Source organism: Stenotrophomonas sp. 21LCFQ19, assembly GCF_056861425.1.
In genome coordinates, this window is sequence record NZ_JBSPUF010000007.1 from 1 (window position 1) to 57671 (window position 57671).

Genomic DNA, 57671 nt, shown 5'->3' on the forward strand with positions numbered 1-57671 from the left:
CCCCGGCCGAGCATGGCTCGGCACTACAGAAACCAAAACAAGAAAGGCGCCTTGCGGCGCCTTTCTTGTTTCAACCGGGCAGGCAGTCACTCCCGCGGCGGCACCACATCCTTGGCCTCGCTGCCGAAGCTGCCTTCTGATTCCGCTGCCAGATAGGCAAACACGGTGTAGGCCGCCACATTCTGCGCAAGGGCCTTCGGGTCGATCTTGTCCAAGGTATCGTCCGGGGTGTGGTGCAGGTCGAAATAGTCGGTTCCGTCCTGCGCCAGCCATGCCCATGCACCGCCCTTGGCGGCCAGCGGGCCTACGTCGGGGCCGGGGCCGCCTTGGTTGGCGCGGTACTCGATACCCAGTGGCGCCAGTGCCTCGCCGATCTGGCGGGTGGCCTCACGCGATTCCGCCGGATTGCCCGAGCCGGTGTTGAAGGCATAGATGCGGCCCGCGCCGAAGTCGCTCTCGGCGGCGATGTGCTGCTGCACGATTTCGCCGGCTGCCACGCGGGCAGCTGCATAGGCCTTGCCACCGTGCAGACCCTGCTCTTCATTGGCGAAGGCGATGACGCGGATGGTGCGCTTGGGTGCCTGCTTGAGCTGGCCGATCAGATGGCCGGCAGCCATGGTGATGCCGACGCCGGCGCCGTCATCGATGGCGCCGGTGCCCAGGTCCCAGGAGTCCAGGTGCCCGCCGATCACCACAACTTCCTTGGGCAGGCTGCGGCCGGTGATTTCGCCGATCACGTTCTGCGAGGTATAGCTGCCATCCCAGCCGCAATCCAGCGCGATGCGGATGCGGGTAGGGCCGCGCGCAACCAGACGATTGAGCTGGTCGGCATCCGGGCCGGACAGCGCGGCCGACGGCACCGGCGTCAGGCCTTCGTCGTAACGGGTGATGCCGGTATGCGGCATGCGATGCGAATCTGTGCCAGCCGAGCGCATGATGAAGCCGACCGCACCCTTGCGGATCGCTTCGGACGGGCCACGGCTGCGCACACTGCCGCCGATGCCATAGTCAGCGCCATCCCGCTTGCGGGTCATGGTGAAGTCGACATAGGCGATCTTGCCGGCCAGCGAACCTTCCGGTGCCGCCTTCAGCGCGTCCAGACCTTCAAAGCGCACGATCTCGGCTTCCACTGTGCCGGCTGGGCTGCCGCCCAGGGCGGTGATGGTCAACGGCTGCGGATGCGCGCCCAGTACCGAGGCGTGTTCGCTGCGGCGCTCCCACTTCGGGAAGGTCACCGGCTCGGTCCACACCTTGTCGAAGCCCAGTTCCTTGAACTTGGCCTTGGCCCATTCCACCGCACGTGCGTCGGCTTCGCTGCCAGCCATGCGCGGGCCAACTTCGGTAGTCAGCGATTCCACCACCTGCCAGCCGGTGTTGTCCGCCAGCGCCTGTGCTCGCAGCTCGGCGGCCTTGGTCAGCGCCTGCTGTGGAATATGAGTGGGCGCTGCGTTGGCAGCGGCCGAGGTGCACAGCAGGAGGAGGGCAAGGGAAAGAGCACGGCGACGCATAGTCAATTCCAAGGTGATTTGTCGAGTCAGGGTAACAGTGAGCGGGTGTAGGTGAATGTGCCGGTTGGGATGTGTGGAAGTCTTGGTGGTCGCTAGGAGGTTCCCCCGCTGGCGGCTCCCGTGCACATTCGCTAGGCGATACAGGCAGCTGGAACGGTGACAAACAAGCACGGGCTTTTCTTGTGTTGCGACGCAGCATCGCAGGCGAGGCTGAGCACCCCCACCGGTTTGGTGGATTGCTCGGGAACACGTGATGAGATTGCGATACAAGACAGCAGGGACGTTGTTGATGCTGGCACTGCCAGTACTGGGTTTTGCGCAGGCCCACTCCATGGACGATGTGCGTTTCACCGGACCGTTGCTGACTCCGGGCCCGGCAGCGATGCCGCAGGGCGAGTTTTTCGCCCAGCCGTATTGGATATACAGCCGCACCCGTGGCGTCTACGACGACCACGGTGATCGCCATGCGCTGGGTGCACACGACAGCAGCCAGTTGCTCAGCCTGGTGCTCAGTGGCGGCATCACCGATCGCCTGACGGGCGAGCTGGTGCTCAATGGCAGCCGCTCCGCGCACGGCGCCCAGCACAGTGATGGCTACCGCATTGGCGACAGCGCGACGCGGCTGCGCTACCAGTTGCGCGCGGGTGATGCGCTGACCGGTGGGATGACCCTGGCGGTGATGCTGAGTCAATCGCTGGCGACCGGACGGCATGACCGATTGGGTGAGAACACGTTCAATGGCCAAGGTAGCGGGGTGTATCGCACCAGCCTGTCGTTGCTGGGGCAGCAGGTGCTGTGGCTGCCGAATGGACGGCCGTTGCGTTGGCGCTGGCAGACCACCTGGAGTCCGTCGCCGGGCAGCGTTTCGGTGGTCGGGCGGAGTGTGTATGGCACCGAGCAGGGCTTCCGCGGCACGCTTGATGCCGGTGCCGCGGTCAGTGGTGCATTGGGGCTGGAGTACAGCATCAACCGCAATTGGGTGTTGGCCGTGGACCTGACCGCCAGCACGCAGTCGGGCAACGTGCTTGAGGGCAGCGTGGCCGATGCGACCGGTCAGCGGAAGGCGCTGCGCCAGAATGGCTCGCGCAGCCGCGCCTTCAGTATTGCGCCGGCAGTGGAATACATCATCAACGACCAGATCGGTGTGCTGTTCGGTGTGCAGGCATCGCTGCCGGGTGGGCGCAACAGCGCGTCCTACGTCAGTCCGCAGGTATCCATGACGATGACCTTCTGATCACTGCAAATGACAACGGCCGGGAACCCCGGCCGTTGTTGGCAAACAGGTTGATCGATCAGTGCTTGTTGAGGCTGTCGCGGATTTCGCGCAGCAGCAGCACTTCCTCGGTCGGTTCCGGCGCAGCGGCCGGGGCTTCTTCCTTCTTGCGGGACAGGCGGTTGACCACCTTGACCAGCATGAAGATCGCGAAGGCGACGATGATGAACTGGATCAGCGTGTTGATGAAGTCGCCATAGCCCAGCACCACGGCCGGGATTTCCTTGCCATCGGCGCCCATCTTGGCCGGTGCCAGGGTCCAGGCGAGGCTGGAGAAATCGACATTGCCGACCAGCATGCCGATCGGCGGCATGATCACCTTGTCCACCAGCGAGGTGACGATCTTGCCGAACGCGCCGCCAATGACCACACCGACCGCGAGGTCGATGACGTTGCCGCGCATCGCAAATTCCTTGAATTCGCTGATCATTCCCATGTGTTTCTCCTAGGTATGCGTGAAAGGGAGCTGGCGCAGACTACTCCAGTGGATGTAATCAGACGATCACGCCGTCGCGCTGTGCGATTATTCCGAGACGTGCGCTGAAGCGATCGCCGGCGTGCAGCGCGGCGACGCCAGCCGGGGTGCCCATGAAGACCAGGTCGCCAGCGCGCAGTGCGTAGAGCTTGGACAGTTCGTGCAGGATGTCGGCGACGTTCCAGATCATCTGGTCCAGCGTGGACTTCTGTCGAAGTTCGCCGTTGATTTCCAGCGACAGCTCCAGCGGCGCCAGATCACCGACCTCGGATGCCAGCACGAGGCTGCTGACCGGGGCGGAATGGTCGAAGCCCTTGGCGATATCCCAGGGGCCGCCCTTGGCCTTGGCGGCTGCCTGCAGATCGCGGCGGGTCAGGTCCAGACCGACACCGTAGGCCAGCACCAGCTCCATCGCCTGGTCCAGGGCCAGCACGCCGGCCGGTGCATCCTTGCCGAGTGCCACGACCAGCTCTACTTCGTGGTGCAGGTCGGAGGTGGCAGTCGGATAGGGGATGGGCGCATCGCCGACCACGATGGCATCGGCTGGCTTCATGAAGAACATCGGCTGGCCGCGTTCGCTGGCCGAGGCCGGCGCGGCCGCGCCCATCTCGCGGGCGTGATCAGCAAAATTGCGGCCCACGCAGTAAATGCGGCGCACCGGGAAGGTGCCGCCACCGGCGACCGGGATGCGGGGCTGGGGCAGGGCGGGAATCAAGTCAGTCATGGTTGCGTCCAGGTGAATCGACGCAAAAGTCTAGCGGACAAAAGCGCTTTCTGTTGCTCAGAAACGTTGTGCTGAAGCGCTTGCTTGCGAGAGCGGCATAAGTCGCGAAGCAGGTGGTCGATCAGATTGCGGGTATGCCGGTAGTTTCAAACGCACTGGCTTCGCGGCTTATGCGGCTCCCACAACTTGACCGGCGCCGGGAGCGCTTCTTTGTAGGAGCGGCGTGAGCCGCGAAGCAGATGGTCGATCAGATCGCCGACATGCCGGGAGTTTCAACTGTGCCGGCTTCGCGGCTCATGCCGCTCCTACAGTCTGGGAGCACCGGTAAGGCCTCTGCCGGGCATGGCTCGGCACTACCGCTTCTGCTCCCTCCCTTTCGCGTAGCGAAGGGGAGGGATGGGGAGGGGTAAATGCTTTACTGGTTGGAGCATCTGTGGCATCGCGGCGCTTGCTGCACCGCCGGCCAAGCCTCTGCCGAGCATGGCTCGGCATTACCGGAGAGATGGTCGGCAAAGCCTCTGCCGAGCATGGCTCGGCACTACAGACAAGCGTTAGCGTGCCTGCGGCAGGGCGGCCTTGCGCACTACGCGGTACTCGGCGTCAACCACGGTCGGGTCAGCCTTGCGCATGGCGCGGGCCTTGCGAGATGCAAACAGCTTCCAGGCGATGCCGCCCAGGATCATGGCCGCGCCAATGAACACGCCGCCGACCACCAGCACCGCAAGGATTGCGATGCCGAGCAGGCCCAAGGCAATACGCACCAACGGGTTGCGCGGTTTGCGCGGCTCGAACAGGTTGCGCAGCTTGGCGAATTGGACGTAACGGATGTTCATGAAAGCTCTATGACGTTGAGTCTGCTGTGGAGTATCAGGTGCGATCAGGCCAATTGCGTGAAGTTGTCGTTAATTGGTGTCTGAATAGGGGGCGCGACAATGCCGTGAGTCAGCTTCGCTTTGGCCTTGGCTGCCCATGCGACAATAAGCGCATTACTTGCATCGGTGTTCCAATGTCCAGCGCCATCGCTTCCGGAATCGAACTTTGTCCGCTGGCCGCCGTGCCTGATCAAGGCTTTCATGCGGTGGTGGCGGTGGTTGATGGCGATGCCGAAACCTTGGTCTTGTACCGCGATGGCGATGCGGTGCGGGCGTGGTTGAACGTCTGCCCGCACGCCGGGCGCGCCCTGGATTGGGCGCCGGGCCAGTTCCTCAAGAGCCGCGAAGGGCATCTGGTCTGCGCCGTGCACGGTGCCTCGTTCGAACTGGAAGGTGGTATCTGCGTCGCAGGTCCGTGCAAAGGTGACTCGCTGCGCGCGGTCCCGGTGCTGGTGAGCGATGAAAAGGTGTTGCTGGGCTGAGGGCTGGGCAAGCGGGTTTTGCAGGTGCTGCGGCTTTTGTAGGAGCGGCGTAAGCCGCGAAGCCATTTGTGCTTCAAGGCCGATAATGTTTGTTGATCGGCAAAACCCGCTGTTCGCTAGGTGGCTGGTGGGTCTCCGCCGCTAGCGCCGGCAGGTGCACTGGCTTCGCGGCTTACGCCGCTCCCACAACTCCACCGGTCTCAGAACATGATGTTGATCATGATCACCACGATCACGGTGTAGAGCAGCGATAGTGGTCCGCCGACCCGCCACATCTCGCGCGGGGTGTACTTGGCCGGGCCCATCGCCATCGAGATCACCGGGTTGGACGCGGTCATCAGGTTGTTGGACGCCGACAAAGCCACGATCAGTGCGAACGCAGTGGGATTGCCGCCCGCAGCCAGCGCGAGGTTCACCGCAATCGGCACCATGACAATGGTGGCGCCGACATGGCTGATCACCAGCGAGAAGGCGGTGGTCAACAACGCCAAGGCGATCTCCAGCGCCCATACGGGGATGCCGGCGGGCAGTTTGTCGATGGTGTGACCGGCGATCCAGGCGGCCGCGCCACTGCTGTCCATCGCCCAGCCCAGCGGGATCAGGCCGGCCATCATGAAAATGGTCTTCCAGTTGATCGCGGCATAGGCTTCGTCCATGCGCAGCACGCCGGTCAGCAGCATGCCGGCCACGCCGGTGAGCAGGGTCAGGGCCACCGGCAGGTGCGAGGTGAGCGCGATGATGATGGTCAGTGCGAAGATCGCCATCGCGATCTTGAACTTGTGCGGGCGCTGCTCGCCCTTGGGGTAGTCCGTGACCACCACGAAGTCGCGGCTTTCGGCGGCAGTTGCCAGGTCCTGCCAGATGCTGTGGAAGACCAGCATGTCGCCGGCACGCAGTGGGGTATTGCGCACGTCCTCGCGGATCACCTGCTTGTCGCGGTTGATCGCCAGCAGGCTGATGCCGCGTTCCTTGCGCAGGCGCAGCTCACCGGCGGTCTTGCCGATCAGGCGCGAGGTTGGTGGCACCACCGCTTCGGAAATGCCGGCGCGGGCCGGGTTGAACAGGTCGCCCAGCTGCTTCAGGCGCGAGGACATGCGCAGGAACTGGTTCTGCGCGAAGTCTGAGACCTGCCGACGTGGACCCATCACGCCCAGTGCACTACCGACCCATATGCGCATGTCCGCCGGTGGCGACAGGCGAGTGTCGTCGCCGGTTTTCAGTGCAAGGAACAGTGGAGCGTCGAACAGGTTTTCTGCCTCGCCCACGGTCATGCCGACCAGCGGACTCTCGGCGGTGACCAGCAGTTCGAAGACATCGCCTTCAATGCCGTAGGCCTTGGCGAAATAGCTTTCGGTTCGGGCCGGGGCCTGGCCGTCTTCGCTTTCGGTTTCCTCTTCCTGCAGTTTGCGGCTGCCGTAGAAGCGGAAATAGGCCAGCGAGGCGATCAGCAGTGCTACGCCAATCGGCAGCGGCGCGAACATGCGCAGCGGTTCGATGGTGGCGGTGCCTGATGGCAGGTTGTTGTTGGCCGAGACCAGCAAGTCGTTGAGCAGGATCAGCGGCGAGTTGCCGACCATGGTCAGCGCGCCACCCATCACGATGGCGGCGGAGATCGGCAGCAGCTGCCGCTTCAACGTGAGCGCGGTACGCGAAGCTAGTCGCGAGGCGACCGGCAGGTACAGTGCCATCACCGATGGGTTCTGCATGAACGAGGAGTTCAAGCCGGCGGTTGCGCTGGTCAGCAACAGCAGCCGTTGTTCCAGTCCATGCGAACGTCGCAGCAGCCAGCCGGCGAGCCGGTTCAGTGCGCCGGTACGGTCCAGGCCGGCGCCGAGAATGGTGGTGGCGATGATGCTCATCACGGCGTTACCGGAGAAGCCGCCGAAGATTTCCTCCGGTGCAATCAAGCCAGTGACGCCCAGCACCACCATCACCACCAGTGCCACCACGTCGGCGCGGATGCGCTCGAACAGGAACATCGCCATCGTGAAGCCCACCAGCCCGAGCACGAGCTTCATATCGGTGGTGAGCGTCAGCGCGGTATCCATCAGGGCAGTGACTTCAAAGAGAGGAGCGGGGACGGTTTGACAGTGCACTCTGCCATCAACGCTGCGCAGGCAGCGTGTTCGGCAATCTCATGGAGGCGTGCAGCTGTCATCGCGTCCTCATCACTCAGCCGGCGTCCGTGTTGCCGGGCTTGTCATACAGCAGATCCCAGACGCCATGGCCCAGCTTCTGCCCGCGGGTCTCGAAGTGGGTCTGCGGGCGCCAGTCCGGACGCGGCACGGCGCCACGCGGGCCGGCGCGGTTGACCAGACCGGGCGTGGCGTCGAGCACGTCCCACATCTGCTCGGCGTAGTCTTCCCAGTCGGTGGCGCAATGGAGACGGCCGCCAACGCGCAGCTTGCGCACCAGCAACTCAGCGAAGGCCGGCTGCACCAGGCGGCGCTTGTTATGGCGTTTCTTGTGCCAGGGATCCGGGAAGTAGATGCGGATCTCGTCCAGCGCGCCGTCGGCGATTTCCTTCTCCAACACTTCCACGGCGTCGTGGTGGTAGAGCTTGACGTTGTCGGCATTGTCATCGGCCAATGCATTGAGCAGGCGGCCGACGCCCGGAGCGTGCACTTCGATGCCGATGTAGTCCTTGGAGGTGTCGAACTGCGCGGCGTAGCGCAGCGCGGCGCCGTTGCCAAAGCCAATCTCCATCACCTTGGGCGCATTGCGGCCAAAGGTGGCGTCCAGGTCGCGGGGCTCGCCATTGAAGTCGATGCCGAAGCGCGGCCAACGGTCGTCGAACGCGCGCTGCTGGGCCGGGGTGAAGCGGCCCTGACGCAGTACGAAGCTGCGGATCTCGCGGCGGCCTTCGGTCACGGTGAAAGGCTTGGGCGGTGCCTTGGAGCCCGCGCTGTCAAAAGGATTGGTCATCAGCCGATCAGCCCATCAACGGGAGAGGAGGCGCTGGCGTAGCGCTTGCGCGGGATGCGGCCGGCGAGGAAGGCCTCGCGGCCAGCTTCCACGGCCTTGCGCATGGCGCTGGCCATCAATACCGGGTTGCGGGCGCCGGCAATGGCGGTGTTCATCAATACGCCGTCGCAGCCCAGCTCCATCGCGATGGCCGCATCCGAGGCGGTGCCGACGCCGGCATCGACGATGATCGGCACCTTGGCGTTCTCGATGATCTCGATCAGGTTGTACTTGTTCTGGATGCCCAGGCCCGAACCAATTGGCGCGGCCAGCGGCATCACCGCGGCGCAGCCGATTTCCTCCAGGCGCTTGGCCAGGATCGGGTCATCGGAGGTGTAGACCATGACGTCGAAACCGTCCTTGACCAGCTGTTCGGCGGCCTTGAGGGTAGCCATCACGTCCGGGTACAGGGTCTTCTGGTCGCCCAGCACTTCCAGCTTGGTCAGGTTGTGGCCGCCCAGCAGCTCACGGGCCAGGCGGCAGGTGCGCACGGCGTCTTCGGCGGTATAGCAGCCGGCGGTATTGGGCAGGATGGCGTAGCGGTCCGGCGGCAGTACATCGAGCAGGTTGGGCTCGCCCGGGTTCTGGCCGATGTTGGTGCGGCGGATGGCCACGGTGACGATCTGGGCGCCAGCGGCTTCGGTAGCCAGGCGGGTTTCTTCCAGATCCTTGAACTTGCCGGTGCCGGTCAGCAGCCGGGATGAATAGGTTTTGCCGGCGATGACCAGCGAATCGGTGGGGACATTTGCATTCATGCCCGAATTATCACCCATCCAGCCTACCTGTAGTGCCGAGCCATGCTCGGCATGGCATCACCGGTAAAGCCCCTGCGCAGCCATGCCTGCGCTCTACAGGTGGTGCTGGCAGCCGCCGCTGTCGCTCCCTCCCTTTGCCGCAGGCAAGCGGAGGGCTGGGGAGGGGTTGGCTTTTCTGCCTTTGTGTATGGGCAGCTTCGCGGCTTACCCCGCTCCCACAAGTTTGATGGTGCGCCGGTGATGCCCCTGCCGAGCATGGCTCGGCGCTACCTGGTTGCGGCGCTTCAGCCGCCGCCCAGCGCGTGCACGATTTCCACCACGTCACCGTCCTGCAGTGTGTGGCTCGCATGCTGGCTGCGCGGGACGATGTCGCCGTTGATCTCAACCGCCACGCGGCGTTCGGCCAGCCCTTCGGTGGCCAACAGTTCGATCAGGGTCAGGGCGGGCTGCAACTGGCGGGGTTCGCCATTCAGATGGATGTTCATGCCGCCATTCTCGCCAGAGCCGCCGCAAAAGCCCAGCGGACAGACAGTTTGCGGCAGCGCAGCGTGTGTGTCTTACGCGGTAATGAAAACATAACAACGTGCGGCAGCGTATGTCTGCCCGCTTTTCCCCACCCAGGAGTTCAACATGTCTCTTTCCCTTCGCCCGCTGCGCGCTGCCGTGGCTGTCGCCATTGCCTTGGCGGCAGCGCCGGCCATGGCGCAGTCGCCGTATTCCAAGACGGTGTTTTTCGGTGACAGCTTGACCGATACCGGTTACTTCCGCCCGGTGTTGATGCAGCTGGATCCGAATGCTGCAGTGGTGGGCCGCTTCACCACCAACCCGGGTTGGGTGTGGGCGGACTACGTAGCCAACCAGTACGGCACCAATGCCAGCCCGAACGGCAATGGCCAGACTGGCGACAACTATGCTGTTGGCGGCGCCCGCGTGGGTGTGGATACGGTGGGTGCGCTGGGCGCAACCCCGTCCATGAAAACCCAGATGACCAGGTACCTGGCAGCCAATGGCGGCAAGGCTGATGCCAATGCGCTGTACACGGTGTGGGGCGGTGCAAACGATCTGTTTGCGGTGCAGGCGGCGCCGGCCCAGGCGCAGGCCATCATCGGCGCGGCGGTGACCGACCAGATCGGCATTGTCGGCACGCTGAAGTCCGCCGGTGCCCAGTACGTGATGGTCCCGACGCTGCCTGACATCGGTTTGACCCCGGCTTCCCGCGCAGGCGGCGCCGTCGGCATGGCGCAGGGCACCGCGCTGGCCAAGGCATACAACGACGCCTTGTTCGGCGGGCTGAAGCAGGCCGGACTGCAGGTGATTCCGGTCGATACCTTCACCATCCTGCAGGAGATCGTCGCCACCCCGGGAACCTATGGCTTCACCAATGTCAGCAACATGGCCTGCACCTCGGCCTCGTCGCTGACCTGCTCGCCGCTGAGCCTGGTTGCGCCGAATGCAAACAACACTTACGTATTCGCCGATGGTGTACATCCGACCACTGCGGCGCACCAGATCCTCGGCCAGTACTCGCTCTCGGTACTGGAAGCGCCGCGTCTGCAGCAGATCCTGAGCCATTCGGCACAGACCACCGGTCGCGCCCGTGCCGATCAGGTTGGCGCGCACCTGGGTTCGCGTCCGGCCGAAGGCCTGAGCTGGTGGGGTAATGTGCGCGGCGACATGCAGCGTTACGACCATGCTGATCTGTATGACGGTCTGGCGCCTGCTGGTCTGTTCGGCGTTGATTGGGCGCGTGATGGCATGGTGCTGGGTGGCTTCGCCGGCTACGGCCGCATGGATGCCGATTTCGGCAACAGCAAGGGTGACTTCACCCAGGACGACACCACCCTTGGCCTGTTCGCCGGCTGGTACGGCGATCGCGCATGGGTCAACGGCCAGGTGAGCTACAGCTGGCTGGGCTATGACGTTACCCGCAAGGTGCAGCTCGGCCCGGCTACCCGTGAACACAAAGGCTCGCCGGATGGCAGCAACCTGACGGCCGCCATCAACGCTGGCTACGAATTCGGCCAGGCCGGTGGCTTCCGTCACGGGCCGGTGGCTGCCGTGGTCTGGCAGAAGGTGAAGCTGGACGGCTACGTGGAAAGCAATACCAGTGCCACCGCGTTGGGCTATGGCGACCAGGACCTGGATTCGACCGTTGGTCGCATCGGCTGGCAGGCCCGCTTCGATGGCGGCAACGTGAAGCCCTACGTGCAGGTCACCTACGACCATGAGTTCGAGGACGGCAAGCAGGCCAGCGCCTGGTTGCAGACCATGGCGGACGTTGGCATGTACAAGGTGCCGGGGCTGGAGTTCGATCGCAATTACGCCACCGCAGTGCTGGGTGCGCGCCTGAGCCTGTTCGGCCTGGAAAGCAATATCGGCCTGAGCACCACCACGATGCAGAAATCCGCACGTGATGCGACGGTGTTCGCCAGCTTTGGCGGCAGCTTCTAAGCCGCTGCGGTAGCAATCAAGCAGGTGTTGTGTGTGGGAGGCGGTGCCGCGGTTTTGCGGCATCGCCTCTTTTTTTCCGCGAACGCATGGAGTGCATGCCAGGTGCGCAGCATCGCAGCCCGGGTAAGCGCAGCGCACCCGGGGTTGTTGTCGCGCGGATCCGGTTCCCGGATGCGCTGCGCGTATCCGGGCTACGGCCTTGTAATCGGCATTGGTCCGCACGCAGAAATGCCCGATAAGGCGTTCTTGAGCCGGAAACACGCAGTCGTGGACATTGCTTTGTCCCAGCGTGGCGCATAGACTTCAGCCTCGCCAAAGCGGGCGTAGCTCAATGGTAGAGCTGTAGCTTCCCAAGCGTGCGACACGAGCCGTGCCGCACGTTCAACCGACCAGGCGGTTCCTGGCCATAGCTGTACAGACCTCGGTCTGGCAGCAAGCGTCCTCCAGCAATACGGAGTGCGTCACGTTGAACGGTAGGAATTCATCCCTACTCGCACGGCGAAGGCTGTGCATGCAATTGTTGGTCGTCCCCCCTGCCAAGGGTCTGGCGAACCAACCCGGTGTTCAGCCACCGGTAGCCAAGGGGTGGTGCGGGAGAAGTAATTCTCCGGTGCTAAGCTCCCCGTTGATGTAGCCATCCTCACGGATACGAATCTCCCGTGAGGGGGCTTCGTGACCTCGGTAGTCGTAACCGAGTAGGCGCTAGGCTGAGTATCATGGATCAGTACAAACGAATCGCCATATAAACGTCGTCAAGCTAGACGGGCCAACTGCGACTGGGCCCTCCCAAAACGGGACGAGGTCGGATGTTTCTCTGCTTGGTAGAGACACGCTGACAATTGCACCTCCGGCGAAAAGGCGAGATCCTAGGTACTCTGTTGCATGTACGGAACGTGGTAAGCCCAACTGGCTGTCGTCTCGGCGACTAGGATTTCCGCAAGGAAATACGAAGGCCTAGTGGGTACAGGATGGTGGAGCAAGCGAATGCCTCTCTGTAATCGAGAGGATAGAGGATGAAATGATCGCCTCGACCCGAAAGGGTGCTAACTTCCACCGGGTGGTCTGTCGCTAGACAGGCTTTGCAAACTCATACCCAACGGGGACAGGCTCCCCCTTGGGGGACGTCTATCCCTTAAGGGCTCTGGGCGGGTGTAGCTCAATGGTAGAGCTGTTGCTTCCCAAGCAACTGACGAGGGTTCGATTCCCTTCACCCGCTCCACTCTAGGAGGTAGATATGGACGCCATCATCGATGGTGATGTCGCCTCCTCACACTTCAGCAACTGGCACTCCATCAATTGGAACGCCACTAGCTGTGCTGTGTCGAGGATGCAGGCGAGAATAGCGAAGGCAGCCAAGGACAAGCAGTGGCGCAGGGTTATACGCCTGCAAAAGCTTCTTGTCCGCTCGACCTCAGCCAAAGCAACGGCTGTACGTCGAGTCACGGAGAACCAAGGCCGTCGCACCCCAGGTGTGGACCGAGTCACATGGTCAACACCTGCGGCCAAGTGGAATGCCATCAACACCTTGCAATGCAAGGGATACAAGGCCAAGCCACTACGTCGTATCCACATCCCTAAGGCTCGAGGTGGTACCCGCCCCCTCGGTATCCCGACGATGAAGGATCGAGCAATGCAAGCGCTTCACTTATTTGCACTCGACCCCATTGCCGAGACCTACGCTGACATCCACTCCTACGGGTTCCGCACTTTCAGATCGACAGCAGACGCTGCCGCACATCTGAAGACCTGTTTGAGCACGAAGTCCAGCTCCCGGTGGGTACTGGAAGGGGATATCAAAGGTTGCTTCGACAACATCAGTCACGATTGGCTGGTGAAACACGTGCCAATCAACCGGCGTGTGCTGTCGCAGTGGCTCAAAGCAGGATTTATGGAAGACCGTAAGCTGTTCCCGACGGGCGCAGGTACACCTCAGGGAGGCATCATTTCCCCGGTACTTGCAAACATTGCTCTTGACGGCTTGGGGCGGCTAATCGACGCGCTCCCACGCCGCAACAAGTGCAACTTCGTTCGCTATGCAGACGACTTTGTCATCACGGGTGACTCGCAAGAGATACTCGAACGCAAGGTCAAACCAATCGTCGTCAAGTTCCTAGCCGAAAGAGGGCTCACGCTCTCTGAAAGCAAGACGAAGATCACGCACATGGATGAAGGGTTCGACTTCCTTGGCTGGAACTTCCGCAAATTTGGAAATCTCCTGCTCAGGCGGCCGTCGAAACAGAACACCAACGCCTTCATGGCTAAGATCCGCGGTCAGCTTCGGCTGCTGCGGGGTTCCACTCAAGACGACGTGCTGCACGTCCTCAACCCGATTATTCGAGGGTGGGGCATGTACCACCAAGTCGTAAACGCCTCAGAACCGTTTGCACGACTGGATCACCTTATCCACCATGCGGTCTGGTGTTGGGCCAAACGTCGCCACCCAAACAAAGGTCTCCGCTGGATCAAACGCCGGTACTTCCGGCGCGAGAAATCCCGCGATTGGATCTTTGGGGCCGGCAAAAATACCCTGATGCGCCTCTCGACCCTCAAGGTCGGGGACTACATCAAGGTGCGGGCCGACGTTAACCCCTACGATCCCTTGGACGAGAGCTATTTCAACCAGCGGTTGCAATACCGTATGCGGCGCTCGCTCACTGGGAAAAGGAAACTGCTATGGCTTTGGACGAAACAAGACGGTAAGTGCGCCCACTGTGGCCGGAAAATGACCAGCAAAAACTGGCACATCCACCACAAGCTGTTCCGGGTGTACGGTGGTTCCGACCGCCTCGCCAACTTGAGTCTGCTCCACACAACCTGTCACGAGCAGCTACACGTTCGTGCCAGGCTACGGCTGTCGCCTCCTCCCATAGAGGGCGGAGGTTCGTGACTGCTTGAGCCGTGTGAAGGGTAACTTTCACGCACGGTTCTGAGGGGGGAGGGTGGCCGCGAGGCCACCTTCCCACCCGACTACTGACGAGGGTTCGATTCCCTTCGCCCGCTCCATTCCTGGCGGTTTTCCGGGGGATGCGTGCGGCACGGTAGCGGGTCTCGCTTTGCCTGTCGATGAAAGCCCTCCCAATGGCGCGATCAAGATCATCCGGGACCGGTTACGCCGCGATATGCTGCGCGCCTACCGACCACTCCCGCCGCGATGAAACTGGCCATTCTTTCCCGTAACACCAAGCTGTACTCGACCCGTCGTCTGGTCGAAGCTGCACGCAGCCGCGGCCATACCGTGCGCATTCTCGACCCGCTGCGCTGCTACATGCGCATCACCTCCAGTGGCTTCGGCATGCACTACAAGGGCAAGGCGCTGACCGGGATAGACGCGGTGATCCCGCGCATCGGTTCCTCCATCACCCGCTACGGCACGGCGGTGCTGCGCCAGTTCGAGATGATGGGCGCGCGCACCCCCAATCCGTCCGATGCGATCCTGCGCGCGCGCGACAAGCTGCGCGCGCACCAACTGCTGGCGGCCAAGGGCATCGACATGCCGGTGACGGTGTTCGGTGACAACCCGGACGATACCGATGACCTGCTGTCGATGCTGGGGCCGCCGCCGCATGTGGTGAAGCTCAGCGAAGGCACGCAGGGCAGGGGGGTGATCCTCACCGAGAAGCTCAGTGCCTCCAAGGGCACCGTCGAGGCCTTGCGAGGGCTGTACGCCAACTTCCTGGTGCAGGAATTCATCGCCGAGGCCCAGGGCGCGGACCTGCGTTGCCTGGTGGTGGGCGACCAGGTGGTGGCGACCATGCGCCGCCAGGCACAGGAAGGGGACTTCCGCTCCAACCTTCATGCCGGCGGCGTTGCTGAGCGGGTGGTCTGCAGCAAGGCCGAGCAGCAGGTGGCGATTCGTTCGGCCAAGGCACTGGGGCTGGGCATTGCCGGCGTCGATCTGATCCGCTCCAAGCGTGGCCCCCTGGTGCTGGAGGTCAACTCCACCCCGGGGCTGGAGGGGATCGAGGGGGTCTCAGGGGACGATATCGCCGGGCGCATGATCGAATATGTGACCAGCCTCAAGCGCTGAAGCCGGGATGCGATTTCTTTGCATGGTTTTAACAAGCCTTTAATCCGGCTGGCCCTAGCCTGTTTGCACTGTACCCAGCCCTCCTCAGTGGGTCCGGTGATCGGGAATTTTTAAGGCCCTGGCGGTTTCCGTCGGGGCCTTGTTTTTGGGTGAGTATTGTTGACTTGGAGGGCTGGGGTTAGAGTGCGAAAAATCACATGGAGGCGGTAATGGTGCGGAAGCTGATATTGGTTGGCCTTATCCTGGTTCCTGTTGCTGCGTTTGCCGCCAAGCCGGAACAGAGCTTGAGGCCAGACGTGCCTTTCCAGGTGCAACAGGCCAACGTGCGCTCGGATCTCTCTGCTGGCGAGGTGTATTCAGAGATTGCCGCGGCCGACCGCGACAAGGTGCTGGCCGCACTGGACCGTGTCTCCGCCGTGGTGGGTGAGGGCACCGTCGATGCACTGCCGCCGGAACACAAGGCGTCAGTGCTCAAGGATCAGGAAATGGTCAATGCGGTTCTGGACAAGGCGCGCAGTGACAGCCGCTTGATCTGTACACGTGAGAAGCCCATGGGTTCGAACATGCCTGTACGACAGTGCCTCACGGCTGCCCAGCGCGAACGCAATCGCCAGAACACGCTCCAGTGGCAGACGACGGGTGGTGGGCGAAACGCTACTCTGGGTAACTGACCGGTTGCTATGGGTGTATGTTCGGGCAACGGGGTCGTGGGGCGTTAACGCGACCTATGTTGTAATTCTCGGCATACACAGGCATCCAATGCCTGCTATTCCTACAAATCGAAGGTAATCGCACACGTGCGCATTCTTGTAATCGAAGACAACAGCGACATTGCCGCCAATCTTGGCGACTACCTTGAGGACCGTGGCCATACGGTCGATTTCGCCGCCGATGGCGTGACTGGCCTGCATCTGGCCGTGGTGCACGAGTTCGATGCGATCGTGCTGGATCTCAATCTGCCGGGCATGGATGGCATCGAAGTCTGCCGCAAGCTGCGCAACGATGCGCGCAAGCAGACGCCGGTGCTGATGCTTACCGCGCGTGACTCGCTGGACAACAAGCTGGCCGGTTTTGATTCCGGCGCCGATGACTACCTGATCAAGCCGTTTGCATTGCAGGAAGTCGAGGTGCGGCTCAACGCATTGTCGCGCCGCGGCAAGGGCGCGCATACCCGTGTGCTGGAAGTAGGGGATCTGGAATACAACCTGGATACCCTGGAAGTCCGCCGACAGGGCAAGCTACTGCAGCTCAACCCGACTGCGTTGAAGATCCTGCAGGCGCTGATGGAGGCGTCCCCTGCGGTTGTTACCCGGCAGGAGCTGGAGACCCGCGTCTGGGGTGAAGAGCTGCCGGACTCGGATTCGTTGCGCGTGCACATCCATGGCCTGCGTGCGGTGGTCGACAAGCCGTTTGAAGTGCCGATGATCCAGACCCGTCACGGCATTGGTTACCGTATCTCCGCACCCGATGCCTGAATCAGCATTACCTGAGCCTGTTCGCAAGCGGGGGCGGTACCGTCGCCGCCTGCGCAGCCGCATCATTGTCTCGTTTGTGCTGTTGGGCTTTTGCCTGACGGCACTTTTTGCGTTTGCCACGAACTGGGCGCGGATGCGCGTGGAGAACCAGCTCGTCGAAGAGGTGATGAATCGCAACATCGATGAATATGCACGTCGTTACTACGTCGATCCGACCCGTAATCCTGATTTTCCCGTGCAGCAGATCCGCGGGTTCTTCTATCCCAAGGATAAATTCGAGCGGGTGCGCGAGGAGCGTCCGGAATGGGCGGCGCTGCCAAACGGCAACCATAACGTAAGCGGCATTGACGAGACAGGTGTGCCGTTTGCCTACAAATTAGCGGTTCGCAAGGCGGATGATGCGTGGTTCTTCCTTGCGTACGACATGACAGAGAGCATCCGTGGCGAGCAGCAGCTCAAGCGCGCGTTGTTCTTCTCGGTTGTTGTGTTCAGTCTGCTTTCCTGGGTGTTGGGATGGTGGTCTGCTTCGCGGGTGATGCGGCCGGTGTCCGACCTGGCGGCGCGCCTGCGCGCCTATCGTGGTGGCAACACGCACCCCGAGCCGCTCGCACCACGCTTTCCCGATGATGAGGTTGGGCAGCTGGCCGAGGCGCTTGATGATTATTCTGCACGCCTGACCGAGGTGGTCCAGCGCGATCGCGAGTTCAATGCCGACGTCAGCCATGAACTGCGCACACCGCTGGCGGTCATCCGCGGGGCTACAGAACTGCTGTTGGCGCGCCCCAATCTGGATGACAAAGTGCTGCAGCGCCTGCAGCGTATCCAGCGTGCTGAGCAGCAATGCAGCGATCTGATTGGCTCGCTGCTGCTGTTGTCGCGCAATGAACGTGCACAAGGCAGCAGCAACGTCGCCCGGGTTGCCGAGCAGTTGCTGGAGTCACACCGTGCCCAGCTTGGTGGCAAGCCGCTGGAGTTGGCGCTGGAAGGATCACGCGAGCTGGTGATCGACGCGCCGGAGTCGGCGTTGTCGGTGGCATTGGGTAACCTGATCGGCAATGCCGTCAAGTATTCGCAGGAAGGCAGGGTGCTGGTGCGGGTGGGCAGCAATGCCGTGGAAGTGATCGACAACGGCCCGGGCTTGAGCGAGAAAGATGCTGCCAGCCTGTTCCAGCGCGGCTATCGCGGGACCCATGCAGGGCATTCGCAGGGCGGCGGTATCGGTCTTTCCATTGTCAGCCGACTTTGCGCGCTCTACGGCTGGCAGGTGGATATCCGTCCGGGCACGGAGCGCGGTGTGATTGCGACGCTGACATTCTCGCCAGAGCAAGCCTGATCAGTGGGATCGCGGAGATGTCGGCCCATCTTCAGCTAACGGGGCGGCGAACCGCTGGTTCGCTGCTACTCGAATGGCCTTGCGGTGTTGCAATGCTGCTCACTTCAGCATTTGAGTCACCCGGAAACCGATGTCAGGCCGCTGGTATTGGCGTTTTGTGGGAGCGGCGTAAGCCGCGAAGCAAACACATCATCAGATGATGGTGTTTTGGTAACGCCAGTTTCGCGGCTTACGCCGCTCCCACATGCAGACAGTGGGCCGCTGCATACTGCTCCGGATGCTGGCAACGTGGTGGCGCCGAAGTGAACAGCATCAGCTACGTAGAGCGGTGGCTCGCTCCACAGTTGGTTTGAATCATCACCCTGCCGCGGCAAGCTGCCGATAGCGCGCGTCCAGTGCTTCGATATGTGCCTGCAACGCATCCGGATGTCCATCGTTGACGATCACATCATCAGCCAGGGCCAAGCGCTGCGCGCGGCTGGCCTGGGCCTGGATCATGCGCTCGGCCAGTGCGGCATCGATGTTGTCGCGACTAAGCAGGCGCGCGTGCTGTACTTCTTCAGGTGCGTCCACTACCAGAACACGTTGCAGCCAAGGGTAGGTCGCCCGCCCGCCGGCTTCAGTGAGTAGTGGAATGGCCGCAATCGCATAGGGGCTGGCGGCTGCTTCGCAGATGCCGCGTACACGGGCGCGGATGGCGGGGTGGGTGATGGCTTCAAGCGCGCGGCGTTCGTCGGGGTTGGCGAACACGCGTTGACGTAGGTAAGCCCGGTCCAGGCTGCCATCGGCCTGCAGGACCTCGCTACCAAACAGCTCGCCAATCGCCGCAAGACCCGGGCTGCCAACTGCAACAACCTCTCGCGCTGCGATATCCGCATCCGCCACGGTAATGCCCAGGGCCTCGAAACGCCGGCTGACTTCACTCTTGCCCGAGGCGATGCCGCCGGTCAGTCCAACGATGAAGCTGCTCATGCAATGACTCCAAAACGACAATGGCCCTTGAGGGGGCCATTGTCGCTTGTGCCTGCTTATTGCTGTAGCCCAGCCAGGCGCATGTATCCGCCGATCATCTGGTCGCCCCACATGAAGACCAGCCAGCCCGCGATGGCCAGATAGGGGCCGAACGGGATCGGCGTAGCGCGGTCGCGACCGCGCGTGTACAGCCAGATCGAGCCAATGATGGCGCCAACCAGCGACGACAACAAGATGATTGGCAGGATGCCCTTGAGGCCACACCAGGCCCCCAGCGCTGCAAGCAACTTGAAGTCGCCATGGCCCATGCCTTCCTTGCCGGTAATCTGCTTGTACAGCCACCAGACTGTCCACAACGACAGGTAGCCAAGCGCGGCGCCTATCAGTGCTGGCTTGGTGGGCATGTAGAGGTTGTCCATGCTGCCGATCAGGCCCAGCCACATCAATGGAATGGTGAGCTGGTCGGGTAGCAGCTGCGTGCGCAGGTCGATGCCGGATAGTGTTACCAGGAAGCAGCTCAGCACGATCGCGCCAAAGCCCTGCCAGCCGAAGCCGAACTGCCAGACACTGGCCAGTACCATTAACGCGGTGACCAGCTCCACGATCGGGTACTGGATGGAGATGGGTGCTTGGCAATGGCGACACTTGCCGCGTTGGATCAGCCAGCTGAACAGCGGGATGTTCTCGTACCAGCTGAGCTTGTGCTTGCAGTGCGGGCAGTGCGAAGGCTCGACCACGATGCCGGGCGGTGGCGGCTCATAGATATCAGGCTGTTCGAGGATTTCGCGCGCATCGCGCTTCCACTGCCACTCCATGCGCTTGGGCAGGCGCAGGATCACCACATTGAGGAAGCTGCCGATCAGCAGTCCCAGGCCGGCCGCGGCGGGGTAGCCGAGGCCGGGATGCTGGTCGAGAAAAGCCATTTGCTAATTATCCAACAACGGAAGCAAGTTTGAAGATTGGCAGGTACATGCCGATGACCATGCCGCCAACGACCACGCCGATGAACACCATGATCAACGGCTCCAGCAGGCTGCTCAGGGCGTCCACCGAGTTGTTGACCTCCTGCTCGAAGTACTCGGCCACCTTGAACAGCATCGTGTCCAGGGCGCCGGCTTCTTCGCCGATGGCTGTCATCTGCACCACCATGTGCGGGAACAGGTTCACCTGCTTCATCGCCATGTTGACCGGGTAGCCGACCGATACATCGTCACGCATCCGCAACACGGCTTCTTCATAGGTCTTGTTGCCGGTGGCGCCAGCGACAATGCCCAGTGCTTCCACCAGCGGTACGCCAGCCTTGAAGGTAACGGCAGTCGTGCGGGCAAAACGGGCGATGGAGCTGTTGTGCATGATCTGGCCGATCACCGGCACCTTGAGGATCAAGCGATCAAGCGTGTGCTGCATCTTGGGTGAGCGCTTGTAAAGGAAGGTCGTTCCGCCAACAACAATGATCACAAGCAGCAGGAGTGCCCACCACCACTTCACCATGAAGCGGGACGCCGCCACGATCATCTGGGTGAATACGGGCAGATCGGTGCCGAAGCTCTTGAAGATATCCTCGAACTGGGGCACTACCCACAACAGCAGAACGGAGCTGACCAGGAGGGCTACGGCGATCACCATGGCGGGGTAGAACAGCGCCTTCTTGATCTTGCCTTTCAGGGACTCCAGGTTCTCCTGGTAGTTGGCGATCGTCTCCAGCACGGTTTCCAGTACGCCGGCCCCTTCGCCAGCGCGCACCAGGTTGCGATACAGCTCATCAAACTGCACCGGGTGCTTGCTGATGGCTTCGTACAGGGACGAGCCGCCTTCCAGGTCCGCCCGGATCGTGCCAACCAGCTTGGCCATGCGCGGGTTCTTGTGGCCGCTGCCGATGATCTCCAATGCGCTGACAATGGGCACGCCGGACTTCATCATCGTCGCCATCTGGCGGCTGAAGAACGCAATGTCCTTTGGTTTGACGGGGCTGCCTGCGGCCCCGAACAGCGGCTTGGGCTTGGGCTTGACCACGGTTGGGGTGATACCCAGGCGGCGCAGCTCGGCCTTAAGCAGGTTCGCGTTCTTGGCGTCCTGCTCGCCCTTCATCTTCACGCCGCGCTTGTCTGTTCCCTCCCAGACGAACGGCAACATCTGGCTGGTGTTGCGTCCAGCCGGCTCTTTATTGATCGCGTTGCGGGTAACGGCCATTTTTTCTCCCCGTCCGGCCATCCCCAGGCCAGACAACATCGGCATGGTAGCTCGTCAAACGGCTGTAGGCACAGTCTGGGGGCAAGCTTTTTTGGAGGGGTGGGTCACATTGCAGCCCGCTGGCCGAATGTTGAACTGGCGGTGGGCGCTACCTGGGGGAGGCCGTTGTTCCTCTGATGCTATCGGGTGGTGGCCCTTTGCCGGTTTTTGCTGCAATGCGGCCGCCTCAGGTGCCTCCGTAGCAGGAGGTGGTGCCTCGCTTGACAGGAGAGGTTGTGCGATTGCGTCACAAAGTGACGCAAGAGGTCACCTTGTGGTGCCGTTCCTGAATCGCGGTCGCGGGGCTTCCTTTCTTCGGCGATGCTGCCATCATTGCCCATGGGGAGCAGGGGGCTGTTGGAAAGTTGGCACGCAATCTGCTTTGTAACCCCATGCGAGCAGGCATGTGTCTGCAACCATGTTCACAATCCAAACCTCTAGGGGATGTACTCATGAAGAAGCAGCAGGGCTTTACCCTGATCGAATTGATGATCGTGGTTGCGATCATTGCCATCCTGGCCGCCATCGCGCTGCCGGCTTACAACAACTACCGCATCAAGTCGGCTGAAAGCGCCTGCCTGGGTGAAGCGAAGGCCTTCGCAAACTCGTGGCTGTCGGCTTCGCTTGCTTCGATGACGATTCCCGACCCCAAGAACAAGGCTTGTGCATCTGGTGACATGCCGAGCGGCGACTTCACCCCGAAGTCCCCGGGCGTCGCGCACACCAACTGCAGCAGCACGACGGCTACTTGTGCGGTTCAGTAAGTTAGACGACGCATCTGTCTTCTAGCATAAGAAGCCCCTCGTATGAGGGGCTTTTTTTACCGGCGCTGTGCTTGGCCCGGTCCTTGCGTCGCAATGCGTAAGAAGATTTCAGCCCAGGGGGGCGCACTATCATGCGTAGCAATGCACGCGGTTTCACGTTGATCGAGCTGATGATCGTGGTGGCTATCATTGCCATCCTGGCTGCCATTGCCTTGCCGGCCTACAGCAATTACCGCGTCAAGGCAGCCGAAAATGCGTGCCTCGCCGAGGCAAAGGCATTCATGAACTTCTATGTCACGTCTTCACTTACCGGTGTGGCGTTGCCGACGTTCACTCCCAAGGCCTGTGAGTCGGGCGACGCATCTGGCACGTTTGTCAGCGCAAAGCCTGGCATCGCAGATCCGACATGCAGCCCCACCACGGCCACCTGCAGTCTCTGAGTGCAGCAGACGCGAGCGTTGCATGGAGCTCCTCTCAAGAGGAGCTTTCTTTTGCCTGATCATCGCGAAAAGCCGTATCGCGGCGGAAATCCCTGAGTGATCATGGATAATCCGGTCTCAGCTCCACATACCACTGCGCTCATGCTCATGAATCTCCGCCAGCTCTTGTCGGGACGCCTCCTTCTCGGCTTGATCGTCGCGCTGTTTGCGGCACTCCCCTTCATTGCAGGTCTGCCGGGCAGCTTTGTGCTTGATGATGTCCCTAACATCGTCAACAACAAAATGCTTGAGTTGAAGCAATTGGATGCGGATGCACTGCTCACGCTTGCAACGGCTCCACAGCTCTCAGGTAGCTTGCGGGTACTGCCCACGCTGACATTCGCGGTGGATTATTGGAGGGCTGGCAGCTTTGATCCCGCTACTTTCAAAGCCACCAATATCCTCATACATGCATTGACCGCCTGCGCGTTGGCGTGGTTCTTCCAGTTGCTGTTGCAGGCTGCGAGTGCGCCCGCAAAACATGTTCGATGGGTCGCCCCGGCTCTCGCCTTGGCGTGGGCGCTTCACCCGTTGCAGGTTTCTTCCGTGTTGTACGTTGTGCAGCGCATGCAGACCATGGGGACACTGTTCCTTGTGCTGGCAGTACTTGCTTATCTGCAGGCAAGGCGGGCTCAGTTGGCAGGGAAGTCCGGGCGAACGGGATTTTTGCTGGCGGCGCTGTTCTGGGTTGTTGCGCTGGGGTGCAAGGAGGACAGCGTTTTGTTCCCTGCATATGCATTGGCGCTCGAGCTCACTGTGCTTCGCTTTGGTGCGGCCGACGCCGGTTTGCGTCGTCGTCTACGTTCCGGTTATCTGCTTGGTGTACTGGCCGGAACCATGCTCTATGTTTTGTGGGTAGTTCCAAATCACTGGAATTGGCAGGCTTATACGGCTCGTGATTTCTCAACGCCGGAACGGCTGCTTACCCAGGCCAGGGTGTTGTGCATGTATTTATGGCAGATCGTGCTGCCGCTGCCGTCAAATATGCCGTTCTATTATGACTGGTTGCAGCCTTCACGTAGCCTGCTGCATCCTTGGACGACTTTGCCGGCTATTCTGCTATTGGCTGCTTTGTTGGTGTTGGCATGGCGACTGCGTACGCGCAGCCCCTTGTTTTCGCTGGGAGTCTTTCTGTTCTTCAGCGCACATTTGATCACCAGCAATGTGATCGGTCTTGAGCTCATGTTCGAACACCGGAATAGCTTTGCGCTTATAGGGGCGGTGCTTGCTATAGGAAGTGTGCTGGCAACTGCGGCCCGGCATCTGCGGGTCAAGCCGGTTGTGCAGGCTGTTGCCTGTACTGCAATAGTGGTCGGCCTGGGTGGTGCCGCAGCTGTGCGGGCCCACACCTGGGCGGACAAAATGGGTTTTGCGCATGCAAGTACCGAGCTTGCTCCGCACTCTGCCCGTGCGTGGTACGGCCTATGCATGAACTATCTCGAGGCCGGCGGCGAAGTGGTGGCATCCAATCCTCATCTCGACGAGGCCATCGATGCCTGCGGTAAAGGAGCTGTCGCCGCTCCGTACGCACTCAACAACACAGCCGTCCTCATAGTGCTCAAGACCGTGCGTGGCGATGTCTCACAGCAGGATTGGAATTTGTTTCACCAGCGTTTGAGCGACGTCAGCATGGGCTGGGAGAACCAGCGCGCTCCCACGATCTTTGCCTACTATGCGCAACAAGGCATCCCGTTGGACAAGCAGGAGATGCTCAAGGCATTTTCCGAACTGTCTGAAAGGACGCCCATTAAGCCCTTTAGCAGTGCCGCGCTCGGCTACTTCATCATGAATGATTTGAATGAGCCGGATCAGGCCATGCCGTTCTTCATGGTGGCGCTCAATGCGGCGAATCCAGCGGACCCCTTTCCCCAGCGACTGGCGAGCGAGCTGAGGGAAAAGCAGCGGTCCGATTTGGCATTGAAGGTGGAGCAGGTTTGGGAGGCCAGGTTCGCACCAACTCAATGAAATTCGCATGTTCCAGCCGCTAATGGGGTTTTTGAGAACGTGACAGTCATGGATACGGATCGCCCGAACTTCCGTCCGGACATCGAGGGCCTGCGAGCGATCGCGATCCTGCTGGTGGTGGCCGCGCATGCCGGCGTGCCTTGGTTGGCCGGTGGATTCATCGGGGTGGACGTGTTCTTCGTCCTGTCCGGTTATCTGATCACTCGCTTGCTCGTGGGAGAGTTGGAGCGCACCAATCGCGTGGACATCGCACGCTTTTATGCACGCCGATTCCGCCGCCTGTTGCCAGCTTTGTTGCTGATGTTGTGCTTGTGCATGCTGCTGGGCACCCAGCTGGTGCCTGTTACGCGGCAGGAGACCCAGGCGACTGCTGCCGCTGCAGCCGCACTTTGGGGCAGCAATCTGTTGTTCGCCTTTGTCCGGTTGGACTACTTTGACGCGGATAGCAGCAATAACCTGTTCCTGCATACCTGGTCGCTCGGAGTTGAGGAGCAGTTCTATCTTGTCTGGCCGTTGCTGCTGGTGGCGGCTTATGGAGCGTGGCGCAAGTCAGCGTCGCCAACTCGTCTCAATGTGATCCAGTTGCTGTGGCTGGTGACGGGCATCAGTTTCGCCAGCTGCCTCTTCATTACAAGTGCCGAGCCGCGGCTCGCTTTCTATCTGATGCCCTTGCGTGCGTGGCAGTTTGCGCTTGGTGGGCTTGCTGGCCTGTATTTTGCGGATAGCAGAAGCGGCAACCCTGGCGCATCTCCCCGGGTGGCCGTACTGGGGGCGGCGGGGCTGGTGGGCATCCTGATCACCTCGATTGTGTTGGATGGAAATGTACGTTACCCCGGCGCTTTGGCGCTGTTGCCGTCCATTTTCACGTTGGCGGTATTGATTGGGGGCGCGCGCGCGCCGCAGGCCTTCGCTGTTCGCTTGCTGTCACATCCGGCACTGACCGCCATCGGCCGGGTATCGTATTCCTGGTATCTCTGGCATTGGCCAGTGCTTGTATTTGGCAGGCTGGTCTGGCCCATGCCTTCACCTGGCCTGCAGCTGGCGCTGGTGCTGGGTTCGCTGCTGATTGCATGGCTGTCCTGGAAATTCGTCGAAACTCCGGTCCGGCGCAATGTGCCTGTCATCCAGTCGCCACGCGGGGTAATACTGGGGGCGCTGCTGCTCATGGTTTTGGCTGCTGCCGGATCATTCCAGTGGCAGGTCACTGCGCAGCAGGCACTGTCCCGGCCGGCCTACCAACGGATCTTGCAGGCGCGCATGGATGTGCCCGCGTTGTACAGGAAGCAGTGCGACCAGTGGTTCCGCAGCGACGTGTTGCTGCCCTGTGAGTTCGGTAATCGTCAGGCGTCGCGCACTGTGGTTGTGCTGGGGGATAGCATCGGTCTCCAGTGGTTCCCTGCCATTGAGAAGATCTTTGATCCCACGCAATGGCGGGTCGTGGTGATGACCAAGTCCTCCTGCCCGATTGTGGACGCCCCCATCTTCTATGCGCGCATCGGCCGTGAGTACACCGAATGTGCCCGTTGGCGCGAGGCTGCGATGGCCCGCATTGCGGAGATCGCGCCCGACAGGGTGATCATCGGCTCGACCCAGACCTACGATTTCAGTCCCGCGCTATGGCGGGATGGAACTGCACGCGTCCTGCATCGTCTCGCCCCTGCAGCAGGTCGGGTTCATATCCTGCGCGGCACCCCCATGCTGCCGTTCGACGGTCCCGATTGCCTGGTGCCTCGCGGCTGGCTGTGGGAGCAACTGGTCCACACAAGCTGCACGACGTCTGCGCAAGATTCAGGTTCCGATATCGTCTTCCGCTCTATACAGATGGCGGCCTCGGACTTCGATAATGTGCGCGTCGTGGACATGACCAGTGCGGTCTGTCCTGGGGGTATCTGTGCGGCGGAGCGCAGCGGCACTCCAATTTATCGTGACGAACGCCACCTTACTGCTAGTTTCGTGGCATCGCTGGCACCTGCGTTGGCAGTGGAACTGGATCAGTAGCGCGTGCGGTATCCCCAGACGTTGTTTTCGGGATGAGCTATAAGTGCTGATGCAGCCTTGGATTCGCCCTGTTATCGAAGAGCTTTGAGACGATGGCTTCACCGCTGGCTCGCAATACGTTGTTGATGGTCTCCTGGCAGGCTCTGAGAGCAGGGCTGCAGGCGGCGTGGGCGATCGGTTTGGCTCGCGTCCTGGGGCTCAATGGTTACGGCACCTTCGCGGGCCACGCTGGCTTGGCGACCGCCCTGGGGGCGCTCAGTGGCGTGGGCTTTGGGCTGCTCATGCTGCAGGAGGCTTCCCGTGACGCAGGCGCGTTTGTGCCGCGTTGGCGCAAGGCGCTCTGGCGGCTGGTGACTAGTGCGTTGTTGTTGAGCGCTGTGTATGTCGGCTTGGCGGTCAGTTGGCTTGACACTTCATTGCATTGGATGACCCTGCTGGCGATAGCTCTACCTGAACTGCTGCTGGTGCCGTTGACGACCCTGGCAAGTTACGCGTTCCAGGCGCACGAACGTATGGGTTGGGCTGGCGCCATGTATGCGTTGGCTCCGCTGGGTAACGGTCTGGCCCTGGTCCTTTGCCTGCTTGCTGCCAACCCTGTGAACTTGGCGTCCTATCTGCATTGGCATGTTGTTTTGGCCGGGGGCGCAGCGCTGTTCTCGCTACTCGCGGTTGCCGCGTTGTTGCGCCCGGGCTGGATGCCCATGCGTGCAGGTCGTGGCGAGTACATGGAGGCTTCTGGCTTTGTTGCCATGCGCGTGATTGATACCGGACTCGGTACGATTGACAAGACGCTGGTGTATCGTTTGGCGGGTGCTGACGTGGCAGGTCAATACACGGCGGCCTACCGGTTGGCGGCACTTATCGCATTGCCGGCGGTGTCGTTGGCGATCTCCGCTGCACCAAAGTTGTTTCGCCGGTTGGGCGCTGCCGCTGAGCAGATGCGCTTCCTGCGGGCACTTGCCTTTGCTGGGCTTGGATTAGGGGTGGTCAGCATTCCGTTGGCTTGGGGGCTTTCATTTGCGCTGCCCTGGTTGTTTGGTCCCGCATTTGGACAAGCGGCAGAGCTTGCTCGGCTGAATTGCGCGTTGCCGGCATTGCTTGGCTTGGCGACGCTTGGCTGTACCATGTTGATGGCACGCGGGCGAAAGCGCGTACGGATTGGAATCCAGCTCGTGGCATTGCTGCTGATGTTGCTGTTGATGGGAATGTGGGTGCCTGCCTTTGGGGGGGGCGGGGCAATTCTGGCGGTCGGTTCTACCTATCTTGTGCTTGTTGCCGCACTGTGGTTTGCACTGTGGCAACCGGTCCGCGATTGATACTTGGGGAAGGTTTTTGGCTAGGATAAAAACAGCGCTGGGCTGCAATTCGCCACCAGACATAGATCCGGAAGCGGTTGCAGCTTTCTTCCAGGATCGAGCCATGCGTCTGGCTGAGGTCGGCCCAACCAAGGCCGTAATCTACCAGGACAAGCAGGGGGATCTGGCTGAACGCCGTGATGCCGCTGAAGTGGCTCGCCTTCTGCCCTTGTTGCGCCTGGATGGTAGTCAGGCATTGCTGGATGTTGGATGTGGTACGGGGCGTTGGAGCCGGAGGCTTGCGCCCAGGTTGGCACGCTATCACGGTGTCGACGCTACCGAGGGGCTGCTTGAGCATGCTCGAGTGCAGCATCTAGGTGACAAGCATTGTCGCTTCAGCTTGCTGCGTGCAGACCAGTTGTCTGCGGCTGCACTGGGTGAAAGTGGTTTTGATAGGTTTCTATGTGCGGGCATCTGCATGTACCTCAATGATGCGCAAGTCAGCTCGCTTTTCGCGGCTATTGCGGAGGTGAGTGCGCCTCGCGCCCTGCTGTTGTTGCGTGAGCCGATCGCAGTTGATGAACGATTGACATTGGTGGGACATTATTCGAACGAGTTGGAACACGACTATCATGCGGTCTATCGCAGCGTCCCAGAGTTGCTTGCGTTGATCGGGCCTACGTTGCTGGCGGCTGGTTATCGCCTGGTCGATCAAGGGGATGTGTATGCGGAGGATGCGCTGAATAACCGTGCCGAAACTCGCCAATGCTGGTTCGTCTTGGAGCGGGCATGAGCAGGACCGCTTTTTGTTTTGATCTGGATGGAACGCTCACTGCGACGGAGATACTGCCGTGTATCGCTGCTGAGCTGGGGATTTCCGGCGAGATCGCGACTTTGACTCGCTTGACCATGGATGGCCATGTGCCTTTCGAAGATTCGATGCGTCTGCGAACGCTCATTCTCGGGCAGGTGCCGTTGGCGCGTGTTCACGAAATCATAGAAGCAATTCCTTTGTCATCGGAATTGGAAGAATTTGTCCGCGAGCGCGCTGACGCGTGTTTCGTGGTAACAGGTAATCTCGATCTTTGGATTGCGCCGCTCGTGCGGCGGCTTGGCTGTCGCCTGTTCAGCTCGAAAGCCACGCTGGCCCCTGCAGGAGTGCAGTTGGTTTCGATCCTTTCCAAGGATCATGCAATCCGCGCCCTTCGGCGTGAGGGGGCATTCGACAGCGTTGTTGCAATAGGGGATGGGGCGAACGACGTGGCGATGTTGCGCGAGGCAGACATCGGTATCGCATACGGCGGCGTTCATGCGCCGGCTGCTGCGACTATCGATGCCGCCCATTTGGTTGTAAATGATGCAGGTAGCCTATGCAAACTATTGAAGGAGCTGTAATAGCCTGCGCGGGCTTGGGCTCGCGTTTGGGTATGGGCATGCCAAAATGCATGATAGAGATCGACGGTGTGACCTTGCTGTCACGCTTGATTCATGCGTTGCAGCCCTTGGTTCCGCGCATCCATGTGGTTGTGGGGTACCGGGAGGAGATGATCATCGAGCACTGCACGCGGCATCATCGTGATGTGGTTTTGGTGCGGAATCCTGATTACCGGAGTACAAATACTGCCCACAGCATCCGCCTTGGCTCGATCGGGATGCACCAGCGGGTGCTTTATCTGGATGGTGATTTGATTATTGATCCTGCCTCGTTGCGTGACTTCGTGCGCGCAGCTGAAGCAGTGCCGCTGTTGATTGGCGTAACGAAGGCCAAGAGTACCCAGGCGGTTTTCGTCGACGTTGATTCGGCTGGTGAGCATGCCATGAAGGTCGACAAGGTGACGGCTTTTCATCGAGAGCCTGTCACGGAATGGGAATGGGCGAATGTGTTCGTGGGATTCCCCTCGCTGTTGGTATCAGGCACACAATATGTCTATGAGTGCATTGAGCCGCATTTGCCAGCCGCTGCTTATCCGTTGACACTATTCGAGGTGGATACCCCGGAAGACCTGGCACTGGCTCGAGCTGGTATCGCGGGCTTCGGCGAAGAGGCCTGACGAGTGGCTCAGGCGTCGTCTGCATTGAAAGTTGTGCTTCTGTTACAGCGCCCCGAGGCGTGGGACAACGTGGCCTCGGTATGGGCGAAAATGGTTTCGGACGATCGGTTCAGTCCAGCCGTCTTGTTACTGCCCTATAACATACGCGATGTGCGCATGAGTGCGGAGCGCGCGGTGCTGCATCGTGAGCTTCTGGTTCATCACGATGTCCCCTTTGTTGAATGGGAGCCGGGCGGGGAGCTGGAGAGTGGTGAGTTTGATGTTGCGATCTTCACTCATCCTTACGATCGCGAACGTCCCGAAGCGTTTTGGTTCGCGCAGGTGCGCCGCAAGGTAGGCAAGGTCGTATATATTCCCTACGGACTTACGGTCGGGGCTGGTGCAAAGAACCTAAGGCTGCAGTTCGCCCAGCCATTGCAGGTTGGTGCTGATCTGGTGGTCGCCAGGTCACCGGGTGAGAAAGCCATGTATGCACGGTATTGCCCGCGTGGTGATGCCCATGTGCAGGTGTTGGGTCACCCACGCTTTGATGCGTTGCTGCAGGCATTCAAGACGATTGATGCAACTGAATTGAGTGCTCGGATCGGCGGCCGGGTCGCCATACTTTGGAATAGCCATTTCAGCTTCGGGCATCGCTATTCGCAGTCGGCCAATTTCTCGACTTTTGATCTCCTTGGGCCTGAGGTTTTTGAATTATTCGCGCGGAATCGTGAAAGGCTGTGTCTCGTCTGGCGACCTCATCCTGGTCTCTTTCCTGCGTTGGTGGAGCAGCAGTTGATCTGTTGGGAGGAGTTGCCGCAGTTGCGTGCGGAGTTGCATGAAATCGGGGTGGTTCTCGACGAGGCGCCAAGCCATCTGCAGTCGTTCCTCTGCTCGGATGCCCTGCTGAGTGACGCAGGTTCGTTTTTGTTTGACTATCTGGCTGTCCAACGCCCGCAGTTGACGCTGCTCAATGCAGAGGGTGAAGCGCTCAATGAGGAGGCTCGAGCATTGGTCCAAGCCAGTGGTTACGCGAGTGACATGGCAGCCTTGTGCCACTTTCTGGATACGGTGGTACAGGGACCAGTGAATGCCAAGCATCTCGCGGAATTGCGTGCAAGATTTCTTCCTTTGGCTGATGGGTGCAGCGGTCAACGAGTATGCGAGGCAATTGTCAGTGATCGTCCAGATACGTCTTCAACCGCCAGAAGTGCTAAGCACGCGCTATCAGAGCATGGAAGTGAATGTGGTGAGGCTCGACCGATTGCGCCACCGTTGCGAGATGGCGCGGCCATCGTGATGCCCCCGGTCTTGAGTAAGTTGATGGTCGGGTTACGGCAGATTCGAGCTGAAAAGCAGGCGCAGAGTCGCTGCAGAAAGTTGCTGCGACGGCGGCTCAACTGGATGCGTACCTGGGTTGGCGAGACCATCAAGCAACGTCCGGCACTGATGGCTGCGATCAGTCGCCTGCGCGGGATCTAGATACGATTTGGTCATACGCATCCAGGTAGCGGGTGACGGCAGCAACCTCGTTGAATCGGGTTTCTGCACGAATTCTGCCGTTTGTGCCGAGTGTATGTCTGAGCTCAGGATTTTGTCCAAGCAGTTGGATGTTCCTGACCATGGTGCCCACATCGTCAACGGGTCCAAGCAACGCTGTATCGCCATGGCCGCATATTTCGGCGGTGCCTGAGCTGTCGAAACCGACCACTGGCAGGCCGCAAGCCATAGCCTCCAAGGCGACATAGCCGAAGGCCTCGTAACGAGTCGGAACGAGCACTATGTCGACCGAGTTATAGAGCTCCGGCATTTCATCCGGTGGATGACGGGGAAGCTGGATTAGCCCGGGCGCGGGCCGCCCGCTTTTGCGTAGACCACCCAGGCATAGGATTTCGTATCCGGCCCCCAACCGTTTGGCTAGTTCCGGGAGAAGGTCGCTGCCTTTGCGAGCGGACGGATTTCCTACGAATAGGCAACGTATGGAGCTGTCAGTCGGTCGCAGGCCAGGGATTGGGCGGAATTTCTCGAGATCAACCCAGTTGTGAATATGCGCGACAGGGTGTTTCAGGTCACCCTCCATGGCCTTTGCGGTATGGCGGCTGACAGCGATCAGCGTATCAGCGCTTCGATAGGAGGCGCTCACATACCTCTGGATCAGGCTACGGTGATATATGCGCTGCAGCGTCCCGCGCAATGGTGTGAATGCCTGATCCGCGATGTAGTGGTGCTCGGTGACCAGTAATGGGAGTTCCTTGCGTTTGAATGCATAAGCGGACCAGCTGTTACCGTGAATCAGATCTGTTCCTGGCGGCGGTGAGACCTGGGCCAGTAGTCCTGGCCAGAGTTCATAACGATGCGCGAAGAACTGGGGGACTGCTTCATGTCCGCGCGAGGTCAGCGCATCGGCGAGACGCATGGTGAAAACATCCGTACCGCTGCCAGTGCGGATCGCAGGTAACCAGATCTTCATCGCGTGGTTCTATTTGTGGCTATCAAGCTTGATAGGTGGTCCGCGTAACCCTGTGCTACTGCTTGATTGTCGAAGCGCCGCAGCAGCGAATGGCGAAGCTGCTCGACCCACGCCTGGCCGGCTGCTGGATTATCCAAGAGCGCATTGATCTCGCGTGCCAGTGAGTTGGGGTCGCCTGGCTCAGCCAGATAACGAGGCCATTGGCCTTCCTGCAGTTCGCGAATAGCCGGCAGGCGGGTGGTTACGACGGGGCAACCGCAACCGAGTGCCTCAACCATGACCAATCCCAGTCCTTCCTGGTCGCCAGAGCCGGCTTGCACGAAAGGTGTGACCAGCATTGAGCAGCGCCGGTACATATCGGGCAGTGCTTCTTGCGACATGGCGCCGAGGAAACGCACTTTCTCCTGCAGCCCCAAGCTTTCGACCTGCTTCTTGCACCGTTCCAGTTCCGGGCCGAAACCCACTACCTCGAGCGTCGTGCCTGGATGCTGTTCCAGTACCATCGGTAGAGCGTCAATCAAATGAACGAGGCCTTTTTTCTCGACCAAACGACCAACAAACAGCAGTCTCCCCGCGTTGCGTTGAGTTTTCATGCATGGTGTGAAACGTCGCTGGAGATCTACACCCATGGGTGCCACCAGAACATTCCGTGGATCCACCCCGAGGGTTGCAATCGGTTCAATCATTGCACTGCTAACTACCGAGTAGGCTTGTATACGACGCAACGTGATTCGCTTCAGCCATGTCGGCAGCCTTCCGCGTAGCGCGAACAAGTCGGCACCATGCGAAGTAACCAGCGTAGGTGGTGTACGGATGCCAATGCATTGCAGCAAGGCGACCGTCATCGCCTGCGGAAGAATCCAGTGGGCATGGAGTGCGTCGGGGCGCACGCTTTTCAGCAGGCGATACAGCGACCAGAGCTGGCCAAGCACAAACCCTGGAAGCAGCAGTATGGTCCATGGGCGGTGACGCAAGTTGCCAACGATGCCCCCGTTGTTGACCAGTAGTTCCAGTCGGGCGGGTGCATACCGGTAACGGACGATTTCAACGCCGTCCATGTGCTCGCGTAGCTGGGCACCAGGGGCGTGTGGACATAGCACAGTCACATCGAACTGCACGCTTAGCCGCCGGCTGAGTTCGTGCACGAAACCAGGTTCATGGTCGGCCCGCCAGCGCGGATAGGTGGATGCCAGTACCAGTAGGCGGGGACGTGGTTCGGCTGCGTCATTGGCAACCGGCGGTCTCATTTATGGTCGCGCCCGTCTCGGGCCGCCAGATAGGTCAAGCCGGTGATCTGCTCGGAAATCAGGCCGATCAGGAAAATGATGACAGCCGCGCTGAACAGCAGCGTGCTCATGTTTGTGAGCCGGTGCATGGTGGCGAAGGTATAGCCGTAGTAGCCCAGGCCTGTAAGGAAGAAGCCGGTGGCAATCGGTCCAAACAACTTCATTGGCGAATAAAGCGTTGCGATCTTGAAAATGATCAACAGGAACCGGATGCCATCCTTGATCGGGCGAATATGGCTGCCATTACCCATCCGCTTGGCGACTGGAATCGGCACGTAGGCGACAGGGTAGGCGCTGCGGAAGAATGCCATGGTGCTGGTGGTCGGGTAGCTGAAGCCATTGGGCAGCAGGTGCAGGAACTCGCGGAACCGGTCGGCTCTTGCCGCGCGAAAACCCGAGGTCAGGTCGAGGATCTTGTGGCCTGTCATGTGACTGGCAAGCTTGTTATAGAACGCGTTGGCCAAACCGCGGTGGCGATTGGCCTGGCCGGTGCTGTCGCGGGCGCCCACCACCATGTCGTAGCCGTCGTCCAGCTTTGCCAGCAATTGCTGGATATGCTCCGCACGGTGTTGGCCGTCCGCGTCCATGAATACCAGGATTCTGCCGCGTGCGGCGCGTGCGCCACGTTTGATGGCGGCACCATTGCCCATCGAGTAAGGGCTGCTGAGTACGTTGGCCCCCAGTTCTGCCGCGATGCTGGCAGTAGCGTCGGTCGAGCCATCATTCACCACGATGATCTCCGCCGCTGGATACGCCGCTCGCAAGTCAGGCAAGGTGCGTTTCAGCCCCTCGGCCTCGTTCTTGGCAGGCAGGATGATGCTCAGTTCTTGCACGATTGTTTACCGGTAGTTCTCCCCACGGCCATAGTAGCCGGGTTCGTGCCGCGTGGTGTGGCTTCGGCCGGGGTTGGGGCATGGGGGTGCGTACAATTGGCCTGTTGGTCCGCTATGGCGTGGGTTTGGCGCTGCGGGTTGGTTTGATAAGGGTGACCGCCCTGGGAGAGGCAGTGCAGGTTCTGATTTGTGGTGGGCGGGATACATCGGCAGCCATATGGCTCGCTTGCTGGCTGAGCAGGGGATCACGGTGGTGGTGCTGGATGACCTGTCCACCGGGCATCAGCAGGCCGTGCAATGGGGTGAGTTGATCCAGGCCGATCTGCTGGACCAGGCTGCAGTGGACCAGGCCTTTGAAGGGCGCCGGTTTGAAGCGGTGTTCCATTTCGCCGCGAGTTCGCTGGTGGGCGAGTCGATAGCACAGCCGTATGGCTACTACCGCAGCAACGTGGTCGGGAGATTGAACCTGCTCGATGCCATGCGGCGGCATGATGTGCGGAAATTCATTTTTTCCTCCAGTGCGGCGGTGTATGGCCGGCCGCTGGCAGGGCTGATCGGCGAAGATCACCCGCGACAGCCGATCAACCCCTATGGCAGCAGCAAGCTGATGGTGGAGCAGGTGCTCACCGACGCTGCCCATGCTTACGGCCTGCGCTCGGTTGCGTTGCGTTACTTCAACGCGGCCGGTGCGGCGCACGATGCGCGGATTGGCGAATCGCACGCCTGCGAAACCCATCTGGTTCCCAATGTGCTGCGCTCGGTGCTGGGGACGGTACCGCCGTTGATGGTGTTTGGCGATGACCACGAAACCATCGATGGCACCTGCGTGCGTGATTACATCCATGTGGAGGATCTCGCTCAGGCACACCTGACGGCGTTGCAGTTCCTTAGCTCGGCCGAAGGGGCACATGTCTTCAACCTGGGCAACGGGCAAGGTTTTTCTGTGCGACAGGTGATTGATGCTGCAGCTGCCGTCGTGGGCCGGGCGGTGCCTTACACGGTGGCCGCACGGCGTGCAGGGGATCCGGAGGTGCTGGTGGCTTCCAGCCGGAAGGCCAGTGATGTGCTGGGTTGGCAGCCGCGCTACACGGATCTGGCGGAGATCATTGAATCGGCTTGGCGCTGGCATCGGGCCCAGCCGTGGTGAGCTGCTGGCCGGGTGACTTCCTCGGCAGGCTTCGCTCCGATGACGTGTATTGGCTGGGGATGCGTGCATGAACGGCGGCTCTGGGTACAATTGACCCGTTACCGTCCGGCCAGGGGAAACCATGAATACTGCTGTCACCGCCAACTTGGTTGGCATCACCGGCATCGCCCGTCGTCTGGTCCAGGACGGGGCGCTGGAAGAATCGGTGGCTCGCACCGCCATGGCCCAGGCGGGTGAGGCCAAGGTGCCGTTGGCACAGTGGCTGGCTGACAAGAAGCTGGTGAGTGCCTCGCATATGGCCGCTGCCAATGCGATGGAGTTCGGTATGCCGTTGCTGGACGTGTCGGTGTTCGATCCCAACCAGAACGCGATGAAGCTGGTCAGCGAGGAGTTGCTGCGCAAGCATCATGTGTTGCCGCTGTTCAAGCGTGGCGGCAAGCTCTTCATCGGCACCAGCAACCCGACCCAGCAGCTGGATGAGATCAAATTCCAGACCAACCTGGTGGTCGAGCCTATTCTGGTCGATGAGGAGCAGATCCGACGTACCTTGGGTCTTTGGTTGGCCAGCAATGAGTCGCTGGGAGAAGGACTTGGTGGCGACGATGAAGGCATGGGCGACCTGGATATCGCGGCCGGCGATGAGGACATGGGGGGCGGTGGCGACACCGGCGTTGATGCCAAGGGTGATGACACGCCGGTCGTCAAATTCGTCAACAAGGCCCTGGTGGACGCGATCCGCAAGGGGGCCTCGGATATTCACTTCGAGCCCTATGAAGATGACTACCGGGTTCGTTTTCGTATCGACGGCCTGCTCAAGACCGTGGCCAAGGCGCCGGTCAAGTTGAACCAGCGCATCGCCGCGCGTCTGAAGGTGATGTCGCAGTTGGACATCGCCGAGAAACGCGTGCCGCAGGATGGGCGCATCAAGCTCAATCTGTCCAAGACCAAGCAGATCGACTTCCGTGTAAGTACCTTGCCGACCTTGTTCGGTGAAAAGATCGTGCTGCGTATCCTCGACGGCAGCGCTGCCAAGCTCGGTATCGACAAGCTGGGTTACGAGCCGGATCAGCAGAAGCTTTTTCTGGATGCCATCCACAAGCCTTACGGTATGGTGCTGGTCACCGGCCCCACCGGTTCGGGTAAGACGGTGTCGCTGTATACCGCGCTGGGCATCCTCAACGACGATACTCGCAATATCTCCACCGCCGAGGATCCGGTTGAAATCCGCCTGCCTGGCGTGAACCAGGTGCAGCAGAACAACAAGCGTGGCATGACCTTCGCGGCGGCGCTGCGTTCGTTCCTGCGACAGGATCCGGACATCATCATGGTCGGCGAAATCCGTGACCTTGAGACCGCCGAAATCGCGATCAAGGCCGCACAGACCGGCCACATGGTGCTGTCCACGCTGCATACCAACGATGCGCCGCAGACCATCGCGCGCCTGATGAACATGGGCATCGCGCCCTACAACATCACCTCGTCGGTGACCTTGGTGATCGCCCAGCGTCTGGCGCGGCGCCTGTGCAGCAACTGCAAACGTCCGCAGCAGTTGCCGGAGAACGCGTTGCTGGCCGAAGGCTTTACCGCCGAGCAGATCGCCAAGGGCATAAATCTCCATGAGCCGGTCGGCTGCGAGGAGTGCACCGAAGGCTACAAGGGCCGTACCGGTATCTACCAGGTGATGCCGATGACCGACGACATTGCAGCGATCGTTCTGCAGGGTGGCAATGCGATGGATATTGCTGAAGCTGCGCAGAAGATCGGCGTCAATGACCTGCGGCAATCGGCATTGGTGAAGGCGGCGCAGGGCATTACCAGCCTGGCCGAGATCAACCGCGTCACCAAGGACTAAGCCCTGTAGTGCCGAGCCATGCTCGGCGATGTTTGGCATTTGTAGTGCCGAGCCATGCTCGGCAGAAGCTCTCCCGGTAATGCCCCAGCCGAGCATGGCTCGGCTCTACATGTGCAGCCCCAGCCGAGTATGGCTCGGCTCTACATGTGCAGCCCCCAGCCGAGCATGGCTCGGCCCTACAGGGGGGGGCTCGTTGCCGAGCATGGCCTGGCTCTACCTGGCTTTCAGGGGCTTGCCTACTCCATGCCCAGCTTTTTCAGCTTGTAGCGCAGGGCGCGGAAGGTGATGCCGAGCTGGGCTGCGGTCTTGGTCTTGTTCCAGCGGTTTTCTTCCAGGGCCTTCTGGATCACCGTGCGCTCCATCTGCTCGATGTAGGAGGGCAGGGCAGCGCTGGCCGGGTCGATGTCGACAACGGCTTCCTGGGGGACGGCAGCAGGTGCCGGGGGTTCGCCGCTGGGAGCGCGTGGCGTGGCGCTTTGCGGCTGTGGCAAGCGCAGGTCGCTGGCGTCGATGCAGTCGCTGTCGGCCAGGGCCAGCGAGCGCTCAAGGATATTCTCCAGTTCGCGGACGTTGCCCGGGAAGGAGTAGGCATCCAATGCTTCCAGTGCCGACGCCGCCAGTCGCGGTGGCTTTTGCCCCTGCGCCAGCGCCAGGCGATTCAGGATGGTGCTCGCGAGCTGCGGCAGGTCACCGCGGCGTTCACGTAGCGGTGGCACCCGCAATTCAATGACGTTGATGCGGTAGTACAGGTCGTGGCGGAAACGCCCGTCCTGCACCAGGGTGCCCAGGTCTTTGTGGGTGGCCGAGAGGATGCGCACGTCCACGGTGACTTCGGTGGCGGCGCCTACCGGGCGTACCGATTTTTCCTGGATTGCGCGCAGCAGCTTGACCTGCATCTGCAGGGGGAGCTCGGCGACTTCATCCAGGAACAAGGTGCCGCCACTGGCTGCCTGGAACAGGCCGGGCTTGTCGGCGTGGGCGCCGGTGAAGCTGCCCTTGCGATGGCCGAAGAACTCGCTCTCCATCAGTTCGCTGGGGATGGCGCCGCAGTTGACCGGGATGAACGGGCCGGCCGCGCGCGCGCCCTGGTCGTGGATGGTACGGGCTACCAGTTCCTTGCCGACGCCTGATTCGCCCAGGATGTAGACCGGTGCCTGGCTGCGTGCGACTTTGCTGATGGTCGCGCGCAGCTCATCCATTGCCGGCGAGCTGCCGAGCAGGCGGGTGGCGTTTTCCGGCGGTGGCGGGGTGCTGGGACGGGCTTCGTTGTTCAACTCGATGGCATGCCGGACCAGGCCGCGCAGCACATTGATGTCCACCGGCTTGCTGACGAAATCAAAGGCGCCGGCTTTCAGGGCTTCCACCGCCAGGTCCATGCTGCCAAAGGCAGTGATCATCGCCACGGGAGTGGAGGGATGGTCGCGGTTGATTTCGGTGACCAGCTCGATGCCATTGCCGTCGGGCAGGCGCATGTCGGTCAGGCACAGGTCGAAATGGTTGCTGGCCAGCAGTTCCCGGGCTTCGGCGAGGTTGGCGGCGGTACTGATCCGTAAGCCCATCCGGCCAAGGGTAAGGACCAGCAGCTCACGGATGTCGCGTTCGTCATCGACGATCAGGGCGCTATGTGTTGCGTTCATGAATGGAACGATAGCCGAGGTGGAGGCATGTCTACAAACGATTGCATCCAGAAACCGCTCATTGGCGCTCGCCGCGGGTGAATGCGGTTTTCGGGATGCTCAGGGTCAGCCGGAAGCAGGCACCGCCAGCGGGAATCGACACATAGTCCAACTGGGCCTGATTGGCCCGGCAAAGCTCGCGGGCGATGTACAGGCCCAGTCCGGTGCCATGTTCGGAGGTGGTGTAGAACGGCCGGAACAGCTGGCTGGCGATGGCATCAGGAATGCCCGGACCGCGGTCCATGATGTCGATGACCGCGTTGCGTTCGGCCGAGGCGACACGGATGCGGATACGTGCCGCTTCATCGGCGATCCGGCCATATTTGAGGGCGTTGTGGACCAGGGCCGTCAGTACCTGGTGCAGGTGACGGGGGTCGATCATCGCTATCACCGATGGCTCGCGGATCACCGCTTCCAGACTGTCGTTTTCAAGTGACAGCGTCTGCCGGTACTCGATCACGAAGCGGCGGACGAAGGCGGCCAGGTCCAGATTTTCGGGATTTGCCCGTTCGCGTCGGGCCAGCGCCAGCACGCTCTCGACGATGCCATTGGTGCGCTGGCATTGCTGGTGGATGATCTGGAGCAGGCGCCGGTCGGCCTCGCCTATGTCCTCGGACTCCTCCAACAGCTGGGTGGCATAGTTGATGGCCGCCAGCGGGTTGCGTATCTCATGGGCAAGACTGGCGGAGAAACGGCCCAAGGTCGAGAGGGTCAGTGATTCGGCCCGGCGTGAGACCACCGTAGTGTCGTCGAGGAAGATCAGCGACATATCGCTGTCGGCCAGCAGGCGCGCAAAGCGCGGCAGCACTTCGGCCTGCTCGGGGGCGAGCTGCAGCGGTTGTTCGTCTTCATGCCAGCCATTGCGCCAGCGCTGCAGGCGCCGCGCCAATTCAGGCGAAGCAATGCTCAGCGCGACACGCTCGGTGGCCAGCGCGCCCTCCATGTCACCGAGCAGGGCGGTCGCCGCCTCGTTGGCCAGGGTGATCTGGCCACTGGTGTCCACCACCAGCACGCCGGTACGCATGCGGCGGATGATCAGCTCGTTCACTTCGAACAGGTTGGCTACTTCTGCGCCACGTTGATCGGCCAACTGCTGGGTGCGGCGGGTGCGGCTGCCGATCTGGTAGGCGATGAAGGCCAGTGCAAGATAGCTGGTGACGAACATCGCCAGCTCGGCCAGCGTACGCAGGTTGTCGCTGCCTTCGAATGCCTGCCACACATACTCGGTGACGCTGGCGGCAGCGGCCAGCAGCGCCAGCAGCATGGCGCGTGATAGCGGCAGCAGCAGGGCGGCCGCGGCGATGTTGAACAGCAGCGACATCGAGATGCCGGCACTGGCGCCGGGCAGGGCATGGCTCAGCAGGGTGGCTGCGGTGATGTCGACCAGCAGGCTGCCGAACACGATCGGTTGCAACCAGCGCTCGTTGCGGCCCCAGGCCAGTAGTGCGAGGGCTACCAGCAGATAGAGGATGGTGACGGTTTCGGCCAACCGCAGCTGGTGCGCCTCACCTGCGAACGGGGTCAGCGGGCTGAAGACCAGCGCAGCCAGCAGGGTGGCGATCAGCACCCGGTACAGGGCGAAGAAATACAGCTCGCGACGCGGTATCGATTCGATGCGGTCTATGAGCGAGGTGCTGGGGGCCAAGCCGGAACTCCTATCCAAGCGTTAACCCATCAAGTATAGGTGCGCACGGGCTGCTGCACGACACGCGCGCGGCGCCCCCTATTCAGAGGCAAGTTGCTGAAAAATCGCCAGAAAACATGCCGGACTTGGCCATTTGTACAGACTTCTTTGCGCCCCGGCGCTGGCTCGGCCACAATAGTGGGCCCGCCGCAGTCCTTGCCGGCGCCCCCAAGCCGGGGCCCGAGGAGATGCGTGCGGTCGTTCCTATTCCCACGGTGACGCATGAATTTCCACGAGTACCAGTCAAAACAACTGCTTGCCGAATACGGCATCCCGGTCCCGGCCGGCAAGGTCGCTGCGACCCCGGACGAGGCTGTAGCTGCTGCCCAGTCGCTGGGCCAGGGCCCCTGGATGGTCAAGGCTCAGATCCACGCTGGCGGCCGCGGCAAGGCTGGCGGCGTCAAGTTCTGCAAGACCACCGACGACGTCAAGGCCGCTGCGGCCAAGATGCTCGGCACCAAGATGGCCACCTACCAGACCGCAGGCGTCGAGCTGCCGGTCAACCTGGTGCTGGTGACCACCGCCGGTGAGATCGTCAAGGAGCTGTACCTGTCGGTGCTGGTTGACCGTGGCACCAAGACCATCACCTACATCGCTTCTTCGGAAGGCGGCGTGGAGATCGAGCAGGTTGCTGCCGAGACCCCGGAACTGATCCACTCGCTCAACGTTGATTTCGTTGAAGGCGTGCAGGGCTACCACGGCCGTGATTTCGGCTTCAAGCTGGGCCTGACCGCCAAGCAGGCTGGCCAGTTCGCAAGCATCATGGTCAACCTGTACCGCCTGTTCAACGAAAAGGACCTGGCGCTGGTTGAAATCAACCCGCTGGCCATCCTGGACGACGGCAACCTGTACGCGCTGGACGGCAAGTTCGACAGCGACGACAACGCCGCGTTCCGCCAGAAGGCGCTGGTCGCCATGCGTGACAAGACCCAGGAAGACCCGACCGAAGTGATCGCTTCGGAGCTGGACATCAACTACGTCACCATGGACGGCAACATCGGCTGCATGGTCAACGGCGCAGGCCTGGCCATGGCGACCATGGACGTCATCAAGCTCAACGGCGGCGAGCCGGCGAACTTCCTGGACGTGGGCGGCGGTGCCAACAAGCAGCGCGTCATTGAAGCCTTCAAGCTGATCCTGTCCTCGGACAAGGTCGAAGGCATCTTCGTCAACATCTTCGGCGGCATCGTCCGTTGCGACATGATTGCCGAAGGCATCATCGCTGCCGTGAAGGAAGTGGGCGTCAAGGTTCCGGTCGTGGTGCGCCTGGAAGGCACCAACGTGGAAGAAGGCAAGCAGCTGCTGCGTGATAGCGGCATGGCCATCATCCCGGCTGACAACATCAACGATGGCGCCAAGAAGATCGTTGAAGCTGTCAAGAACGCCGCCTGATCCGACACCGAAGGAAATCCAATGTCAGTTTTGATCAACAAGAACACCAAGGTGATCGTGCAGGGCTTTACCGGCCAGCAGGGCACCTTCCACGCCACTCAGATGATCGAGTACGGCACCCAGGTTGTCGGCGGCGTGACCCCGGGCAAGGGCGGCACCACCCACATCGACCTGCCGGTGTTCAACACCGTGGCCGATGCCGTGCAGAGCACCGGCGCCAATGCCTCGGTCATCTACGTGCCGCCGCCGTACGCGGCTGACGCGATCCTGGAAGCCGCTGCTGCCGGCATCAAGGTCATCGTCTGCATCACCGAAGGCATCCCGGTGCTGGACATGCTGCGCGTCAAGAACGTGCTGACCCGTTCGCATCCGGACACCGTGCTGATCGGGCCGAACTGCCCCGGCGTGATCACCCCGGGCGAGTGCAAGATCGGCATCATGCCGGGCCACATCCACATGCCGGGCAAGATCGGCATCGTGTCGCGTTCGGGCACCCTGACCTATGAAGCGGTCAAGCAGACCACGGAAGTGGGCCTGGGCCAGTCGACCTGCATCGGTATCGGCGGCGACCCGATCAACGGCCTGAACTTCGTTGACTGCCTGAAGCTGTTCAACGAAGACCCGCAGACCGAAGGCATCATCATGGTTGGCGAAATCGGCGGCGACGCTGAAGAAGCCGGTGCCGAGTACATCAAGAACCACGTGAAGAAGCCGGTTGTCGGCTTCATCGCTGGTGCATCGGCTCCGGCCGGCAAGCGCATGGGCCACGCTGGTGCGATCGCATCGGGCGGCAAGGGCACGGCTGAGGGCAAGTTCGCAGCGATGGAAGCTGCTGGCGTTGTCACCGTCCGTTCGCCGGGCGACCTGGGCGCTGCCATCGCGAAGCTGGTCAAGTAAGACTGCGCTTCAGTGATTTGAGAAAGGCCACCTTCGGGTGGCCTTTCTTGTTTTTGGGGTTGGGTGATCAGGGGTAAAAGCCAAGAACAGAAGCAACGTCTAAGAGCCTGCCCTCACCCCTACCCCTCTCCCGCAGGCGGGAGAGGGGACAGCCAGAACCAAAGCCCAAGTCACAGCCAAAGCCACAGCCACAGCCACAGCCACAGCCAAAGCCACAGCCACAGCCACAGCCACAGCCACAGCCACAGCCAAAGCCAAAGCCAAAGCCAAAGCCACAGCCACAGCCACAGCCACAGCCACAGCCACAGCCAAAGCCACAGCCAAAGCCAAAGCCAGAGCCAGAGCCAAAGCCAAAGCCAAAGCCAAAGCCAAAGCCAAAGCCACTGCCACTGCCAGTGCCAGTGCCACTGCCAGTGCCACAGCCACTGCCACAGCCACTGCCACTGCCACAGCCGGGGCCAGAGCTGAAGTCCAAGTCGACGTTAGATCATTGGCTAAAGCTCATCTTTTGCCCTGGCTGTAGCTTTGGCTCTGGCTCTGGCTCTGGCTGTGGCTGTGGCAGTTGCTCTGGTTCTAGCTCTAGCTCTGGCAGTTGCTTTCCCCTCTCCCGCCTGCGGGAGAGGGGTAGGGGTGAGGGGAAGCTTTGGCTTCTTGCCGTTAGCCTCTCCCATCGCTATCTGTCACCTCGAAGGCAGCGCCCCAAAAGCCCAAAATCGTTACATCCAAAAGCGCGCTTTCCCTGATTTCAACCACCGCCTTGCCAGGTAATCGTCTCCCTGCAAAGGAGGCAACCATGCGCAACGGCAGCAAAACCAACAGCGCCCGAGCCCTGCGCCGGCGCATGACCGATGCCGAGCGGCGCATCTGGTATCTCCTCAGGGGCCGCCACCTGGTCGGCTTCAAGTTCCGGCGGCAACACCCCGTCGGGCCTTATGTCGTGGATTTTGTCTGCCTGGAGCAAAAACTGGTCATCGAACTCGACGGCGGCCAACACGCATCCGACCCCAACGACCCCCATCGCGACGCCTTCCTGCAACGCAACGGCTACCGCGTGCTGCGCTTCTGGAATAATGAGGCCCTGAGCCATACCGCCGCGGTCTGCGAAAGCATCCTGCGGGCGGCATCGGTAACACCAAGCCCCCGCAGGGTGCGGGGCCAAGCAGAAGGTTGTTGATATGTCCGAATCGCTACGCATCGCCCTGGCCCAGTTCGATTTCCCGGTCGGGGACGTGGACGGCAACGCCAGCCGCATCATCGAACTGATGCAGGAGGCGCGTGACGAATACGGTGCCGATGTGGTGCTGTTCCCGGAACTTGCCATCAGCGGCTATCCGCCGGAAGACCTGCTGATGCGCCCCGGCTTCCTGACCAGCTGCGAGCAGGCTTTGGCGCGGGTTGCCGCAGAAGTGCAGGGCATCGTCGCCGTGGTTGGTTGGCCGCAGACTGCCGGCACGGTGGTCTACAACGCCGCCAGCGTGCTGCGTGATGGTGCCGTCGCCACTACCTACCGCAAGCGCGAGCTGCCCAACTACGCCGTGTTCGACGAACGACGCTACTTCGACGTGGACCCGGACCGTGGCAACTGCGTGTTCGAGGTCAACGGTGTGAAATTGGGCCTGGTGATCTGTGAAGACCTGTGGTTCGCCGAACCGCTGGCCGCCACTGTCAAAGCGGGCGCCGAACTGGTGCTGGTGCCCAACGCCTCGCCATACGAACGTGGCAAGCACGCCCAGCGCGATGCGCTGCTGGCCGAGCGCAGCCGCGAGAGCGGCGCGGCCATCGCTTATGTCAACACCGTTGGTGGCCAGGATGCGGTGGTATTTGATGGCGCTTCGGTTGTGGCCGATGGCGATGGCACCGTGCATCCGGCTGCCGTGGCGTTCACCGAAGAAATGCTGGTGGTCGAATACAACGTCGCTGGGCGCAATTTCATGCCGCTGCGCTGGATTGATGATGGCGATGAAAGCATGGATGCATTGGCCTGGCGCGCGGTTACCCGCGGCATCCAGGACTATTGCGGCAAGAACGGTTTCAGCAAGGTATGGCTGGGGCTGTCAGGGGGCATCGACTCGGCGCTGGTGCTGGCGATGGCGGTCGATGCGCTGGGTGCCGACAACGTCACCGCAGTCAGCATGCCGTCGCGCTATACCGCTGACCTGTCCAATGATCTGGCGGTGGAGCAATGCCGTGCGCTCGGTGTAAAGCTGGAGACGGTGCCGATCGAGCCGGCGTTCCAGGGCTTGATGCAGTCGTTGTCGGCCATGTTCGAAGGGCAGGCGGCCGATGTCACCGAGGAAAACCTGCAGTCGCGCAGCCGGGGCGTGATTCTGATGGCGCTGAGCAACAAGTTTGGCGGCCTGGTGCTGACCACCGGCAACAAGAGCGAGTACGCGGTGGGCTACGCCACCATCTACGGCGACATGTGCGGTGGCTATGCGCCGCTGAAGGACCTGTACAAGACGGAGGTCTACGGCCTGTCCAAGTGGCGCAATACGGTGGGTGGCGCGCCGGTGATTCCGCCAGCGGTGATAAGCCGCGCCCCCTCGGCTGAGCTGCGGGAGAACCAGACCGACCAGGACTCACTGCCGGCATACGATGTACTGGATGGCATCCTGTACCGCTTCATTGATCAGGAACAGTCGCGCGAGGACATTGTAGCTGCCGGGTATGCGCCGGACGTCGTGGACCGGGTGCTGAAGCTGGTGCGGATCAGCGAGTGGAAGCGCCATCAGGCTGCGCCGGGACCGAAGGTGTCGCGGCGTGCTTTTGGCCGCGAGCGCCGCTATCCCATCACCAATGGCTATCGCGGCTGATCGTCTGGCCGCCGGCAGGTGTAAACGGAAGGGGCCAGCAGGCCCCTTCTGTCTGTGCCGCATTGGGACTGTGACCTCCCAGGCCGCATCGAGTGTGCGCTTTCCCGGTGCGGATGTGGTGGTCCATGTCAGTTTGGGTTGGATGGCGCCTGGCGTGTGGCAATCCAGCAATCTCTTCACGAAATAACGTCGGTTTTGGACAAATTCTCAACATGTTGGGGATGCAGGATGGAGCCACAAGAAAACACCGGTTCATCTCTCTCTCCTTGCCACTGCCCTGTCAGTGGCATTTTTTATGCGCGCGTGCGACGCACATGGCGCGTTTGAGGCTGGCTGACACGGTATGACAAGAATCACCGTGCCTGCTGCCACGCAGCGAAAAACAGCGGCGAAATTCGATCGTTAATTTTCCGTCAGGCCGATGCGATTGGTGTCATCCAGCGCAGCGTCCCAGTAACGGTTCTGAGCGATCAGGACGTGTCCTTCTTCATCTGGAACACGCTAACAATGAAAAAGAATAAGTTGAACTCCGGCCTGCGCCGGGGCGCCCTGGTTGTTGCCATTGGCCTGTCCATCAGCGGAACAACGCTGGCGCAGGAAACTCAAGCGAACGGCAACGCGACCACGTTGGACCGCATCGAGATCACCGGTTCGCGCATCAAGCGTGCAGACGTGGAAGGTGCATTGCCGATTACCGTGATCGGCCGCGAGGACATCGAAGTAAGCGGAAAGGCCACTGTGGCCGACATCCTGCAGAGCTCCAGTTTCAACTCCTTTGGTTCGTTCGTGCCGAGCTCCGGCAGCTCGGCGCAATCGTTCGCGGGCCTGAGCCTGCGCGGGCTGGGCGAAGGCCGCACCCTGATCCTGATCGACGGTCGCCGCGCAGCGGTATCGCCGTTGACCGGCGAAGGGCAGGACCTGAGTTCGATTCCGGCGGCAGCAGTGGAGCGCATCGAAGTGCTGACCGACGGCGCATCGGCGATCTACGGGGCCGACGCCATTGGTGGCGTGGTCAATGTGATCACCCGCAAGAACTACGAAGGGTTCCAGGTCAGCGCTGGCATCACCGACAACAAGTACGGTGGCGATGCATCGGAAGGCTCGGTGCTGTTTGGTGCCGCAGGTGAGCGCGGCTCGGTGATGGGTGGTATCTCCTACACCAACCAGAAGATCAGTTTCGTGCGCGATTACCCCTGGTCGGATACGGTGGCCGGCTCCTCGTATTCCAATAATTACCTCAATGTGCTGACTGCCGCCGATGGCAGCACCATTCCCGGTTCCAACCTCTACACCAACAACAGCTCGGTGGTGCCGGGTGGTTGCTCGGGCACCAATTTCTACGAGAGCACCAGCAGCACTGGCCGCACCAGCTGCCTGTACAACTATGTCGGCGACATGGCTGATACCGCCAGCATCAAGAACAAGAACCTGTTCCTGCGCAGCGAGTACAGCATCGACGATGTCTGGACCGTCAACGCCGACATCTACGTCAACCGCAAGAACAGCGACAGCGTCTACGCGCCGGTGCCGGAAAGCATCTTCGTCAGCGCCGACAGCCCGAACAACACCACCGGCCAGGATGCTTACATCAAGCACCGCTTCGCCGCCTTGGGTAATCGTTTCACCTATACCGATGAGAACAGCCATGACGTCAACCTCAGCCTGCATGGCCAGCTGACTGACAGCACCGCGGTTGATTTCGGCGTGCGCAGCAATGAGTCGCGCGCAACCATCACCGGCTACAACTACGTGAACATCCCGGTGGCGGAGAAATATTTCGAATCGGGTGAGTACAACGTATTTGATCCGTACTCCAACTCGGCTGCGGTGCTTGATGCCATCGCCACCACCATCAACCGCAATACCTACTACAAGCAGCAGGAGGTCAACGCGCAGTTGACCACGGATCTGTTCGAGTTGCCCGGCGGCGTGTCGGCGCTGGCGGTCGGCGGCGAGTACAGCAAGCACGACTACTCGGACATCTACGACCAGCAGTCTGCCGCCGGCAATGTTGGTGGTTCCTCCGGCAACTCGGCCTGGGGTGATCGCACCCTGAGTTCGGTCTATGCCGAGTGGAGCCTGCCGATCTTCAACAACTTCTCGGCGGACGTGGCGCTGCGTTACGACGATTATTCCGACTTTGGTGACGCTACCTCTCCCAAGCTGTCGCTGCGCTACCAGCCGTTGCAGAACCTGACCTTCCGTACCTCCTACGGTGAAGGCTTCCGCGCGCCCACCTTGCAGGCGCTGAACCAGCAGACCGCGTTCTCTGCCGATACGGTGACCGATGAAGCCACGGCGCTGGCTTACGGCTTGGCTGCTTCCAGCTCGATCCAGATCAATGGCTACCATGTCGCCAATCCGGACCTGAAGGCCGAGACCTCCAAGCAGTTCAGCTTTGGCGTGGTGTATGACCCGTTCTCATGGGCCAATGTCACTGTCGACTACTGGAATACCAAGATCGAGAACCAGATCAAGTGGTATTCCGCGCAGACGGTGATCAACCGTACCGAGTTGGGCCAGTTCCTGCCGGACAACCTGTCGGTGGTGCGCAATACCGACGGTTCGATCCAGTCGGTATATGCCGGCTACGGCAATGAAGGTCTGGTCAAGACCGATGGTGTGGACCTCAACATCCGCACCCAGTTCGACTTCGACAACTGGGGCAAGCTGACGTCGTCGTTGCAGGGTTCCTGGACCCACAGCTACAAGGTCGACAGCCGCTACGGCTCGGACGAATACGTGGGCACCAGCGGTTATCCGGAATGGCGTGCCAACCTCAACACGCGCTGGGAGCGCGGCGATTGGAGCGTGGCCTGGACCATGAACATGATCGGCTACGAGCCGGGTTACTACGTGGACTACTATCAGGGCGACTACAGCTGCTCGGAATTGAAGTCCGAGGGTTACGTGAAGCGTTGTGGTGGGGCCTACATCACCCATGACCTGCAATTCGCTTACAACACTCCGTGGAAGGCGAGCATCTCGCTGGGCGTGCGCAACCTGACCAACAAGGCGCCGGTGTACGACGTGGCGTACTCGCCGACCAACTTCAACAACTATCTGTACAACGGCTACGGCCGACAGTTGTATATGCGGTATACGCAGAGCTTCTGAGTTTGAGATTGTTTGAGTGATGTGGAGCGGCCCTGGAGACGGGGCCGCTTTTTTTTGGGGCGTACTGCCAGTGCGCGCTTTGCAAGCCCCTCTCCCGCTTGCGGGGTGAGAGGAGCAGCTTGCGAACCACTGGTTCGCTGCTCCTTGAACGACCTTGCGCCAGCGCAAGGGCCGGGGCGCGGAGCGGGGGTTGGGGTGAGGGCAGGGCGAAGCCGGGATGGTGAACCTGGGCAACGACTGCCGGAGTTCCAAAGCCCAAAGCCCAAAGCCCAAAGCTCCCCCCATCCGCCCTACGGGCACCTTCCCCCGCAAACGGGAGAAGGGAATGCCACAGCCCAAGCCACAGCCACAGCCACAGCCACAGCCACAGCTCTCAACTCCCCGCTGCCGAATCCCATAAACAAGAAAGGGGCCCTAAGGCCCCTTTCTGATACCACCACTACCGAAGCAGCTTACTTGCCGCGGTTCATCGTGGCATTGCTCTGGCCGGTGGCCACCGAGCGTTCACCCGCGAACGGGTTTAGCTTGCGGATCATCCACGGGTACTTCGGCCAGTTGCCGGCCAGCCACGGGTGCTCGGGCTGGTTCAGCTGCAGCACACGGCGGGCGTCGTCGGCCAGGGTCTTGTTGCCGAGGTTGGTGTAGGCCTCACCGAGCAGCGCGACGGCGTCGTACTGGAAGGCGCTCTGCGGGTAGGTCTCCAGCAGGTAGTTGGCGCGGCCAACCACGGACACCCAGGCGCCGCGACGGGCGTAGTACAGGGCGTCATCCAGCTCATGCTGGGCGAACACGTCGCGCAGTTCGACCATGCGCTGGCGCGCATCGGCGGCATAGCGGCTGTTCGGGTAGCGCTCGGTGACGATGTTGAAATCGGCATAGGCCTGGCGTGGGGTCGACAGATCGCGGCGGCTCGGGTCCAGCGACCATACGCGGCGCAGGAAAACCGTATCGCGGTTGCCGTTGGCAAGACCGCGCAGGTAGTACAGGTACGCGATGTTGCGGTGGGTCGGGTAGGTGCGGATGAAGCGGTCGATGCTCGACACGGCGTCATCGTTCTTGCCGGCCTTGTACTGGGCATAGGCGCTTTCGATCATCGCCTGCTCGGTGTACGGACCGTAGGGGTACTGTGCAATCAAGCGCTTGAAGCTGGTTTCGGCGCCGGACCAGTTGCCGCCCTCCATCAGCTTGTGGCTCTTTTCAAACAGTTGTTCGACCGGCGCGCCTTCATCGGCGTCCTTCTTGGCGCCGCGGTGGCAACCAGTGGCGACGAAGACCAAAACCAGCAGCAGGGCGGTGAGGCGGACGGGCGCGGACAGCAGCGAAGAGCGTCGGATCATGGGTTCAGGGCAGGACGCGGCAGGAATACGAAGGGGCGATGATAGCCTAGTGGCCTGTCCTGCGACTGACTGTTGTCGCCTGGACCCCATAATTTCGTCTTTAGCCGGTCTTTGCCCATGTCCGAGAACACCTCTTCCAGCCCGCGCCACGCGCAGGTTCCCGATTCCGCCGCCGGTCGTCGCTTCGATGCGGTCCTGGCCGAATTGTTCCCCGAATTCTCCCGTTCGCGCCTGACCGAATGGATCAAATCCGGCGCAGTTCTGCTCGATGGCGAGCCCGTGCGCCCGCGCGACCCGGTCCGCGGTGGGGAGATCGCCACCCTGAATGCGGTGCTGGAGGTCGAAGTCCATGCCCTGCCAGAGGACATCCCCTTGTCGGTCCTGTACGAGGACGAGCATGTGTTCGTGATCGACAAGCCGGCCGGCCTGGTGGTCCACCCCGGCGCCGGCAACCCCAGCGGCACCCTGCTCAACGCGCTGCTGTTCCGGGACCCGGAGATCGCCAAGGTGCCGCGCGCCGGCGTGGTCCACCGCCTCGACAAGGACACCAGCGGCGTCATGGTGGTGGCCCGTACCGTGCAGGCACAGACCGCGCTGGTTGAGCAGCTGTCCGCGCGCGAGGTGCATCGCCAGTACCTGGCGGTGGTGGTCGGCGCGCTGGTCTCCGGCGGTACCGCTGATGCCCCGATCGACCGCCATGCGCGCGACCGCCTGAAGATGGGCGTGCGCGAGGACGGCAAGGAAGCGGTGACCCATTACCGCCTGCGCGAACGCTTCCGCGCCCATACCGCGCTGGAATGCCGCCTGGAAACCGGCCGTACCCACCAGATCCGCGTGCACATGGCGCACCTGAAGCACGCCATCGTCGGTGACCCGCTGTACGGCGGCTCGCTGAAGCTGCCCAAGGGCGCCACCGACGAGCTGGTCGCGGCACTGCGCGGCTTCAAGCGCCAGGCCCTGCACGCCGAGACGCTGGAGTTCCAGCACCCGATCACCGGCGAGACCATCAGCAACACCGCGCCGGTTCCGGCCGATCTGCTGGCGCTGATGAAGGCGCTGCGCGAGGACTCCAAGGCCTTCGCCGAGCGCGAGCGGGGCCGCTGGTAATGGCGGAGGCGAGCCCGCTGTGGCTGGCCGACTGGCCCGCGCCCCCAGGGGTGCGGGCCTTCACCACGATGCGCCATGGCGCAGGCGGCTCGCAGCCCCCGTTTGACAGTTTCAACCTGGGTAACCGGACCGCCGCCGATGGCGACGATCCGGTCCAGGTGCAGCGAAACCGCGACGAACTGCATCAACTGGCGAAGCTGCCGTCGGCGGCGCACTGGTTGCGCCAGGTGCACAGCAGCGTGGCGCTGCGTTTCGACGCGCCACCGCAGGCGCAGGGGCTGGACGCCGAGCCAACCGCCGATGCCTCGGTGACCTCGGTGCCCGGCGTGGTGCTGGCCATCCTCACCGCTGACTGCCTGCCGGTGGTGTTCGCCGCCCGCGACGGCAGCGAAGTGGCGGCTGCCCATGCCGGCTGGGGTGGATTGGCGCGCGGCATGCTGGAGAACACGCTGGCCGCGATGCATACGCCCGCCGAGGCGCTGGTAGCATGGATAGGCCCCGCGGCAGGGCCGGCCCTGTACGAGGTCGGCATGGACGTGCGCGAGGCCTTTCTGGCGCATTCCAGCGCCGCTGAGAGCCACTTCGCAGCGACCCGGCCTGGCCACTGGAAAGTGGACCTGCCCGGGCTGGCGCGGCAGCGGTTGGTTGCTGCAGGCATGCAGTCGTCCGCGATCCACGGCGGCGACCTGTGCACCATGGCCGACCCGCAGCGCTGGTTCTCGCACCGTCGCGACCAACGCAGCGGCCGTATCGCCACCCTGGTGTGGATGGAGCCTTGACCGCGCCGCTGTTTGCGCAGGTGCTGGGCCCTGCGTTCGGGCAGTTGGCCCCGCAGGTGCGTGCGCTGCATTCGATCCCCTCGCATCAGCGCTGGAGCGGGCAGGGTGAAGTCCTGCGCGGCAGCCATTGGCTGGTCGCGCCCTGCGCCTGGCTGGCGCGGCTGCCGCCAACCTCCAGCGTGCCGGTGACGGTGGAGTTCGTGGTTGATGCCAGCGGAGAACGCTGGAACCGCCAATTCGGCCCCGCGCGCATGGCTTCGCGCCTGTGGCAACGCGATGGACAGCTGTTCGAGCAGCTTGGCGCGGTGCGCTTCCGTTTCGGATTGCGCGAAGAAGCTGGCCAGATCCTGTGGCGGGCCGAGCGTGCCTGGGCATTCGGTGTGTTGCCGTTGCCGACCCGCTGGTTCGTGCAGGTGCATTGCCGCGAGCGTGAGCAGGCCGGGCGCTATGAATTCCTGGTGGATGTGTCGATGCCGCTGATCGGGCGGCTGATCCGGTACGAAGGGTGGCTGTTGGCGGAGGAGGCGCATGGCTGAGCCTGCGGTAATCGTGTTTGATGGCGTCTGCGCGTTGTGCAGCCGCTGGGTGCGCTTTCTGCTGCGGTTCGATCGGGCCGGTCGCTACCGGTTCGCGGCGATGCAGGGCGGGCAGGGGCGGGCGCTGTTGGCTGCGCACGGGCTGGATCCGGACGATCCTTTGTCGTTCCTGTTGGTCGCCGAGGGTGTGGCGTATACCGACACCGACGCGATTCTGCGGGTGGTGACCGGATTGGGCGGGGCGTGGCGCCTGGCTGGGTTTGCGCGGGTGTTACCGGCTTCTGTGCGGGATCCCGCGTATCGATGGCTGGCGCGCAACCGCTACCGCTGGTTTGGGCGGCATGACAGCTGTTTTCTGCCGACGGCGGAGCAGCGCGGGCGGTTCTTGGATTGAGTGGGTTGGGTTCTGCTTGCCAGGAGCTTCCCCTCACCCCAATCCCTCTCCCGTAAACGGGAGAGGGGCTCGCATTGCTTGCGCTCGTAGTGCACTAGCCCCTCTCCCGCCTGCGGGAGAGGGGTTGGGGGGAGGGCAGGCTCTTGCCTTCGCTCCAGCCCTAAACCCCCTCCAATGCCAACAGATAATCCCGCCGCCATCGGTGGATATCATGCGTGCGCAGATGCTCCATCATCGCGCGCCAGCGCTCGATCCGCTCTGCCCGCGGCATGTTTGCAGCCGTCGCTATCGCATCGGCCACGCCATCCAGATCGTGCGGATTGACCAGCAGCGCCTGCTTCAATTCATCCGCCGCGCCAGCCAATAGCGACAACACCAACATTCCCGGATTCTCGGGGTCCTGCGCAGCGATGTACTCCTTGGCGACCAGGTTCATGCCGTCGCGCAGCGGCGTTACCAAGCCGACTGCCGCCTGCCGGTAGAACCCGGTCAGGGTGCTGTGTGCGTAGTTCTGGTTGACGTAGCGCAGCGGTGTCCAATCGGCTTCGGCATGACCGCCGTTGATATGCCCGGCCAGACGCTCCAGATCGCCACGCAGCTTGCGGTACTCGTTGACGCTGCCGCGGGATACCGGTGCGATCTGCAGGAAGGTCATGTCGCCTTTCTGCTGCGGATAGCGCTGCAGGTAACGCTCGAAACCGTGGAAACGTTCCGGCAGGCCCTTGGAGTAATCCAGCCGGTCCACGCCGATTGCCAGCTTGCGGTGCTGCAGGCTCTGCCGCAGGTCGCGCACCGGCTTGTTGCTGGCCGCGCTGCGGGCCTGCCGCGCGATGTGCTCGGTATCGATGCCGATCGGGAATGCGGAGGTACGCACGCGGCGACCATCGGGTGCCTTGATCCAGTCGCTGTCGATCAACGTGCCGCCGCCGAACAGGCGCACATAGGACTGGAAGCGGTCGACGTCACGGCGGGTCTGGAAGCCGAGCAGGTCGTACGAATACAACGCTGAGAACAGTGAGCGGTGGTCGGGCAGGGCCTGGATGAGGTCGGCCGAGGGAACCGGTACATGCAGGAAGAAGCCAATCCGGCAGGCGACGCCACGCTCGCGCAGCAACGCCGCCAATGGGATCAGGTGGTAGTCGTGGATCCACACCGTATCGTCGTCACGTAGCAGTGGAGCCAGCGTATCGGCAAACAGTCTATTGACCTTCCAGTAACCCTCGCGCTTGCGCCGGTCGTAGTCGACAAGATCCAGGCGGAAGTGGAGCAGCGGCCACAAGGCGCGGTTGGAAAAGCCGTTGTAGTAGCTGTCCAGATCGTTCTTGGACAGGTCCATCGTCAAATAGCGGATCGGCCCATCCTGCGCTTCATGCAGGGCACCGCTGTCGACATTGACGCTGCGTCCACTCCAGCCAAACCACAAACCGCCGCGTTCGCTGAGTGCCGCCAGCAGGCCGGTCGCCAGTCCGCCAGCGCGGTTTTCGCCGGGTAATGCCACGCGGTTGGAGACCACCACCAGTCGGCTCACGATGCCTCCTGCCAGCTGCGCGACAAGCGCATCGCGGCGATCACCAACCCTACATGCGAGTAAGTCTGCGGGAAATTGCCCCAGGCCTTGCCATCGAAGGCTAGGTCTTCGGATAGCAGGCCCAGGTGATTGCGCTGCTGCAGCAGGATCTCGAACATCTCGCGCGCCTCGTCCATGCGCCCAATCGCCGCCAATGCATCGATGTACCAGAACGTGCAGATCGTGAAGCTGGTTTCCGGCGTGCCGAAATCATCCGGTGCGGTATAGCGGTACAGCGCATTGCCATGCTTCAGATCGCGGCCGATGGCCTCGACCGTGGCGATGAAGCGCGCGTCCTTGGCATCGATGAAGCCGATGTCGGCCAGCAACAACAAGGATGCATCCAGCCGATGACCGCCGAAGGTGTCGGTGAAGTGACCAAGCTGCTCATTCCAGCTTTCGTGCATGATCCGCGCATGGATCTGGTTGGCCCGTTCGCGCCAGTAGACGGCGCGGCCATCCAGCTTCAAGCGAGTTGCGATCTTGGACAGCCGGTCACAGGCCGCCCAGCACATCGCGCTGGTGTAGGTATGCACTTCGGTGCGGCCACGGAATTCCCACAGGCCGGCATCCGGCACGTCATGCAGGGCGAAGGCCTGCTCGCCAAGAGGCTCCAGGCGCGCGTAGGTATGCGCATCGCCCGGGTCCTGCAGGCGCTGGTCGAAGAACAACTGGGTGGAGGCCAGCACCACGCTGCCGTAGACATCGTGCTGGCGCTGCACCCAGGCCAGGTTGCCGCGGCGTACCGGGCCCATGCCGCAATAGCCGGACAACGAGGCGACTTCCTCCTCGTCGAGCTTGGCCTCGAAGCCGATGCCGTACAGCGGCTGCAGGCTGCCGTCGGTGCTGGCCAGGTTGAAGATGTAGCCCAGGAACTGCTCCATGGTACGGGTCGCGCCGAGCCGGTTGAGCGCGCGCACCACGAAGGCGGCATCGCGCAGCCAGCAGTAGCGGTAGTCCCAGTTGCGGCTGCTGCCGGGGGCTTCCGGAATGGAGGTGGTCATCGCCGCGATGATCGCGCCGCTGTCCTCGTACTGGCACAGTTTCAAGGTGATGGCGCTGCGTATCACCGCGTCCTGCCATTCCAGCGGCACCGACAGGTAGCGCACCCATTCGCGCCAGTAGTCGCGGGTGCGCTGCATGGCTTCCTGTACGTAGCCGCTGAGCGATCGGTTCAGCGATTCGTCCACGCCCAGCACCAGGTGCACGCGATGATTGAGTACGAAGGGCAGGGCATCGCGGACGAAGCGCACGGGCACATCGGTAGTCAGGCGCAACACCAGATCCGGTAGCAACCAACGTATATGGTTGCTGCCCCAGGTGGTTTCGGGTTGCCGCGCACCCCAGTCGGCCAGCGGCCGAGCGCGCACGGTGATGCGCGGATTGCCCGACAGTGGCGTGACCTGGCGGATCAGGCTGACCGGCCGGTAGAAGCGATCGTTCTGGCGCCAGCGCGGGGCGAAGTCGAGGATTTCCACCGCGCCGCCATGTGTATCGCGCAGCACGGTGCGCAGGATCGCGGTATTGGTGAGGTAGGACTGTTCGCTGTCGAGGAAGTCCTCGAGCTCGATGCCGAAGTCACCGCCGGGGTGCTGGTTGGGGCCGAGCAGCGCGCAGAAAGCCGGGTCGCCATCGAAGCTGGGCAGGCAGCTCCAGACCACGCGCGCCTGCTTGTCGATCAGTGCGCCGAAACTGCCATTGCCAACTACGCCAAGGTCGAGGGTGGCGTCTTGCATTGCGTTCTCCTTGTTGTGCGAGCGCCAGTGGCGCCGCTGTTTCCTCCGGGTGGGTCAGGTAATGGCTGCGCGCAGCCAAGCATGTACGGCGGTGATGTCGGGCAGTGCTGCAACGGCCACGCTTTCGGTGCGCTGGCCGACAAGTACGCCAATGCCGTCGAGTTGCTGCGCGGCGTGGAAGCCGTGCTCGTCGGTCAGGTCGTCGCCGATGAAGACCGGGCGCCGGCCTTGGAAAGGCGGGCTTTGCATCAGTTGCTGCAGGGCGCGGCCCTTGTCGTGGCCGCTGCCGACGAACTCGATGACGTGGTTGCCGGGTTGCAGGCGCACGTCGGGCAGTTGCGGCAGCTGTGCGTTGGCGAATGCGATCACGGCCGCGCCGGCATCCGGCGCATTGCGCCAGTGCAGGGCCAGTGCCTGGCCCTTGTTCTCGATCATCACGCCGGGGTGGGCATGCGCCAGCTGCATCGCGCGCTGGTGCAATGCGTGCAGCCATTGCGCGGTATCCGCCTGCGCAGGTGGCGCATCGGCGGAAGTGAGTAATTGCGCGCCGTGCAGGCCGGCCATGGGCAGGCGCAGCGGCGCGAACATGGCCTGCAGTTGGCTGACAGGACGGCCACTGAGCAGCGCCAGCGCGCCACCCAGACGTTGCTGCACGCTGGCCAGCAGCGTGAGCAGGGACGGGTCGGGCGCCACCTTGTCCGGGTGGTCGGCAAAGGCGAGCAAGGTGCCGTCTACGTCGAGAAACAGTGCGTCGTCATCTGCCAGCGCCGGAGGGGGCGGTCGCTGTAGGTCATCAAGCATGCGATTACTATGCCGTAACGGTTGTTACAGGAAGGTCATTTGGGGTGAAACGGTTGGGACTGCGTGCTTTCAGAGCGCCCTCACCCCAACCCCTCTCCCGCTTGCGGGAGAGGGGCTAGTGCACTACGAGTGCGCGCGATGCGAGCCCCTCTCCCGCAAGCGGGAGAGGGGTTGGG

46 protein-coding genes, 1 tRNA gene and 2 pseudogenes are annotated in these 57671 nt (G+C 61.9%); 29 read left to right on the forward strand and 20 right to left on the reverse strand.

All coding sequences use genetic code 11. The features are described from left to right. Positions 1-86: 86 nt before the first annotated feature. Positions 87-1508: a M28 family peptidase gene (locus AC13FW_RS09285; protein WP_296247067.1), complete on the reverse strand. Its 1422-nt coding sequence runs from the start codon at positions 1506-1508 to the stop codon at positions 87-89. Between the two features lie 253 nt (positions 1509-1761). Between AC13FW_RS09285 and AC13FW_RS09290 the strand changes: the two genes are divergently transcribed. Further along, positions 1762-2742 carry a hypothetical protein gene (locus AC13FW_RS09290; RefSeq protein ID WP_482988877.1) on the forward strand — a complete coding sequence of 327 codons (981 nt, stop codon included), beginning with the start codon at positions 1762-1764 and terminating at the stop codon, positions 2740-2742. A gap of 58 nt (positions 2743-2800) precedes the next feature. On the opposite strand, the gene mscL is transcribed toward AC13FW_RS09290, so the two are convergent. The 3 genes from mscL to AC13FW_RS09305 all read right to left on the reverse strand — a co-directional run bounded on the left by mscL (position 2801) and on the right by AC13FW_RS09305 (position 4813). Beyond that, complete coding sequence (gene mscL / locus AC13FW_RS09295) at positions 2801-3217, reverse strand: large-conductance mechanosensitive channel protein MscL (RefSeq protein ID WP_282273057.1); 417 nt, start codon at positions 3215-3217, stop codon at positions 2801-2803. 58 nt (positions 3218-3275) lie between these two features. Beyond that, a complete protein-coding gene (locus AC13FW_RS09300; protein ID WP_482988878.1) occupies positions 3276-3980 on the reverse strand; it encodes a fumarylacetoacetate hydrolase family protein in 705 nt (234 codons plus the stop codon). Positions 3981-4531: 551 nt separating this feature from the next. Next, positions 4532-4813 (reverse strand): hypothetical protein, encoded by a 282-nt coding sequence (locus tag AC13FW_RS09305; protein ID WP_282272400.1) that lies wholly within the window; start codon positions 4811-4813, stop codon positions 4532-4534. 173 nt (positions 4814-4986) lie between these two features. On the opposite strand from AC13FW_RS09305, the gene AC13FW_RS09310 reads away from it, so the two are divergent. Beyond that, the gene (locus AC13FW_RS09310) at positions 4987-5334 is read left to right on the forward strand and encodes a Rieske (2Fe-2S) protein (RefSeq protein WP_282272402.1); all 348 of its coding nucleotides are present in this window, start codon (positions 4987-4989) and stop codon (positions 5332-5334) included. A 200-nt stretch (positions 5335-5534) separates the two neighbouring features. Here AC13FW_RS09310 and AC13FW_RS09315 read toward each other — a convergent pair whose 3' ends face one another. The 4 genes from AC13FW_RS09315 to thiS all read right to left on the reverse strand — a co-directional run bounded on the left by AC13FW_RS09315 (position 5535) and on the right by thiS (position 9538). Beyond that, the gene (locus AC13FW_RS09315; RefSeq protein ID WP_282272404.1) at positions 5535-7382 is read right to left on the reverse strand and encodes an SLC13 family permease; all 1848 of its coding nucleotides are present in this window, start codon (positions 7380-7382) and stop codon (positions 5535-5537) included. 124 nt (positions 7383-7506) lie between these two features. After that, the gene (gene trmB, locus AC13FW_RS09320; protein WP_296247051.1) at positions 7507-8259 is read right to left on the reverse strand and encodes a tRNA (guanosine(46)-N7)-methyltransferase TrmB; all 753 of its coding nucleotides are present in this window, start codon (positions 8257-8259) and stop codon (positions 7507-7509) included. Continuing rightward, on the reverse strand, positions 8259-9053 hold the full coding sequence (locus AC13FW_RS09325) for a thiazole synthase (protein ID WP_482988973.1): 795 nt from the start codon (positions 9051-9053) through the stop codon (positions 8259-8261). Before AC13FW_RS09325 ends, trmB begins: the two co-directional genes overlap by 1 nt. A 284-nt stretch (positions 9054-9337) precedes the next feature. Continuing rightward, positions 9338-9538, reverse strand: coding sequence for a sulfur carrier protein ThiS (gene thiS / locus AC13FW_RS09330; protein WP_482988879.1), 201 nt, complete (start codon positions 9536-9538; stop codon positions 9338-9340). Between the two features lie 178 nt (positions 9539-9716). Between thiS and AC13FW_RS09335 the strand changes: the two genes are divergently transcribed. From AC13FW_RS09335 to AC13FW_RS09365, 7 genes are all read left to right on the forward strand, one after another. Continuing rightward, positions 9717-11504: an autotransporter outer membrane beta-barrel domain-containing protein gene (locus AC13FW_RS09335; protein ID WP_482988974.1), complete on the forward strand. Its 1788-nt coding sequence runs from the start codon at positions 9717-9719 to the stop codon at positions 11502-11504. Positions 11505-12649: 1145 nt separating this feature from the next. After that, positions 12650-12723: transfer RNA gene (locus AC13FW_RS09340), tRNA-Gly, on the forward strand. A 15-nt stretch (positions 12724-12738) separates the two neighbouring features. Continuing rightward, a complete protein-coding gene (ltrA, locus tag AC13FW_RS09345) occupies positions 12739-14391 on the forward strand; it encodes a group II intron reverse transcriptase/maturase (RefSeq protein WP_231352269.1) in 1653 nt (550 codons plus the stop codon). A gap of 264 nt (positions 14392-14655) precedes the next feature. Continuing rightward, positions 14656-15531, forward strand: coding sequence for a 30S ribosomal protein S6--L-glutamate ligase (rimK, locus tag AC13FW_RS09350; RefSeq protein ID WP_282267216.1), 876 nt, complete (start codon positions 14656-14658; stop codon positions 15529-15531). Between the two features lie 209 nt (positions 15532-15740). Continuing rightward, on the forward strand, positions 15741-16202 hold the full coding sequence (locus tag AC13FW_RS09355; RefSeq protein WP_482988880.1) for a hypothetical protein: 462 nt from the start codon (positions 15741-15743) through the stop codon (positions 16200-16202). Between the two features lie 126 nt (positions 16203-16328). After that, a complete protein-coding gene (locus tag AC13FW_RS09360) occupies positions 16329-17006 on the forward strand; it encodes a response regulator transcription factor (RefSeq protein ID WP_057629745.1) in 678 nt (225 codons plus the stop codon). Continuing rightward, on the forward strand, positions 16999-18339 hold the full coding sequence (locus AC13FW_RS09365; RefSeq protein WP_282267223.1) for a sensor histidine kinase: 1341 nt from the start codon (positions 16999-17001) through the stop codon (positions 18337-18339). Before AC13FW_RS09360 ends, AC13FW_RS09365 begins: the two co-directional genes overlap by 8 nt. 357 nt (positions 18340-18696) lie before the next feature. Here the strand turns inward: AC13FW_RS09365 and coaE are convergent, their stop codons facing one another. From coaE to AC13FW_RS09380, 3 genes are read right to left on the reverse strand one after another with little or no spacing between them, the layout of a single operon-like run. Then, positions 18697-19311: a dephospho-CoA kinase gene (coaE, locus tag AC13FW_RS09370; protein WP_482988881.1), complete on the reverse strand. Its 615-nt coding sequence runs from the start codon at positions 19309-19311 to the stop codon at positions 18697-18699. A 56-nt stretch (positions 19312-19367) separates the two neighbouring features. After that, entirely contained in the window at positions 19368-20234 is an 867-nt protein-coding gene (locus AC13FW_RS09375; RefSeq protein WP_282267225.1) for a prepilin peptidase, read from the reverse strand. A gap of 7 nt (positions 20235-20241) precedes the next feature. After that, positions 20242-21501: a type II secretion system F family protein gene (locus AC13FW_RS09380; RefSeq protein ID WP_296247036.1), complete on the reverse strand. Its 1260-nt coding sequence runs from the start codon at positions 21499-21501 to the stop codon at positions 20242-20244. A 491-nt stretch (positions 21502-21992) separates the two neighbouring features. Here AC13FW_RS09380 and AC13FW_RS09385 point away from each other — a divergent pair. The 9 genes and pseudogenes from AC13FW_RS09385 to AC13FW_RS09425 all read left to right on the forward strand — a co-directional run. Beyond that, positions 21993-22092, forward strand: a pseudogene (locus AC13FW_RS09385) (prepilin-type N-terminal cleavage/methylation domain-containing protein); the annotation flags it as partial. Positions 22093-22435: 343 nt separating this feature from the next. After that, the gene (locus tag AC13FW_RS09390; RefSeq protein WP_482988882.1) at positions 22436-22744 is read left to right on the forward strand and encodes a prepilin-type N-terminal cleavage/methylation domain-containing protein; all 309 of its coding nucleotides are present in this window, start codon (positions 22436-22438) and stop codon (positions 22742-22744) included. A gap of 102 nt (positions 22745-22846) precedes the next feature. Continuing rightward, positions 22847-24748, forward strand: a complete 1902-nt coding sequence (locus AC13FW_RS09395) for a hypothetical protein (RefSeq protein ID WP_482988883.1) — start codon at positions 22847-22849, stop codon at positions 24746-24748. Between the two features lie 48 nt (positions 24749-24796). Then, positions 24797-26746 carry an acyltransferase family protein gene (locus AC13FW_RS09400; RefSeq protein ID WP_482988884.1) on the forward strand — a complete coding sequence of 650 codons (1950 nt, stop codon included), beginning with the start codon at positions 24797-24799 and terminating at the stop codon, positions 26744-26746. 92 nt (positions 26747-26838) lie between these two features. After that, the gene (locus AC13FW_RS09405) at positions 26839-28062 is read left to right on the forward strand and encodes a lipopolysaccharide biosynthesis protein (RefSeq protein ID WP_482988885.1); all 1224 of its coding nucleotides are present in this window, start codon (positions 26839-26841) and stop codon (positions 28060-28062) included. Between the two features lie 103 nt (positions 28063-28165). Beyond that, positions 28166-28834: a class I SAM-dependent methyltransferase gene (locus tag AC13FW_RS09410; protein ID WP_296247028.1), complete on the forward strand. Its 669-nt coding sequence runs from the start codon at positions 28166-28168 to the stop codon at positions 28832-28834. After that, the gene (locus tag AC13FW_RS09415) at positions 28831-29436 is read left to right on the forward strand and encodes an HAD-IB family phosphatase (protein ID WP_296247026.1); all 606 of its coding nucleotides are present in this window, start codon (positions 28831-28833) and stop codon (positions 29434-29436) included. Before AC13FW_RS09410 ends, AC13FW_RS09415 begins: the two co-directional genes overlap by 4 nt. Positions 29437-29486: 50 nt before the next feature. Next, entirely contained in the window at positions 29487-30092 is a 606-nt protein-coding gene (locus AC13FW_RS09420) for an NTP transferase domain-containing protein (RefSeq protein ID WP_482988886.1), read from the forward strand. A gap of 24 nt (positions 30093-30116) precedes the next feature. Continuing rightward, positions 30117-31553 carry a hypothetical protein gene (locus tag AC13FW_RS09425; protein WP_482988887.1) on the forward strand — a complete coding sequence of 479 codons (1437 nt, stop codon included), beginning with the start codon at positions 30117-30119 and terminating at the stop codon, positions 31551-31553. On the opposite strand, the gene AC13FW_RS09430 is transcribed toward AC13FW_RS09425, so the two are convergent. Genes AC13FW_RS09430 through AC13FW_RS09440 form a run of 3 tightly spaced genes read right to left on the reverse strand, consistent with a single transcriptional unit; the run spans position 31531 to position 34660 of the window. Continuing rightward, complete coding sequence (locus tag AC13FW_RS09430) at positions 31531-32541, reverse strand: glycosyltransferase family 4 protein (protein WP_296247020.1); 1011 nt, start codon at positions 32539-32541, stop codon at positions 31531-31533. The genes AC13FW_RS09425 and AC13FW_RS09430 overlap by 23 nt on opposite strands. Further along, a complete protein-coding gene (locus tag AC13FW_RS09435) occupies positions 32538-33788 on the reverse strand; it encodes a glycosyltransferase (RefSeq protein ID WP_296247019.1) in 1251 nt (416 codons plus the stop codon). Before AC13FW_RS09435 ends, AC13FW_RS09430 begins: the two co-directional genes overlap by 4 nt. After that, positions 33785-34660: a glycosyltransferase family 2 protein gene (locus AC13FW_RS09440; RefSeq protein ID WP_296247017.1), complete on the reverse strand. Its 876-nt coding sequence runs from the start codon at positions 34658-34660 to the stop codon at positions 33785-33787. Before AC13FW_RS09440 ends, AC13FW_RS09435 begins: the two co-directional genes overlap by 4 nt. Before the next feature lie 217 nt (positions 34661-34877). Here AC13FW_RS09440 and galE point away from each other — a divergent pair, with 217 nt between their 5' ends. Beyond that, positions 34878-35807, forward strand: a complete 930-nt coding sequence (gene galE / locus AC13FW_RS09445; protein WP_482988888.1) for a UDP-glucose 4-epimerase GalE — start codon at positions 34878-34880, stop codon at positions 35805-35807. Between the two features lie 121 nt (positions 35808-35928). Next, the gene (gene pilB, locus AC13FW_RS09450) at positions 35929-37659 is read left to right on the forward strand and encodes a type IV-A pilus assembly ATPase PilB (RefSeq protein WP_296247014.1); all 1731 of its coding nucleotides are present in this window, start codon (positions 35929-35931) and stop codon (positions 37657-37659) included. A gap of 236 nt (positions 37660-37895) precedes the next feature. Here pilB and AC13FW_RS09455 read toward each other — a convergent pair whose 3' ends face one another. Further along, positions 37896-39296: a sigma-54-dependent transcriptional regulator gene (locus AC13FW_RS09455; protein ID WP_482988889.1), complete on the reverse strand. Its 1401-nt coding sequence runs from the start codon at positions 39294-39296 to the stop codon at positions 37896-37898. A 58-nt stretch (positions 39297-39354) separates the two neighbouring features. Beyond that, the gene (locus AC13FW_RS09460; protein WP_282267247.1) at positions 39355-40980 is read right to left on the reverse strand and encodes a sensor histidine kinase; all 1626 of its coding nucleotides are present in this window, start codon (positions 40978-40980) and stop codon (positions 39355-39357) included. A 261-nt stretch (positions 40981-41241) separates the two neighbouring features. Between AC13FW_RS09460 and sucC the strand changes: the two genes are divergently transcribed. From sucC to AC13FW_RS09485, 5 genes are all read left to right on the forward strand, one after another. Then, complete coding sequence (gene sucC, locus AC13FW_RS09465) at positions 41242-42411, forward strand: ADP-forming succinate--CoA ligase subunit beta (protein WP_057629765.1); 1170 nt, start codon at positions 41242-41244, stop codon at positions 42409-42411. Positions 42412-42432: 21 nt separating this feature from the next. After that, a complete protein-coding gene (gene sucD, locus AC13FW_RS09470; RefSeq protein WP_282267250.1) occupies positions 42433-43308 on the forward strand; it encodes a succinate--CoA ligase subunit alpha in 876 nt (291 codons plus the stop codon). A gap of 793 nt (positions 43309-44101) precedes the next feature. Further along, positions 44102-44482 carry an endonuclease domain-containing protein gene (locus AC13FW_RS09475; RefSeq protein ID WP_482988890.1) on the forward strand — a complete coding sequence of 127 codons (381 nt, stop codon included), beginning with the start codon at positions 44102-44104 and terminating at the stop codon, positions 44480-44482. Between the two features lies 1 nt (position 44483). After that, positions 44484-46121 (forward strand): NAD+ synthase, encoded by a 1638-nt coding sequence (locus AC13FW_RS09480; protein ID WP_482988891.1) that lies wholly within the window; start codon positions 44484-44486, stop codon positions 46119-46121. 507 nt (positions 46122-46628) lie between these two features. Then, a complete protein-coding gene (locus AC13FW_RS09485; protein WP_482988892.1) occupies positions 46629-49238 on the forward strand; it encodes a TonB-dependent receptor in 2610 nt (869 codons plus the stop codon). Between the two features lie 452 nt (positions 49239-49690). Here AC13FW_RS09485 and AC13FW_RS09490 read toward each other — a convergent pair whose 3' ends face one another. Then, entirely contained in the window at positions 49691-50575 is an 885-nt protein-coding gene (locus AC13FW_RS09490; protein WP_296252643.1) for an outer membrane protein assembly factor BamD, read from the reverse strand. A 117-nt stretch (positions 50576-50692) separates the two neighbouring features. Between AC13FW_RS09490 and rluD the strand changes: the two genes are divergently transcribed. From rluD to AC13FW_RS09510, 4 genes are read left to right on the forward strand one after another with little or no spacing between them, the layout of a single operon-like run. Beyond that, positions 50693-51682 carry a 23S rRNA pseudouridine(1911/1915/1917) synthase RluD gene (gene rluD, locus AC13FW_RS09495; RefSeq protein WP_296252647.1) on the forward strand — a complete coding sequence of 330 codons (990 nt, stop codon included), beginning with the start codon at positions 50693-50695 and terminating at the stop codon, positions 51680-51682. Next, positions 51682-52461, forward strand: coding sequence for a peptidoglycan editing factor PgeF (gene pgeF, locus AC13FW_RS09500; RefSeq protein WP_482988893.1), 780 nt, complete (start codon positions 51682-51684; stop codon positions 52459-52461). The genes rluD and pgeF overlap by 1 nt, the downstream gene beginning before the upstream one ends. Then, complete coding sequence (locus AC13FW_RS09505) at positions 52458-52997, forward strand: DUF4166 domain-containing protein (protein ID WP_482988894.1); 540 nt, start codon at positions 52458-52460, stop codon at positions 52995-52997. The genes pgeF and AC13FW_RS09505 overlap by 4 nt, the downstream gene beginning before the upstream one ends. Next, positions 52990-53391, forward strand: a complete 402-nt coding sequence (locus AC13FW_RS09510; protein ID WP_482988895.1) for a thiol-disulfide oxidoreductase DCC family protein — start codon at positions 52990-52992, stop codon at positions 53389-53391. Before AC13FW_RS09505 ends, AC13FW_RS09510 begins: the two co-directional genes overlap by 8 nt. A 160-nt stretch (positions 53392-53551) precedes the next feature. Here the strand turns inward: AC13FW_RS09510 and otsA are convergent, their stop codons facing one another. From otsA to otsB, 3 genes and pseudogenes are all read right to left on the reverse strand, one after another. Then, positions 53552-54919 carry an alpha,alpha-trehalose-phosphate synthase (UDP-forming) gene (gene otsA, locus AC13FW_RS09515; RefSeq protein WP_482988896.1) on the reverse strand — a complete coding sequence of 456 codons (1368 nt, stop codon included), beginning with the start codon at positions 54917-54919 and terminating at the stop codon, positions 53552-53554. Continuing rightward, positions 54916-56721, reverse strand: a pseudogene (locus AC13FW_RS09520) (glycoside hydrolase family 15 protein); the annotation flags it as partial. The pseudogene AC13FW_RS09520 and the gene otsA, both read right to left, overlap by 4 nt. A 27-nt stretch (positions 56722-56748) precedes the next feature. Next, positions 56749-57495, reverse strand: a complete 747-nt coding sequence (gene otsB / locus AC13FW_RS09525; protein WP_482988897.1) for a trehalose-phosphatase — start codon at positions 57493-57495, stop codon at positions 56749-56751. Between the last annotated feature and the right edge of the window lie 176 nt (positions 57496-57671).

Coding starts and splice junctions, on each gene's coding strand:
- AC13FW_RS09325 (WP_482988973.1), bottom strand. CDS start 9,053: ATGAATGCAAATGTCCCCACCGATTCGCTGGTCATCGCCGGCAAAACC.
- AC13FW_RS09290 (WP_482988877.1), top strand. CDS start 1,762: ATGAGATTGCGATACAAGACAGCAGGGACGTTGTTGATGCTGGCACTG.
- sucD (WP_282267250.1), top strand. CDS start 42,433: ATGTCAGTTTTGATCAACAAGAACACCAAGGTGATCGTGCAGGGCTTT.
- pilB (WP_296247014.1), top strand. CDS start 35,929: ATGAATACTGCTGTCACCGCCAACTTGGTTGGCATCACCGGCATCGCC.
- AC13FW_RS09300 (WP_482988878.1), bottom strand. CDS start 3,980: ATGACTGACTTGATTCCCGCCCTGCCCCAGCCCCGCATCCCGGTCGCC.
- AC13FW_RS09475 (WP_482988890.1), top strand. CDS start 44,102: ATGCGCAACGGCAGCAAAACCAACAGCGCCCGAGCCCTGCGCCGGCGC.
- AC13FW_RS09390 (WP_482988882.1), top strand. CDS start 22,436: ATGCGTAGCAATGCACGCGGTTTCACGTTGATCGAGCTGATGATCGTG.
- AC13FW_RS09455 (WP_482988889.1), bottom strand. CDS start 39,296: ATGAACGCAACACATAGCGCCCTGATCGTCGATGACGAACGCGACATC.
- galE (WP_482988888.1), top strand. CDS start 34,878: ATGGCTCGCTTGCTGGCTGAGCAGGGGATCACGGTGGTGGTGCTGGAT.
- AC13FW_RS09310 (WP_282272402.1), top strand. CDS start 4,987: ATGTCCAGCGCCATCGCTTCCGGAATCGAACTTTGTCCGCTGGCCGCC.
- AC13FW_RS09305 (WP_282272400.1), bottom strand. CDS start 4,813: ATGAACATCCGTTACGTCCAATTCGCCAAGCTGCGCAACCTGTTCGAG.
- thiS (WP_482988879.1), bottom strand. CDS start 9,538: ATGAACATCCATCTGAATGGCGAACCCCGCCAGTTGCAGCCCGCCCTG.
- AC13FW_RS09285 (WP_296247067.1), bottom strand. CDS start 1,508: ATGCGTCGCCGTGCTCTTTCCCTTGCCCTCCTCCTGCTGTGCACCTCG.
- AC13FW_RS09400 (WP_482988884.1), top strand. CDS start 24,797: ATGGATACGGATCGCCCGAACTTCCGTCCGGACATCGAGGGCCTGCGA.
- AC13FW_RS09510 (WP_482988895.1), top strand. CDS start 52,990: ATGGCTGAGCCTGCGGTAATCGTGTTTGATGGCGTCTGCGCGTTGTGC.
- ltrA (WP_231352269.1), top strand. CDS start 12,739: ATGGACGCCATCATCGATGGTGATGTCGCCTCCTCACACTTCAGCAAC.
- AC13FW_RS09430 (WP_296247020.1), bottom strand. CDS start 32,541: ATGAAGATCTGGTTACCTGCGATCCGCACTGGCAGCGGTACGGATGTT.
- AC13FW_RS09355 (WP_482988880.1), top strand. CDS start 15,741: ATGGTGCGGAAGCTGATATTGGTTGGCCTTATCCTGGTTCCTGTTGCT.
- AC13FW_RS09435 (WP_296247019.1), bottom strand. CDS start 33,788: ATGAGACCGCCGGTTGCCAATGACGCAGCCGAACCACGTCCCCGCCTA.
- AC13FW_RS09420 (WP_482988886.1), top strand. CDS start 29,487: ATGATAGAGATCGACGGTGTGACCTTGCTGTCACGCTTGATTCATGCG.
- rluD (WP_296252647.1), top strand. CDS start 50,693: ATGTCCGAGAACACCTCTTCCAGCCCGCGCCACGCGCAGGTTCCCGAT.
- sucC (WP_057629765.1), top strand. CDS start 41,242: ATGAATTTCCACGAGTACCAGTCAAAACAACTGCTTGCCGAATACGGC.
- mscL (WP_282273057.1), bottom strand. CDS start 3,217: ATGGGAATGATCAGCGAATTCAAGGAATTTGCGATGCGCGGCAACGTC.
- AC13FW_RS09380 (WP_296247036.1), bottom strand. CDS start 21,501: ATGGCCGTTACCCGCAACGCGATCAATAAAGAGCCGGCTGGACGCAAC.
- coaE (WP_482988881.1), bottom strand. CDS start 19,311: ATGAGCAGCTTCATCGTTGGACTGACCGGCGGCATCGCCTCGGGCAAG.
- pgeF (WP_482988893.1), top strand. CDS start 51,682: ATGGCGGAGGCGAGCCCGCTGTGGCTGGCCGACTGGCCCGCGCCCCCA.
- AC13FW_RS09485 (WP_482988892.1), top strand. CDS start 46,629: ATGAAAAAGAATAAGTTGAACTCCGGCCTGCGCCGGGGCGCCCTGGTT.
- trmB (WP_296247051.1), bottom strand. CDS start 8,259: ATGACCAATCCTTTTGACAGCGCGGGCTCCAAGGCACCGCCCAAGCCT.
- AC13FW_RS09395 (WP_482988883.1), top strand. CDS start 22,847: ATGGATAATCCGGTCTCAGCTCCACATACCACTGCGCTCATGCTCATG.
- AC13FW_RS09365 (WP_282267223.1), top strand. CDS start 16,999: ATGCCTGAATCAGCATTACCTGAGCCTGTTCGCAAGCGGGGGCGGTAC.
- AC13FW_RS09410 (WP_296247028.1), top strand. CDS start 28,166: ATGCGTCTGGCTGAGGTCGGCCCAACCAAGGCCGTAATCTACCAGGAC.
- AC13FW_RS09315 (WP_282272404.1), bottom strand. CDS start 7,382: ATGGATACCGCGCTGACGCTCACCACCGATATGAAGCTCGTGCTCGGG.
- AC13FW_RS09405 (WP_482988885.1), top strand. CDS start 26,839: ATGGCTTCACCGCTGGCTCGCAATACGTTGTTGATGGTCTCCTGGCAG.
- AC13FW_RS09415 (WP_296247026.1), top strand. CDS start 28,831: ATGAGCAGGACCGCTTTTTGTTTTGATCTGGATGGAACGCTCACTGCG.
- otsB (WP_482988897.1), bottom strand. CDS start 57,495: ATGCTTGATGACCTACAGCGACCGCCCCCTCCGGCGCTGGCAGATGAC.
- AC13FW_RS09480 (WP_482988891.1), top strand. CDS start 44,484: ATGTCCGAATCGCTACGCATCGCCCTGGCCCAGTTCGATTTCCCGGTC.
- AC13FW_RS09375 (WP_282267225.1), bottom strand. CDS start 20,234: ATGGCTTTTCTCGACCAGCATCCCGGCCTCGGCTACCCCGCCGCGGCC.
- rimK (WP_282267216.1), top strand. CDS start 14,656: ATGAAACTGGCCATTCTTTCCCGTAACACCAAGCTGTACTCGACCCGT.
- AC13FW_RS09490 (WP_296252643.1), bottom strand. CDS start 50,575: ATGATCCGACGCTCTTCGCTGCTGTCCGCGCCCGTCCGCCTCACCGCC.